Origin of the sequence: Parerythrobacter jejuensis (genome assembly GCF_039536765.1) — a bacterium.
Classification (GTDB): domain Bacteria; phylum Pseudomonadota; class Alphaproteobacteria; order Sphingomonadales; family Sphingomonadaceae; genus Parerythrobacter; species Parerythrobacter jejuensis.
The window spans coordinates 1755239-1811787 of record NZ_BAAAZF010000001.1; the positions used below are offsets into that span (position 1 = coordinate 1755239).

56 protein-coding genes and 2 tRNA genes (2 of these 58 running past the window's edge) are annotated in these 56549 nt (G+C 60.7%); 27 read left to right on the forward strand and 31 right to left on the reverse strand.

Translation table 11 applies throughout. The annotated features are described in order from the left end of the window. The 5 genes in view from ABD653_RS08685 to ABD653_RS08705 are tightly spaced (at most 49 nt apart) and all read right to left on the reverse strand, a layout consistent with a single transcriptional unit that may run on beyond the window. Window positions 1-1551, reverse strand: the 5' portion of a protein-coding gene (locus tag ABD653_RS08685; protein ID WP_160780305.1) for a ligase-associated DNA damage response DEXH box helicase. Its footprint begins 891 nt before the window's first position; the window shows 1551 of its 2442 coding nt (coding positions 1-1551); the start codon lies at window positions 1549-1551; its stop codon lies beyond the left edge, outside the window. 49 nt (window positions 1552-1600) lie between these two features. Then, window positions 1601-2419 carry a DUF2059 domain-containing protein gene (locus ABD653_RS08690; protein ID WP_160778319.1) on the reverse strand — a complete coding sequence of 273 codons (819 nt, stop codon included), beginning with the start codon at window positions 2417-2419 and terminating at the stop codon, window positions 1601-1603. Window positions 2420-2430: 11 nt separating this feature from the next. Beyond that, complete coding sequence (gene pgmG, locus ABD653_RS08695; RefSeq protein WP_160778320.1) at window positions 2431-3834, reverse strand: phosphoglucomutase/phosphomannomutase PgmG; 1404 nt, start codon at window positions 3832-3834, stop codon at window positions 2431-2433. 10 nt (window positions 3835-3844) lie between these two features. Then, window positions 3845-4141 (reverse strand): J domain-containing protein, encoded by a 297-nt coding sequence (locus ABD653_RS08700; protein WP_160778321.1) that lies wholly within the window; start codon window positions 4139-4141, stop codon window positions 3845-3847. A gap of 7 nt (window positions 4142-4148) precedes the next feature. Then, complete coding sequence (locus tag ABD653_RS08705) at window positions 4149-4961, reverse strand: division plane positioning ATPase MipZ (RefSeq protein ID WP_160778322.1); 813 nt, start codon at window positions 4959-4961, stop codon at window positions 4149-4151. An 85-nt stretch (window positions 4962-5046) separates the two neighbouring features. On the opposite strand from ABD653_RS08705, the gene panC reads away from it, so the two are divergent. Next, entirely contained in the window at window positions 5047-5910 is an 864-nt protein-coding gene (gene panC / locus ABD653_RS08710; protein ID WP_160778323.1) for a pantoate--beta-alanine ligase, read from the forward strand. Window positions 5911-5978: 68 nt separating this feature from the next. Further along, window positions 5979-6383 carry a PilZ domain-containing protein gene (locus ABD653_RS08715; RefSeq protein ID WP_160778324.1) on the forward strand — a complete coding sequence of 135 codons (405 nt, stop codon included), beginning with the start codon at window positions 5979-5981 and terminating at the stop codon, window positions 6381-6383. A 16-nt stretch (window positions 6384-6399) separates the two neighbouring features. Here the strand turns inward: ABD653_RS08715 and ABD653_RS08720 are convergent. Continuing rightward, window positions 6400-6473 (reverse strand) — tRNA-Gly (locus tag ABD653_RS08720). 157 nt (window positions 6474-6630) lie between these two features. On the opposite strand from ABD653_RS08720, the gene cysD reads away from it, so the two are divergent. Genes cysD through ABD653_RS08735 form a run of 3 tightly spaced genes read left to right on the forward strand, consistent with a single transcriptional unit; the run spans window position 6631 to window position 10228 of the window. Further along, window positions 6631-7545: a sulfate adenylyltransferase subunit CysD gene (gene cysD / locus ABD653_RS08725; protein ID WP_160778325.1), complete on the forward strand. Its 915-nt coding sequence runs from the start codon at window positions 6631-6633 to the stop codon at window positions 7543-7545. Then, the gene (cysN, locus tag ABD653_RS08730; protein WP_160778326.1) at window positions 7545-9491 is read left to right on the forward strand and encodes a sulfate adenylyltransferase subunit CysN; all 1947 of its coding nucleotides are present in this window, start codon (window positions 7545-7547) and stop codon (window positions 9489-9491) included. The genes cysD and cysN overlap by 1 nt, the downstream gene beginning before the upstream one ends. Continuing rightward, window positions 9488-10228, forward strand: a complete 741-nt coding sequence (locus tag ABD653_RS08735; RefSeq protein ID WP_160778327.1) for a 3'(2'),5'-bisphosphate nucleotidase CysQ — start codon at window positions 9488-9490, stop codon at window positions 10226-10228. The genes cysN and ABD653_RS08735 overlap by 4 nt, the downstream gene beginning before the upstream one ends. Here the strand turns inward: ABD653_RS08735 and ABD653_RS08740 are convergent. The 8 genes from ABD653_RS08740 to pepN form a co-directional block, all read right to left on the reverse strand. Next, window positions 10225-10839 (reverse strand): OmpA family protein, encoded by a 615-nt coding sequence (locus tag ABD653_RS08740; protein WP_160778328.1) that lies wholly within the window; start codon window positions 10837-10839, stop codon window positions 10225-10227. The two genes, ABD653_RS08735 and ABD653_RS08740, sit on opposite strands and share 4 nt — an antisense overlap. Before the next feature lie 20 nt (window positions 10840-10859). Next, window positions 10860-12713: a cation:proton antiporter gene (locus tag ABD653_RS08745; protein ID WP_160778329.1), complete on the reverse strand. Its 1854-nt coding sequence runs from the start codon at window positions 12711-12713 to the stop codon at window positions 10860-10862. A gap of 85 nt (window positions 12714-12798) precedes the next feature. Then, window positions 12799-13335, reverse strand: coding sequence for an adenine phosphoribosyltransferase (locus ABD653_RS08750; RefSeq protein ID WP_160778330.1), 537 nt, complete (start codon window positions 13333-13335; stop codon window positions 12799-12801). A gap of 79 nt (window positions 13336-13414) precedes the next feature. Then, the gene (locus ABD653_RS08755; protein WP_160778331.1) at window positions 13415-14266 is read right to left on the reverse strand and encodes a cytochrome c1; all 852 of its coding nucleotides are present in this window, start codon (window positions 14264-14266) and stop codon (window positions 13415-13417) included. 22 nt (window positions 14267-14288) lie between these two features. Next, a complete protein-coding gene (locus ABD653_RS08760; protein ID WP_160778332.1) occupies window positions 14289-15584 on the reverse strand; it encodes a cytochrome b in 1296 nt (431 codons plus the stop codon). A 20-nt stretch (window positions 15585-15604) separates the two neighbouring features. After that, the gene (gene petA, locus ABD653_RS08765) at window positions 15605-16180 is read right to left on the reverse strand and encodes a ubiquinol-cytochrome c reductase iron-sulfur subunit (RefSeq protein ID WP_160778333.1); all 576 of its coding nucleotides are present in this window, start codon (window positions 16178-16180) and stop codon (window positions 15605-15607) included. Between the two features lie 196 nt (window positions 16181-16376). Next, window positions 16377-17147, reverse strand: a complete 771-nt coding sequence (gene pgeF, locus ABD653_RS08770) for a peptidoglycan editing factor PgeF (RefSeq protein ID WP_160778334.1) — start codon at window positions 17145-17147, stop codon at window positions 16377-16379. Beyond that, window positions 17140-19788 (reverse strand): aminopeptidase N, encoded by a 2649-nt coding sequence (gene pepN / locus ABD653_RS08775; protein ID WP_160778335.1) that lies wholly within the window; start codon window positions 19786-19788, stop codon window positions 17140-17142. Before pepN ends, pgeF begins: the two co-directional genes overlap by 8 nt. Before the next feature lie 64 nt (window positions 19789-19852). Between pepN and ABD653_RS08780 the strand changes: the two genes are divergently transcribed. Next, entirely contained in the window at window positions 19853-20629 is a 777-nt protein-coding gene (locus tag ABD653_RS08780) for a Rossmann-fold NAD(P)-binding domain-containing protein (RefSeq protein WP_160778336.1), read from the forward strand. Here the strand turns inward: ABD653_RS08780 and ABD653_RS08785 are convergent. Both ABD653_RS08785 and ABD653_RS08790 read right to left on the reverse strand, forming a co-directional pair. After that, window positions 20626-21507 (reverse strand): EamA family transporter, encoded by an 882-nt coding sequence (locus tag ABD653_RS08785; protein WP_160780306.1) that lies wholly within the window; start codon window positions 21505-21507, stop codon window positions 20626-20628. The genes ABD653_RS08780 and ABD653_RS08785 overlap by 4 nt on opposite strands. A gap of 23 nt (window positions 21508-21530) precedes the next feature. After that, a complete protein-coding gene (locus tag ABD653_RS08790) occupies window positions 21531-22526 on the reverse strand; it encodes a threonine aldolase family protein (RefSeq protein ID WP_160780307.1) in 996 nt (331 codons plus the stop codon). Window positions 22527-22575: 49 nt separating this feature from the next. Here ABD653_RS08790 and ABD653_RS08795 point away from each other — a divergent pair, with 49 nt between their 5' ends. Both ABD653_RS08795 and ABD653_RS08800 read left to right on the forward strand, forming a co-directional pair. Then, window positions 22576-22902, forward strand: coding sequence for a GNAT family N-acetyltransferase (locus ABD653_RS08795; protein ID WP_160778337.1), 327 nt, complete (start codon window positions 22576-22578; stop codon window positions 22900-22902). An 89-nt stretch (window positions 22903-22991) separates the two neighbouring features. Beyond that, window positions 22992-23786: a hypothetical protein gene (locus tag ABD653_RS08800; protein WP_160778338.1), complete on the forward strand. Its 795-nt coding sequence runs from the start codon at window positions 22992-22994 to the stop codon at window positions 23784-23786. A 29-nt stretch (window positions 23787-23815) separates the two neighbouring features. Here ABD653_RS08800 and ABD653_RS08805 read toward each other — a convergent pair whose 3' ends face one another. From ABD653_RS08805 to ABD653_RS08815, 3 genes are all read right to left on the reverse strand, one after another. After that, a complete protein-coding gene (locus tag ABD653_RS08805) occupies window positions 23816-25408 on the reverse strand; it encodes a PH domain-containing protein (RefSeq protein WP_325065363.1) in 1593 nt (530 codons plus the stop codon). Then, the gene (locus tag ABD653_RS08810) at window positions 25405-25929 is read right to left on the reverse strand and encodes a PH domain-containing protein (RefSeq protein WP_160778339.1); all 525 of its coding nucleotides are present in this window, start codon (window positions 25927-25929) and stop codon (window positions 25405-25407) included. Before ABD653_RS08810 ends, ABD653_RS08805 begins: the two co-directional genes overlap by 4 nt. 64 nt (window positions 25930-25993) lie before the next feature. Further along, window positions 25994-26068 (reverse strand) — tRNA-Thr (locus ABD653_RS08815). Window positions 26069-26181: 113 nt separating this feature from the next. Here ABD653_RS08815 and ABD653_RS08820 point away from each other — a divergent pair. The 10 genes from ABD653_RS08820 (at window position 26182) to ABD653_RS08865 (ending at window position 35197) form a co-directional block, all read left to right on the forward strand. Further along, entirely contained in the window at window positions 26182-26340 is a 159-nt protein-coding gene (locus ABD653_RS08820) for a hypothetical protein (protein ID WP_199801077.1), read from the forward strand. 125 nt (window positions 26341-26465) lie between these two features. Continuing rightward, on the forward strand, window positions 26466-27152 hold the full coding sequence (gene gpmA / locus ABD653_RS08825) for a 2,3-diphosphoglycerate-dependent phosphoglycerate mutase (RefSeq protein WP_160778340.1): 687 nt from the start codon (window positions 26466-26468) through the stop codon (window positions 27150-27152). Window position 27153: 1 nt separating this feature from the next. Beyond that, window positions 27154-27630: a 5-(carboxyamino)imidazole ribonucleotide mutase gene (gene purE / locus ABD653_RS08830; RefSeq protein WP_234032125.1), complete on the forward strand. Its 477-nt coding sequence runs from the start codon at window positions 27154-27156 to the stop codon at window positions 27628-27630. A 2-nt stretch (window positions 27631-27632) separates the two neighbouring features. After that, complete coding sequence (locus ABD653_RS08835) at window positions 27633-28691, forward strand: 5-(carboxyamino)imidazole ribonucleotide synthase (protein ID WP_160778341.1); 1059 nt, start codon at window positions 27633-27635, stop codon at window positions 28689-28691. A gap of 25 nt (window positions 28692-28716) precedes the next feature. Then, the gene (locus ABD653_RS08840) at window positions 28717-29187 is read left to right on the forward strand and encodes a dihydrofolate reductase (RefSeq protein WP_160780310.1); all 471 of its coding nucleotides are present in this window, start codon (window positions 28717-28719) and stop codon (window positions 29185-29187) included. Then, the gene (locus ABD653_RS08845; protein WP_160778342.1) at window positions 29184-30395 is read left to right on the forward strand and encodes a dipeptidase; all 1212 of its coding nucleotides are present in this window, start codon (window positions 29184-29186) and stop codon (window positions 30393-30395) included. The genes ABD653_RS08840 and ABD653_RS08845 overlap by 4 nt, the downstream gene beginning before the upstream one ends. Then, complete coding sequence (locus tag ABD653_RS08850; RefSeq protein ID WP_160778343.1) at window positions 30395-31327, forward strand: bifunctional riboflavin kinase/FAD synthetase; 933 nt, start codon at window positions 30395-30397, stop codon at window positions 31325-31327. The genes ABD653_RS08845 and ABD653_RS08850 overlap by 1 nt, the downstream gene beginning before the upstream one ends. Continuing rightward, window positions 31327-34236 carry an isoleucine--tRNA ligase gene (ileS, locus tag ABD653_RS08855; RefSeq protein WP_160778344.1) on the forward strand — a complete coding sequence of 970 codons (2910 nt, stop codon included), beginning with the start codon at window positions 31327-31329 and terminating at the stop codon, window positions 34234-34236. The genes ABD653_RS08850 and ileS overlap by 1 nt, the downstream gene beginning before the upstream one ends. Further along, complete coding sequence (gene lspA, locus ABD653_RS08860; RefSeq protein ID WP_160778345.1) at window positions 34236-34778, forward strand: signal peptidase II; 543 nt, start codon at window positions 34236-34238, stop codon at window positions 34776-34778. The genes ileS and lspA overlap by 1 nt, the downstream gene beginning before the upstream one ends. 5 nt (window positions 34779-34783) lie before the next feature. Then, a complete protein-coding gene (locus ABD653_RS08865; protein WP_160778346.1) occupies window positions 34784-35197 on the forward strand; it encodes a DUF3035 domain-containing protein in 414 nt (137 codons plus the stop codon). 296 nt (window positions 35198-35493) lie between these two features. On the opposite strand, the gene ABD653_RS08870 is transcribed toward ABD653_RS08865, so the two are convergent. Beyond that, window positions 35494-36792 (reverse strand): hemolysin family protein, encoded by a 1299-nt coding sequence (locus ABD653_RS08870; protein ID WP_160780311.1) that lies wholly within the window; start codon window positions 36790-36792, stop codon window positions 35494-35496. Between the two features lie 170 nt (window positions 36793-36962). On the opposite strand from ABD653_RS08870, the gene ABD653_RS08875 reads away from it, so the two are divergent. Then, complete coding sequence (locus ABD653_RS08875; RefSeq protein ID WP_160778347.1) at window positions 36963-37652, forward strand: YiaD family glycine zipper/OmpA-like lipoprotein; 690 nt, start codon at window positions 36963-36965, stop codon at window positions 37650-37652. Between the two features lie 80 nt (window positions 37653-37732). Here the strand turns inward: ABD653_RS08875 and ABD653_RS08880 are convergent, their stop codons facing one another. Then, complete coding sequence (locus ABD653_RS08880) at window positions 37733-38524, reverse strand: 3'(2'),5'-bisphosphate nucleotidase CysQ (RefSeq protein WP_160780312.1); 792 nt, start codon at window positions 38522-38524, stop codon at window positions 37733-37735. Window positions 38525-38635: 111 nt separating this feature from the next. On the opposite strand from ABD653_RS08880, the gene sucC reads away from it, so the two are divergent. Then, on the forward strand, window positions 38636-39850 hold the full coding sequence (sucC, locus tag ABD653_RS08885) for an ADP-forming succinate--CoA ligase subunit beta (protein ID WP_160778348.1): 1215 nt from the start codon (window positions 38636-38638) through the stop codon (window positions 39848-39850). 39 nt (window positions 39851-39889) lie between these two features. Continuing rightward, entirely contained in the window at window positions 39890-40297 is a 408-nt protein-coding gene (locus ABD653_RS08890; RefSeq protein ID WP_234032244.1) for a GFA family protein, read from the forward strand. Here ABD653_RS08890 and ABD653_RS08895 read toward each other — a convergent pair. Further along, window positions 40294-40806, reverse strand: a complete 513-nt coding sequence (locus ABD653_RS08895) for a DUF6265 family protein (protein WP_160778350.1) — start codon at window positions 40804-40806, stop codon at window positions 40294-40296. The two genes, ABD653_RS08890 and ABD653_RS08895, sit on opposite strands and share 4 nt — an antisense overlap. A 185-nt stretch (window positions 40807-40991) precedes the next feature. Between ABD653_RS08895 and ABD653_RS08900 the strand changes: the two genes are divergently transcribed. Both ABD653_RS08900 and ABD653_RS08905 read left to right on the forward strand, forming a co-directional pair. Further along, entirely contained in the window at window positions 40992-41738 is a 747-nt protein-coding gene (locus ABD653_RS08900) for an electron transfer flavoprotein subunit beta/FixA family protein (protein WP_160778351.1), read from the forward strand. Then, on the forward strand, window positions 41738-42667 hold the full coding sequence (locus ABD653_RS08905) for an electron transfer flavoprotein subunit alpha/FixB family protein (protein ID WP_160778352.1): 930 nt from the start codon (window positions 41738-41740) through the stop codon (window positions 42665-42667). Before ABD653_RS08900 ends, ABD653_RS08905 begins: the two co-directional genes overlap by 1 nt. Before the next feature lie 234 nt (window positions 42668-42901). On the opposite strand, the gene ABD653_RS08910 is transcribed toward ABD653_RS08905, so the two are convergent. Next, window positions 42902-43822, reverse strand: coding sequence for a DUF6683 family protein (locus ABD653_RS08910; protein WP_344705326.1), 921 nt, complete (start codon window positions 43820-43822; stop codon window positions 42902-42904). Between the two features lie 178 nt (window positions 43823-44000). Between ABD653_RS08910 and ABD653_RS08915 the strand changes: the two genes are divergently transcribed. Continuing rightward, entirely contained in the window at window positions 44001-44939 is a 939-nt protein-coding gene (locus ABD653_RS08915; RefSeq protein WP_344705327.1) for an energy transducer TonB, read from the forward strand. Here ABD653_RS08915 and ABD653_RS08920 read toward each other — a convergent pair. From ABD653_RS08920 to ABD653_RS08945, 6 genes are all read right to left on the reverse strand, one after another. After that, window positions 44936-46144, reverse strand: a complete 1209-nt coding sequence (locus tag ABD653_RS08920; RefSeq protein ID WP_199801181.1) for a DUF445 domain-containing protein — start codon at window positions 46142-46144, stop codon at window positions 44936-44938. The two genes, ABD653_RS08915 and ABD653_RS08920, sit on opposite strands and share 4 nt — an antisense overlap. A 65-nt stretch (window positions 46145-46209) precedes the next feature. Continuing rightward, the gene (locus ABD653_RS08925; RefSeq protein ID WP_160778356.1) at window positions 46210-49689 is read right to left on the reverse strand and encodes an efflux RND transporter permease subunit; all 3480 of its coding nucleotides are present in this window, start codon (window positions 49687-49689) and stop codon (window positions 46210-46212) included. 5 nt (window positions 49690-49694) lie between these two features. After that, complete coding sequence (locus ABD653_RS08930; RefSeq protein ID WP_160778357.1) at window positions 49695-50909, reverse strand: efflux RND transporter periplasmic adaptor subunit; 1215 nt, start codon at window positions 50907-50909, stop codon at window positions 49695-49697. A gap of 253 nt (window positions 50910-51162) precedes the next feature. Continuing rightward, entirely contained in the window at window positions 51163-51429 is a 267-nt protein-coding gene (locus ABD653_RS08935) for a GlsB/YeaQ/YmgE family stress response membrane protein (RefSeq protein ID WP_160778358.1), read from the reverse strand. 124 nt (window positions 51430-51553) lie between these two features. Beyond that, the gene (sciP, locus tag ABD653_RS08940; protein WP_160778359.1) at window positions 51554-51853 is read right to left on the reverse strand and encodes a CtrA inhibitor SciP; all 300 of its coding nucleotides are present in this window, start codon (window positions 51851-51853) and stop codon (window positions 51554-51556) included. Then, the gene (locus ABD653_RS08945; RefSeq protein WP_199801305.1) at window positions 51850-52203 is read right to left on the reverse strand and encodes a hypothetical protein; all 354 of its coding nucleotides are present in this window, start codon (window positions 52201-52203) and stop codon (window positions 51850-51852) included. Before ABD653_RS08945 ends, sciP begins: the two co-directional genes overlap by 4 nt. Before the next feature lie 88 nt (window positions 52204-52291). On the opposite strand from ABD653_RS08945, the gene mnmA reads away from it, so the two are divergent. Further along, complete coding sequence (mnmA, locus tag ABD653_RS08950) at window positions 52292-53446, forward strand: tRNA 2-thiouridine(34) synthase MnmA (RefSeq protein ID WP_325065364.1); 1155 nt, start codon at window positions 52292-52294, stop codon at window positions 53444-53446. Window positions 53447-53454: 8 nt separating this feature from the next. After that, window positions 53455-54393, forward strand: coding sequence for a GDP-L-fucose synthase (fcl, locus tag ABD653_RS08955; protein ID WP_325065365.1), 939 nt, complete (start codon window positions 53455-53457; stop codon window positions 54391-54393). On the opposite strand, the gene ABD653_RS08960 is transcribed toward fcl, so the two are convergent. Next, window positions 54390-54752 (reverse strand): hypothetical protein, encoded by a 363-nt coding sequence (locus tag ABD653_RS08960; protein WP_160778362.1) that lies wholly within the window; start codon window positions 54750-54752, stop codon window positions 54390-54392. The two genes, fcl and ABD653_RS08960, sit on opposite strands and share 4 nt — an antisense overlap. 37 nt (window positions 54753-54789) lie before the next feature. Between ABD653_RS08960 and ABD653_RS08965 the strand changes: the two genes are divergently transcribed. Further along, window positions 54790-55917, forward strand: coding sequence for a serine hydrolase domain-containing protein (locus ABD653_RS08965; protein WP_160778363.1), 1128 nt, complete (start codon window positions 54790-54792; stop codon window positions 55915-55917). Here ABD653_RS08965 and ABD653_RS08970 read toward each other — a convergent pair. Continuing rightward, window positions 55902-56549, reverse strand: partial view of a PhzF family phenazine biosynthesis protein gene (locus tag ABD653_RS08970; protein ID WP_160778364.1) — the 3' portion only. It continues 156 nt past the right edge of the window; the window shows 648 of its 804 coding nt (coding positions 157-804); its start codon lies off the right edge, out of view — the gene reads right to left on this strand; the stop codon is at window positions 55902-55904. The two genes, ABD653_RS08965 and ABD653_RS08970, sit on opposite strands and share 16 nt — an antisense overlap.

The window sequence follows — 56549 nt, forward strand, 5'->3', positions numbered from 1 at the left end:
GAAAGTGTCACCCGCCGAAAGTGAAGCGGCAAAGCGCTCCTCCACGCGGCCCAACGAGCGGCCGTTGCGAAACCGCACTTCGAGCATCTCGCTATCGATGATGATGCCGGCATTGAGCCGGTGCTTGGCCGCCATTTCGGGATGGCTCAGCCGCCACACACCCTGTTTGTCGCGCACGATGCGCCGGAACTTGTCATAGGCCTTGAGAGCATAACCGCCTGTCGCAACATAGTTCAGGACCCGCTGCCACACCGTCTCGTCGACATAGGCATAGGCCAGCGACGAGCGGATTTCCGCCAACAGGATCGCTTCATCAAACGGCGCTGCGCAGGCACAAGCCATAATGTGCTGGGCCAACACGTCGAGCCCGCCGGGCCGGAATTCCTCCCCGTCGCGCTGGCCCGCATCAACGGCATCCTTGGCTGCCTGCGCCTCCAGAAATTCGAACCGGTTGCCCGGCACCAACAACGCACGACTGGGCTGATCCAGCCGATGGTTCGCGCGGCCCACGCGTTGCAACAGCCGGCTCGATCCCTTGGGCGCACCCATCTGCACCACGCAATCAATGTCGCCCCAATCTACCCCCAGATCGAGGCTGGCCGTAGCCACCAGAGCCCGCAGCTCGCCCCGCGCCATCGCTCCTTCGACCTTGCGCCTGGCTTCCTTGCTCAGGCTCCCGTGATGGATGCCGATCGGCAGAGTTTCCTCGTTCACGTCCCACAGCTGCTGGAAGATAAACTCAGCCAGGAAGCGCGTGTTAGTGAAGACGAGCGTCGTACGGTTCTTGCGGATAGTCTGGTAGAGTTGGCCAACCGCCCAAGTGCCGGCATGGCCACCCCATGGGACCCGCTCTTCCTCGGGTAGCAATATCTCCACCTGCGCCGGTGCACCCTCTTCCCCTTGGACAAGAGCGACTGTGTCGATCTCCCCCCATGGCGCCAGCCACTCGCGAAAGCCTTCGGGATTGGCGAGTGTGGCGGAAAGCGCAACGCGCTGCATTTGGGGTGCAAGGGCCTGCAGCCGTGCCAAGCTGAGCGCCAGCAAGTCGCCCCGCTTGCCAGTCGCAAAGGCGTGCACTTCATCGATAACGATCCGCTTGAGCGATCCGAACAGCTCGAAACTGTCGGGATAGCTCAGCAGGAGCGAGAGCGATTCCGGGGTCGTCAGCAAGACATGCGGCGGCTTCGTTCGCTGGCGCTTCTTGCGATCCGACGGCGTATCCCCGCTGCGGGTCTCGATCCGGAGGGGAAGCCCCATTTCCTCCACCGGAGTGACGAGGTTGCGCTGCACATCATGCGCCAACGCCTTGAGCGGCGAAACGTAAAGCGTGTGTAACCCGTCTTGCGCAGCTGCATCCGCCAAACGCGAAGGACAGAAATCCGCCAAGGTCGGCAGGAACCCGCCGAGCGTCTTGCCTGCGCCCGTATCGGCCACCAACAGCGCATGCTTTCCAGCATCCGCCGCGGCCAGCATTTCCGCCTGATGCCGCCTGACGCGCCAGTCGCGGCCGGAAAACCAGCGTTCGATTTCAGGAGGAATGTCAGCTTGCATCACCCGTCAAGCGATGCAGGCCGCAATCCGCTTGCGCAAGCCCGACCTGTCAGTACGCGTCTTCGGATGCCGTCTCTGCCGCCGGCTCGTTCGCAGCCAACTCGTCTTTCGACACGCCCAGTATCCGGGCCAGCCGGGTCTGCTCGTCCGCACTCAGTTGGGAATAGGTCCGCGCCGGGGGCAAATCAGCGACCGACTGGGTCATGCGCTCCATCATTTTGGGCATCATTTCCATCATCGATGGCATCAGCTCGTTCATGGCAGACATGACCTGCGGATCCATAAAGATCAGCATGGATTCTGCGGCATAGCGACTGCCCGACGGGGTACTGAAAAATGCGTTCATGTCGCCCAGCTCAGCGGGCGTAAAGCGCACGGCATAGGCACGGGTCAGGCCCGCACGATAGGATGGCTCGATCTCGTCCATCAATTCGGTCATCATGTTGAGCGTGGTGTCCATCATCCGCTTGTTACGCTCTTCAAAAGCCGGATCGAGGATCGCCATCGCTTCGCCAATGCTGCCTTCCGCAGCCGGATCGACCGCCGCAAGATTGCCGACCAGCTTGGCCAGTTCTGCAGCAGGCACCTGCAACATCGAGCCCATGATGCCATCCATCATCGGCTTCATGCTCTCATCCATCATCTTGGCATAGGTGCCCGTCGGAAAGATCCGGTCGACCACCAATTGCGCAGCAGGCAGGCGGCTTTCCTGCTCCGGCGTCAGAGGATCAGCCTCGCCGAACATCGACCCCATAAGATCAGCAACCCGGGCGTCTTCAACCTGGGCAGTTGTGCCTTCTTCCTGGGCAAAAGCCGGTGCCGCGACCAATCCGAGGGCCGCCGCGCTCGAAACGAGAAATCTGCGCATTGTCATCTCCATTAATGTCCCGCCTGTTCGCCGCGTTCGAGGCCTGAAAGCGCCAGCTGCTCGTCAATTTGCGCCATCAGGCGCGCTACAGCCGCTTCGCTATCTCCCTCAGCCCGCGCGACCAGCACGTCTTGTGTGTTCGAGGCCCGTAGCAACCACCAGCCATCATCGGTCGTCACTCGCACGCCGTCTGTATCATTGACCTGTCCATCACTGCTGCTGAGCCGCTGCTTAACCTCGTCAATCGCAGCGAACTTTCTCGCCTCATCAACCTGGAACCGCATTTCGGGCGTGTTGACCATGGCTGGCATTTCACCGCGCAATTGCGTTACCGATTTGCCCAGCCTGGCGCTCGCCGCCATCAACCGCACCCCGGCATAGAGCGCATCGTCGAAGCCGTAATAGGTGTCAGCGAAAAACACGTGGCCGCTCATCTCACCGGCCAGCGGGGAGCCTGTTTCCTTCATTTTGGACTTAATCAGGGAATGACCTGTCTTCCACATCAGCGGCTCTCCGCCATGCTTCGTAACATGATCGAACAAGGCAAGGCTGGCCTTCACATCGGCGATAATCGTAGCGCTAGGTAATCTTCCGAGGAGGTCCTCGGCATAAATCATCAGCAGCTGATCCCCCCATATGACTCGGCCTTCGCCGTCAATCGCACCGATCCGGTCGCCATCGCCGTCGAAAGCCACTCCGAAGTCGAGATTCTTCTCGGCGACGAGAGTCTTCAGGTCAGCCAGATTGGCTTCGACCGTTGGATCAGGATGGTGGTTTGGAAAATGCCCGTCGACTTCAGTAAACAGCAAATGATGCTCCCCCGGCAGACGCGCGACCAGCGCCTCCAGAGCGGGGCCAGCCGCTCCGTTGCCGGCGTCCCAGCCGATCCGCAGCCCGTCAAGCATACCGGCATCAATCCCGTCCAGGCCGGTCAGCAGGCGGTCGATATATTCGCCCATGATCGCCTTGTCGGTGACAGCGCCGGAACCATCCAGCCAGTCGCCAGCAGCGGCGACCCCGCCAAGATCCTGGATATCCGCGCCGAAAAAGGGTCGGCCCTGAAATACCATTTTGAAGCCGTTATAATTGGCGGGATTGTGGCTGCCAGTTATCTGAATGCCGCCATCCACCTGCTCGGCTGACGCTTCTGCATAATAGAGCATGGGGGTTGGCCCCATACCGATCCTGACCACATCACAGCCGCTTGCTGTCAGCCCTTCGACCAGGGCGTGTTCCAGCATGGGGGAGCTGACCCGGCCATCATAGGCCACAGCGACGGTCTTGCCGCCGGCCCGTGCCAGCATGGAGCCGAAGCTGCGCCCAATAGCGCGTGCATCGTCCGCTTCCAGCGTTTCGCCGATGATGCCGCGAATATCATATTCACGCAGGATCGTGGGATCAAAACTATGGCTCATCGTGGATGCCTCATTTGGGGGGTATTTCTTCTGGCAGTTCGTCCAGCAACAGGTCACGCGCTGCATTCGCTTCGTGAACCTGGTCGTTGGAGCCGCCACGGTCAGGATGGACCATGGCGACCAGCCGCTTATGCGCGCCAAGTATTTCAGATCTGTTGGCAGTACCAGTAATGCCCAGCAAGCGGCGGGCCCGGCCTACGGCCTGTTGGCGGACAGACGAACCGCGCAGGTAATCCCACGGCCAGCGTCCCAGCAGCAGGCGGCATCCAATCGCCACGATGGCAGCGAGAACGAGAAACCGCAGCATCCGTGCCTCAGGCCGGCTCAAGCGCCGGGGTGACATCACCCGGCATGGGCAGTTTGAGGCCCTGGACCAGCTGGCGAAGCTCCTGCCGTGCGACCAAGTGGCTCGTCCCCAGATCTCCCAGATGCCCCTTGTCGAGCAAAGTCAGGCCCGACGGAAACAGCTCGCGATAAATCACGCGTTCCGACAGGCCGGAGGTCACCCGGAAGCCAACGCGCTTGGAAAGCTCGGTCAATGCGCGCTCGATCCGCTGCATATTGCGGGCTTCGGTATAGCCGGTGCGGTTACGCACGACGACCCAGTCCATTTCGCGACGTTGCTCTTCGACAGTCGCCTTGCTGCGCTTGATCCGCGATTCCCAGATCAGCTCGGCATAGAAACTCAGCCTGCGAACCTTGAACGTTTCGGCATCGACTTGCCCGATCAGGTCAAAATCGACGAAACTGTCATTGAGCGGAGTCACCAGAGTGTCCGCCTCGGTCGCCGCATGACGGGCCAGGGGATCGTCGCGGCCGGGCGTGTCGAAAATCAGGAAGTCGGCCGTCTTGCCCAACTCGTTGGCCAGTGCCTCCAACCCGGCGACATCGCCTTCCCCATACACTTCGCACCGGGCCGCAGGCAGTTCGATCCCGCGCCGTTGCTGGGTTTCACTGCGGTTCTCGAAATAGCGATGCATGGTGCGCTGGCGATGGTCGAGATCGATCGCAGCGACCCGCGCACCCTTGTAAGCCAGCGCCACTGCGACATGGACAGCGGTTGTCGATTTGCCCGTTCCGCCCTTCTCGTTGGCGAAAACAATGCGGTGGGGGCGAGTCAGCGTCACAAACGGGGCCTTTGCAAGCAATTGAAGAGCGTGCGCGAAGCGGTCTAAGGCAGCGCGACAGAATCATATCGGAGGCCCTTCGCCCGTGCAAACCATCGACCGGCTGGACATGTTGAGAACCGCCATTGCCGACTTGCGCAAGGATGGTGCGCGGATCGCGCTGGTCCCGACCATGGGCGCGCTGCATGAAGGGCATCTGACCTTGATGCGCGAAGCCAGGCGGCAGGCCGATCATGTGGTCGCCTCCATCTTCGTAAACCCGACCCAATTCGGCCCGAACGAGGATCTGGAAGCTTATCCACGCCAACTGGCGCAGGACAGCGCCATGCTGGAAGCAGAAGGCGTCACCCTGCTTTGGGCTCCGCCCGTCAGCGAGGTCTATCCCAATGGTTTTGCCACCAATATCGCCGTCGAGGGCATTAGCGCCGAATTTTGCGGGGCGAACCGCCCGGGCCATTTCGATGGCGTCGCGACCGTCGTGTGCAAGCTGTTCCACCAGGTCCTGCCCGACATGGCTTTCTTCGGTGAAAAGGATTTCCAGCAGTTGGCCGTGATCCGCGCCATGGCACGCGATCTCGACCTGACCCGGCCGCATGTCGATGCCATTATCGGTGTTCCGACAGTGCGCGAGGGCGATGGTCTCGCGATGAGCAGCCGCAACCGCTACCTGACCCCGGAACAGCGCGCCGCGGCGGCCACGTTGCCGCGCGCCATGAAAGCCGCGATCGCTGCCATCGCCAATGGGGCAGATGCGCCGGCGACGCTCGCCTCACTCGAGGCTGCCTTGTTGCAAGCCGGTTTCGAAAGCGTGGATTATGCCGCTTTGGCCGACCCACGGTCGCTCGCCCGCATCGACAGCACAGGCGGGAAGCTTGCCCGGCTGCTGGTCGCTGCGCGGATCGGCGGAACGCGACTGATTGACAATATGGCCGTAGAGCCCGCCGGCTGACCAGGATAAGCACTATCCCCTAGGCTATTGCGAGCGCTTCCTTTGCCGGACTGATGCACTCTTGCTTCATGTCCGGCTTGCAGACATCTTCGATTACACCCTTGGCGCGCCGCGAACGCAGCCGCCTGAAGACACGCTTGCCCGCCCGGATTACCACTCTCACCCATAGCTGCACGGCCGTCCTCCTCGATATCTCGATCACCGGCGCGCGAATCGAATTGTCGCCATATGCATCCACACCGGTCGCATTCCAGATCGGCGAGACCGTCTTGCTGCAATGGGGCAATTTCGAAAAGCTGGGGCATCTGGTGTGGGAGGTTGGCACTGTCGCAGGCATGGTGTTCGAAGAACTCGTCACCCCGCGCGAAATCATCGCCACGCGTGATATGCAGGACGAGCTGGCCCGCAATGGCGGGCTGCAATCGGTCGAGCACGCCGTCGCGCGATCATGGTATGAAGGTCATGCCCGCTAGTTTTGCTGGAAACAGCTGGAGCGGGTAGCGGGAATCGAACCCGCATAACCAGCTTGGAAGGCTGGGGCTTTACCACTAAGCTATACCCGCACGTCCAGCGTGGCGGCTCCTTTCCAAGAATAGTGGCGCTGCGTCAATATTCCATTGCACCTTAGGCGAGATTGGATCGTTGCTGCACTGGCCTTTCCGGCTGCAAATCCATTCTATATTGGCCATCGGGCTCCGCCACCCTAGCTGGACCCCAATCATGGCGACACAACTGACCCATCTTCAGCGGCTCGAATCCGAAAGCATCCATATTCTGCGCGAAACCGTGGCGGAGGCTGAAAAGCCGGTGATGATGTATTCCGTGGGTAAGGACAGCGCAGTGATGCTGCATCTCGCGCGCAAGGCGTTCTATCCGGCACCCCCGCCCTTCCCGTTGCTCCATGTCGATACGACGTGGAAGTTTCGCGCCATGTACGATTTGCGCGAGCGCTCTGCACAAGAGGCCGGGATGGATCTGTTGGTGTGGCAAAACCCCGAAGCCAAGGAGCGCGGTATAAACCCCTTCGATCACGGCCCGCTCCACACCGATATGTGGAAGACGCAAGGGTTGAAGCAAGCGCTCGACCACTACGGGTTCGATGTCGCTTTCGGTGGTGCACGGCGCGACGAGGAGAAGAGCCGCGCGAAGGAGCGTATCTTTTCCTTCCGCACTACCAGCCACGGATGGGACCCGAAGCGGCAGCGGCCCGAATTGTGGAATCTCTACAACGCGCGCAAATCGAAAGGGGAGAGCATCCGCGTCTTCCCGCTCTCCAATTGGACCGAGCTAGATATCTGGCAGTACATCATGGCCGAGCAGATCGAGATCGTGCCGCTATATTTTGCCGCACCCCGCCCGACCTTCGAATGGGAAGGCGGCTTGTTCATGGCCGACGATATCGACCGGCTGGAACAGGTCATGGGACACAGGCCAGAGATTACCCAGCGGTCCGTACGCTTCCGCACCCTCGGCTGCTTCCCACTGACGGGCGCAGTGGAAAGCGAAGCCGCGACGCTGGCCGAGGTGGTGCAGGAAATGCTGCTGACCACCACCAGCGAACGGCAGGGCCGCGTAATTGATCAGGATGAGGGCGGCGCCGGGATGGAAAAGAAGAAGCAGGAGGGCTATTTCTGATGGCCGAATTGACTGCCAGCCCGACTGTGAAATCGAATGGCAATACGGCCTATCGCCCTGACGCGCTGATTGCCGAAGATATCGAAGGCTATCTGGCACAACACCAGGACAAGAGCCTCTTGCGGTTTATCACCTGCGGGAGTGTCGACGATGGCAAGTCTACCCTGATCGGTCGCCTGCTCTACGATTCCAAAATGATCTTCGAAGACCAGCTTGCTGCACTCGAAAGCGACAGCAAGAAGGTCGGCACTCAGGGGCAGGACCTAGACTTTGCCCTGCTGGTCGACGGGCTGGCCGCAGAACGCGAACAAGGCATCACGATCGATGTCGCCTACCGCTTTTTCGCAACCGAGAAGCGCAAATTCATCGTCGCAGATACGCCGGGGCACGAGCAATATACGCGCAACATGGTGACCGGTGCATCAACGGCCGATGCTGCGGTGATCCTTGTCGACGCGCGTAAGGGCGTCCTGGTGCAAACCCGCCGCCACAGCTTCATCGCCAAGCTGCTTGGCATCCGCAATATCGTGCTGGCCGTGAACAAGATGGATCTGGTCGATTTCGATCAGGCCGCCTTTGACGCGATTGTTGCAGACTACCGCACATTCGCGAGCGATATCGGGCTGGAGGATGTGACTGCGATCCCTATCTCGGGCTTCAAGGGCGACAATATCGCCGCCGCACCTTCTTCTGAAACGCCATGGTATTCCGGACCGAGCCTGATCGAACATCTGGAAAGCGTGCCGATTGCCAATCGCGAAGCGCAAAGCCGACCGTTCCGTATGCCTGTGCAATGGGTCAACCGGCCCAATCTGGATTTTCGCGGATTTGCCGGGCTGGTCAGCGATGGGAGAGTCAGGCCGGGCGATGCGGTTCGCGTGGTTCCCTCCGGCGCGACAAGCACCATCAAGAGCATCGAAACATTTGACGGCTCTCTAGACGAAGCCGTTGCAGGCCAGGCCGTGACCCTGACGCTGGCAGACGAGATCGATTGCAGCCGGGGCGATGTGATCGCGGCGGCAGAAGCACCGGTCGAAGCGGCCGACCAGTTTGAAGCATCGCTGGTATGGATGAGCGAAGACGCCCTGAAGCCCGGTCGCGGGTACTGGCTCAAGCTTGGCACCAGGACTGTGACTGCGACGATCCAGGAGCCGAAATACGAGATCAACGTCAACACGCTGGAGCATTTGGCGGCCAAAACGCTCGACCTGAATGCCATCGGTGTGGCCGAAGTCACCACTGACAGGCCCATCGCATTCGAATCCTATGCCGACAGCAAGACGCTGGGCGGATTCATCCTGATCGACAAGGAGACCAACGCCACGGTCGCGGCCGGGATGCTGAATTTCAGCCTGCGCCGCGCCCAGAATGTGCATTGGCAGGCGACCGACATTGCCCGCACCGACCATGCCAAGCTGAAGAACCAGCAGCCGCGCGTCCTGTGGTTCACCGGCCTGTCCGGTTCGGGCAAATCGACCATCGCCAACGAGGTCGAGAAGCGACTTGCACTGATGAACCGGCATACCTTCCTGCTCGATGGCGACAATGTACGGCACGGGCTGAACAAGGATCTGGGTTTTACCGAGGCCGACCGGATCGAGAATATCCGCCGGGTCGGGGAAGTCGCCAAATTGATGACCGATGCTGGGCTGATCGTTCTGACTGCCTTTATCAGCCCGTTCAGGGCCGAACGCCGGATGGTTCGTGACATGCTGCCCGACGGGGAATTCATCGAGATTTTCGTCGACACTCCGCTGGAAGTCGCCGAGGAACGCGATGTCAAAGGGCTTTACAAGAAGGCGCGCGAGGGGACATTGAAGAACTTTACCGGCATCGACAGCCCCTATGAGGAACCCGAAGCGCCCGAAATCACAGTCAATACGGTGGCCATGACGGCGGCCGAAGCTGCGGAATACATCCTCCAGCAAATCATGCCGCTCAAATGAGGGAAAGTGACGGCGAACTTGCCGCCCGACTGGCTGCAGAAGCAGGGGAAATCCTGCTCACGGTGCGCGCGGATGCAGGCCTTAGCGGCATGGCGTTGGGCAATTTGGGCGACAAGACCGCCAATGACTATTTGTGCGCAGCACTGGCCGAGCACCGGCCCGAGGACGGGCTGCTGTCAGAAGAGCGCAAGGATACAAGCGAGAGGCTTGCCATGTTGCGGGTCTGGATTGTCGATCCGGTCGACGGGACGCGCGAGTATGGCGAGGCCCGCGGCGACTGGGCGGTCCATGTCGGCTTGGCAATCGATGGTGTAGCTGCCGTTGGCGCAGTGGCCCTGCCCGGCCTCGATGGCGGCATCGTTCTGCGATCCGATGCTCCTGCGACAGTGCCGGCCATGGCGGATGTGCCCCGGATGGTGGTCAGTCGCACCCGCCCCGCTCCAGAGGCTGTGGCCGTTGCCCAGCAGATTGGCGCAGAGCTTCTGCCCATGGGTTCAGCCGGAGCCAAGGCGATGGCCGTGGTCCGTGGTGACGCCGAAATCTACCTGCATTCCGGCGGCCAGTATGAATGGGACAATTGTGCCCCCGTTGCCGTTGCCCAGGCGCATGGTCTCCACTGTTCGCGGATCGACGGATCGCCGATGCGCTATAACCAGGAGGATACCTATCTCCCCGATTTGCTGATTTGTCGCCCGGAGTGGACCGAGCGCGTGTTTGCCGCGCTTGCGCGCATTTAGCTCTCTGGCGTAGCCTCACCAACATCCTGATCATCCGCAGAGACTGCATCGGTCAGGCTCTTGGGTTCGGCTTCCACCATCATCCCCTCGGGCACAGCGATCCGGATTTCGACACGACGATTGGCGATACGGCCAGGCTCATTCGGCTCGCCATCGGGCAAGGCGTTCGGCGCAACCGGATTCTGCTCGCCAAAGGCGATGGTGGTGATGCGGTCTTCCGGGACATCCTGCCCAACCAGCCAAGCCTTTACCGCATCGGCCCGGCTTTGCGACATACGCTGATTGACGGCGTCGTCGCCGCCAGCATCGCTATGGCCCCCAATCGTAATCGCACCGCCTGCTTCGAACTGCCGACTGGCGAGCATGTCTTCCAGCAGGGCCACTGCGGTATCGTCCAGTTCGTCGCCGCTCTTGCCAAAACTGATGGTGAGCGCCAGCGGTTCGAGCGGCACCATGCGGGCTTCCTCGATATCCGGACGGATAATCGATACAGGCTCGGTCGTGCTCGGCGAAGCTTCGACGTCATCGACTACGGTGGGGTCGGCATCGGTCGTGTCGCCACACGCCAGAAGAGCGAGCGAGGAAAGGCCCAGAATAAGGACAGAGCGCATCGGTTTGTCTCCTTTGCGGTTCATGCCGGCTCGGGGGCCGTGCCCCTGTTGCCGGATTTGCGTTGTGCCAGCTCGTCAGCTGGCCGATCCTGCGGTGGCGAGAACGAAATGACGGTGTCGCCTGCGCGGGGCTCGGGCCGCGCCGCATGGGTGAAAAAGCGCATCGTACCGGTTTCACGCAGCAGCAATAGCATATGGGCGGACTCCGGCAGCTTGTCCTGTGCGTCCTCGAAATTGAACTGATCGGACAATTTGGTTTTGCGGAATACCCAACCTTGTTTCTGCCGCTCCTGCACATCTGCTACGCCGAAGCCCGATTCGAACAGCGAACGGCCCCGTAGGCTATCGGGCAAGGTGCGATGATCCTCATCGTCAGAATCGCCTAGCTGATAGACACTGTCGCGACCGATTTCGTAGGCAAACTCGTTGCAGACCAAGGCATTGTAAGCCTCATTCCCGGTCGCTGCGACCAGGACCTGGTACGGCGTCAGGTCGAGATTGTGCTCGGTCGCTTCGTTGAGGATTTCGCCGTGATAAAAGGGAAGTCCTTCCCGCCGCGCCGGGGCGAGGCTCTGCCAGCTTGGATCGACAATCATTACCGGCGTCTTCAGCGCCTGCATTTCTTTCGCCAGCGCGATCGTCCATGGAGTGCTTCCGACAATAAGCAGGCCGGGTTGATTGTTGCCTTTGATCTTGAGCCAGCGGGCAACTAGATCGACCGTAAAGCCGTGGGCCACGATAGTTGCGACAACGACGGCAAAGCTAAGGCCTATGAGCAGGTTTCCATCTGCATATCCAAGCTCGCTGAGCCGCAGGGCAAACAGGCCGGAGATTGCCACCAGAACAATCCCGCGCGGAGCGATCCAGGCCACGAACAGTCGCTCGTTCCAGGGCACTGAACTACCCAGGAGACTGATCAGGACGGTCGCCGGGCGAACTACAAACAACAGCACCAGCAGGAATGCGGCAAAGCGCCAGTTGAAATATTCGAGGTCGGACACCTGCAGGCTGGAGGCGAGAAGGATGAAAATCCCCGACACCAACAGAACTGCTATGTTCTCCTTGAACGGATGGATGCTGCGCAAGCTCGATACATTCATGTTGGCCAGCGCCACGCCCATGACGGTGACGGCCACCAAACCTGCCTCATGCTCGATCTTGTTGGACAGCACGAAGACACCGATCACGGTGACGAACAGGACGGGCACTTTGAGATATTCGGGTATGGCCCCGCGCGGAAACAGGAAGGCGATAAGCCACGCTGCCGCATAGCCGATCAGGCCAGCGATGATTGCAGCGATCAGGAGCGGCGGCACAACCTCGAAGATAGAAGCGCCTGGGCTCTCGGCAACTTTGCGGAAATACTCATAGGCAATCACAGCACATAGCGCGCCGGTCGGATCATTGACGATCGATTCCCATTTCAGGATCGATGCAGGTCGCGCTTGCACGTTTGACTGGCGTAGCAAGGGCAAGACCACTGTGGGCCCGGTCACCACCAGGATCCCGCCGAACAGGATTGCCACTGGCCACACTATCCCGGCGACATAGAAACCGGCAGCAGAGCCAAGCGCCCAGCCCACCAGTACCCCAATGGTCGCGAGCCGCCATACGGCGTCACCGGAATGGCGCAATTCGCGCAAATCGAGGCTGAGACCGCCTTCAAACAGGATCAGTGCAACACCGATGCCGATCATCGGCTCCAGCAGATCGCCAAAGGTCTCTTCAGGATTGAACAGGCCCAGCACCGGCCCGGCCAGAAAGCCGGCCAGGAGCATCAGCACAATGGCCGGCCAACCAGTCCGCCACGCAATCCATTGCGCCCCGATACCGAGTACGCCAACCGTTGCAATTACAAGTGCTTGGGATTCCATCTCTGCGCTATAGGCCCCTTCAGTCCCTTTGGACAATCAATGCATGGGGACGCATTTCTTTCCGGACTTGAAGCTTTGGCAGGGCTTAGTGACCGTCAAAAGCCATTAGCGCATCGACCGTGACGCCCGCACTGCGCAATTTCTCCGCCCCACCCAATTCAGGTAAATCAATCACGAACAGCGCCTGTTCGACGATCCCGCCCGCTTGTCGCAACAGATCGGCGGCGGCCAGCGCCGTGCCACCCGTGGCGATCAGATCATCGACCATCACGACCCGCTGGCCCGGCGCAATCGCAGCTGGATCGATTTCCAGCCGATCCGTCCCGTATTCGAGGTCGTAATCCACCCCGATGGTCTTGATCGGTAGCTTGCCCGGCTTGCGGATCGGTATGAAACCGATGCCCAGCTCCACCGCCACACCAGTGCCGAAGATGAAGCCGCGCGCTTCCATCCCTGCAATCACCTCGGCTCCGGCCAATTCGGCCGCCTTGGCGAGGTGTTTCATGGTTGCGGCAAGGCCAGCCCCGTGACCGAGAAGAGTCGTGATGTCACGGAACTGGATCCCCGGAGAAGGGAAATCCGGCACGGTGCGGATCAAGGCTTTGAGTTCATCGGTCGTCATGCATCCCCCAAAATGAAGCGCCCCTCGCATCGCATGGATGGAGGGGCGCGTTCAAATTCGTTGATTGTCAGAATCCGGCTTACTTGGCCTTCTTCGGCTTCACTGCAGACCAGATTTGTTGCTTGGCGAGATAAGCCAGGATCGTGGCGAAAAGCAGGAAGCCCAGCACCGGCCAACCGGTTTGCTTCCGCTTCACCAAGGTCGGTTCAGCGGTCCAGGTCAGGAATGCGGCGACATCCTGCGACATCTGGTCGACCGTAGCCTCGGTGCCATCATCATAAGTCACCTGACCAGCGGTCAGCTGCGGCGCCATCGCAATGTTGAGATTGGGGAAATACTCGTTGTAATACAATCCCGCAGGCGTCTCGAAATCCGGATGCGTTGTCGTAATCTCTTCCGGTGCAGGGCCATAGCCACGCAGCAGCGAATAGACGTAATCCGTGCCATCATTGCGTGCCTTGGTCATCAGCGAGAGGTCAGGCGGGATGGCATTGTTATTGGCCGCTGCCGCTGCAACATCGTTGGGATAGGGCGACGGGAAATAATCAACCGGCGTCCCCGCGCGCGAGGTTGCCTCACCGGTATCCGGGTCAATGCCGGGCACCTGCCAGCTGGCAGCCTCCGCCTTCACCTGTGCTTCGTTATAACCGAGCTGCGTAAGGTTGCGGAAAGCGACAAACTTCAGGCTGTGGCAAGCCGAGCAGACTTCCTTGTACACCTTGTAGCCACGCTGAAGCTGGGCCACGTCCCACTTGCCGAACGCGCCATCAAAGGACCAGCCGGTCGCCGGTGCATCGGGCTTCTTGTAGTAGGTGTATTCCGGGCCCTTGGTCACAGTTTCGGTCGCCGCATTATAGGCGCCGAAACCGAAGGAAACCATCACGACAAGCGCGAAGAGGAGGCCAGTGGCGATTGCAAAAAGGCGGATCATATTCTCGTCTTTCCTAAGCGCTTCAGGCCGAGGCCGCTGGGGTTGTGTCGCCAAGCTTGGCGCTATCATCCGATCCCAGCACTGCTTCGGTAATCGAATAGGGCAGCGGTTCCGGCTTCTCGATCGAAGAGACGACCGGGATAATCACCAGGAAGTGGATGAAGTAATAAGCCGTCGCAATCTGGCTCAGCATTACATAGGGCTCTTCAGCCGGTGCGCCGCCACAGATGAACAGCACGACCATGCACGGCACCAGGCCGAACCAGAAGAACTTGCGGAACATCGGGCGGTAATGGCCGCTCCGAACCGGCGAACGGTCAAGCCACGGCAGCAGGAACCACAACAGGATCGAGCTGAACATCGCCAACACGCCCCACAGCTTCGCCGACAGGACAAAGTCGAAAGTGAAGGCACGCAGGATCGCGTAGAACGGATAGAAATACCATTCGGGCACGATATGCGCAGGCGTCGCCAGCGGGTTCGCCTCGATATAGTTGTCAGCATGGCCGAGCAGGTTCGGGATGAAGAACACGAAGGCGCAATAGATGATCAGGAACACGCCCAAGCCAAAGCCGTCTTTCGCCGTGTAATACGGGTGGAACGGGATTGTGTCGCTTTCCTGCTTCACCTCGATACCGGTCGGATTCGAAGAGCCCGGAATGTGCAAGGCCCAGACGTGGAGGATAACCACGCCCAGTGTCACGAAGGGCAGCAGGAAGTGGAGCGAGAAGAAGCGGTTGAGCGCGGCATTGTCAGGCGCAAAACCGCCCACCAGCCATACCTGCAGCGGCTCACCGATCAGCGGGATCGCCCCGAACAGGCCGGTAATAACCTTGGCACCCCAGAAACTCATCTGCCCCCAAGGCAGGACATAACCCATGAACGCCGTCGCCATTACCAGCAGGAAGATGACCACGCCGAGCAGCCAGATCATCTCGCGCGGTGCCTTGTACGAGCTGTAATAGAAGCCGCGGAAGATATGGATGTAGAGCACGAGGAAGAAGAAGCTGGCCCCGTTGGCATGCGCATAACGCAGCATCCAGCCCCAGTTGACGTCGCGCATGATGTGCTCGGTCGAGCTGAAGGCAACCAGCGCGTTGGGCGCATAATGCATCGCCAGGATCACGCCGGTGACGATCTGCATGACAAGGCAGAAGCCTGCCAGGACACCGAAGTTCCAGAAATATGACAGGTTGCGCGGCACAGGATAGCCGGCACCCACAGCATTATAGACAAGGCGCGGCAGCGGCAGCTTCTCGTCGACCCACTTGGTGAAGTCGTTGGCGGGTGTGTATTCCTTGGCCCAGGGAAAGCTCATAATCTGGTCTCTCGTATTCCTTAGCCGACCACAACAGTGGTTTCGGAGGTGAATGTGTATTCCGGCACTTCGAGGTTGGTCGGTGCCGGACCTTTACGGATACGGCCTGCCGTATCGTAGTGCGAGCCGTGACAGGGGCAGAAATAGCCGCCATACTCGCCCTTGTTCTCGCCTTCGGCAGCGCCCAGAGGAACACAGCCGAGATGGGTGCAAACGCCCATCGTGATCAGGATGTCTTCATTGCCTTCCGAGGTCCGCTCGGCGAGCGTCTGGGGCTCGCGCAGGTCGGACAAGGGCACGGAATTGGCATCGGCAATCTCTGCAGCGGTCAGGCGCTTCACAAACAGCGGCTGCTTGCGGAAAATCGCCTTGATCGACTGTCCGGGCTCGATACCTGCAACGTCAACTTCGGTCGTCGATTCCGCCAACACATCCGCCGAAGGCGCCATCTGGCTGACCAGCGGATAGACGACCGCAAGGCCGCCTACGCCAGCCGCACTGACCGCAGCGATGTTGATGAAGTCGCGACGCCGTACGCCGTCTTCGGTATGTTCGGAAGCTGTGTCCGCGGTTGCGGTGCCCGAATTGTCAGCCATTGATCCTGCCTTGCCATGGGCCTTGCGGGACATCCGCCCGGCCTACTGAACAACTATCAGGTCGCAGCTGCGGTAGAGTTTCGAGAATGAGCCCCTGCCGCGCGGCCACAGATTGCAGCCCTACGCCTGTTTGGGCGCGCTCCTAGCCCGATTGGGCGGCAAAGCCAATGGCCTTTTGGGCATCTTATATGCAGTTTCACGCAACGATGGCGGGAAGCCCTATCAGCGAGGCCTGTCGACCATAGTTTGCCGCGCCCGAATGAGTGGCCCGGCGGAAGGAATAGAACCGGTCGGGCAAGGCGTAAGTATCCAGCTCCAAAGGGTCGATCCGGGCAATGCCAGCACTCTGCAATCGTGACGCTACGTAACCCTCGAGATCGAACTGCCAATGGCCTTGCCGACCGGCAATAAAATGTCGTTCGTCCTCGACTGAAAAATGGGTCCGGAAAGGGGCGTCCACTTCATAGTTGTCCTGCCCGATGCAAGGCCCGATCGCGGCGGCAATCCGTGATGCCTCTGCGCCGAGCTTTTCCATCATCTCGAGTGTCGATTCGATCACTCCGCCGTGAGCGCCGCGCCACCCGGCATGAGCCGCAGCGACAATCCCCGCTTGCGAATCTGCCAGCAGGACCGGAGCGCAATCTGCTGTAACAACGCCCAGCAGCAGGCCCGGCCGGTCGGTCACCACAGCATCTGCGCGGGGCCGATCCGCATCATCCCATACCTCACGCACCACCACCGCGTCGGGGGAATGGACCTGGTAGGGCATGGCGAGCTCCGCATCCGGCTGGATGGCGGCTATAGCGCTGCGGCGGTTTGCCGCCACACGAGCCGGATCATCCCCTGCGCCTTGCCCGAATTGCAGACCCGCAACGTCCCCCGTCGAAACGCCGCCCGCCCGGCCCAGAAAGCCATGGGGCACATCGGCGAGCAAGTGCGACCGGGTAATATCGAGCTGGTCAGCCAAGGCTGCGCGTTACCTGCTCGAAAGTGTCGCGAGACAGGTTTTCGGCAGCGGCAATCCGCTCCAGCTCCGCCCGCATCAACGCTGCCCGTCCCGGCTCAATCCGGCGCCAGCGCCCCAGCGGCGGGACAAACCGCGCAGCTGTTTGCGGATTGATCGGGTCCAGCGCCAGGATCAGGTCAGCCAGGATCCGGTACCCCTCCCCATCTGCCTGGTGGAACGCATGCGGGTTGCCGGCAAATCCCATATAGAGCGATCGGACCCGGTTGGGATTGCGCAATGTGAAATCGGGATGCTTCGCCAGCGCCTTCACATGCTCCATAGCGTTGGGATGCAGTGACAAAGCCTGGAGCACGAACCACTTGTCGATCACCAGCGCATTGTTTTGGTACCGGTTGTAAAAGTCGAGCAGCGCGTTGGTCCGCTCGACCCCGTCTAGGCCGGTCAGAACCATTAAGGCCCCTTGACGGTCAGTCATGTTCTGCGCGGCGTTGAATTGCGCAAAGGCCCGTTTGGCCGTGCCGTCAGGATCGGCGGCAGCGAGATAGACCAGAGCCTGCGTCTTGACCTTGCGGGCGCCGCGCGAAGCAGCATCGAAGGTCGCAGGGACGGCAGTGGCGCGGTCATGCAGCTCTTCAAACTGCTGCTGCAGGTGAGTGCCCACCCATGCCTTCAGCGCTTCCCGCTCGGCATGGATGCGCGACGGATCAGCCGCCAGCATCTGTTCCGCAAGATAGGTCTGGCTTGGCAGCATCATCAGTTCGCCACGCATGGAATCGTCGAGCGCGTTGTCCGTCAAGATCGCCCGCATCGCCTCGACAATCGAGGCCCGGCCCGCGTCGATCTCGCTGTCGGTAAGCGAATCGCCAAGAACGGCCACAAGATGGCTCACAACCAGCTCCTGCATCGCTTCATAGCGGGCGAAACTGTCATCATCCTGCGCCGCGAGGAAAACGAGCTCGTCGCGCGGTGTGGAGCGTTGGATGGCGACTGGCGCGGTATATCCGCGATTGATCGACAGGACCGGCTTGCGGCTGAACCCTTCGAAGCGCAGTTCTTTCTCGCTGCTGTCGAGCACCACCAGCTGCTCACCGCCGTGCTGACCGCTCTCGCGGTCAAACAGGGCAATCTTGAGCGGGATCGGCATTGGATGCTTGGCTGGCTGGCCGGGGGTCGCTGGCACAGTCTGTTTCAAGGAAAGCGTAGCTGTCGAGCCGTCATGTTCCAGCGCAACATCGACTTTCGGAGTGCCTGCCTGTGAATACCAGAGTCGGAATTGCTGCAGATCAATCCCGGCCCCGTCTTCCATGGCTCGGACAAAGTCTTCGCAGGTCGCGGCTTCGCCATCGTGCCGGTCAAAATAGAGGTCGCATCCGGCGCGGAAGGCCTGTGGGCCAACCATCGAGCGGATCATGCGGATCACCTCTGCGCCCTTGTTGTAGACGGTCGCAGTGTAGAAATTGCTGATCTCGCGATAGGAATCAGGCCGGATCGGATGCGCCAATGGCCCGGAATCCTCTGGGAATTGGGCCGAGCGCAATATCCGCACATCCTCGATACGCTTGACCGCCTCGCCCTGCATATCCTGGCTGAAGAGCTGGTCGCGCAGCACGGTGAACCCCTCTTTGAGGCTCAGCTGGAACCAGTCACGGCAGGTAATCCGGTTTCCCGACCAATTGTGGAAATACTCATGCGCGATCACGCCTTCGACGGCGTCGAAATCGGCATCGGTCGCGGTGTCCGAGTCTGCCAGTATGTACTTGGTGTTGAAGACGTTGAGACCCTTGTTCTCCATTGCCCCCATATTGAAGTCGCTGACAGCCACGATGTTGTAGAGATCGAGATCATATTCGCGACCGAACGTCTCTTCGTCCCACTGCATTGATTTCTTGAGCGACTCCATCGCATGCTCGGTCCGGGCCAGATCGCTCCCGCCTTCTTTCTGCGCGCGAACCCAGACATTGAGCTCTACCTCGCGGCCCGACATGGTGGTGAAAGCAGAACTGTTGGCTGCAAGGTCACCTGCGACCAGCGCAAAGAGGTAACTCGGCTTGGGCCAGGGATCGTGCCACTCGGCAAAATGGCGGCCATCCTCTAGATCGCCCTCTTCCACCTTGTTGCCATTGCAAAGCAGGATCGGGAACTGCGCCTTCACTGCTTCCATCCGGACCGAATATGTCGAAAGCACATCCGGCCGGTCAGGGAAGAAGGTGATACGGCGGAACCCCTCTGCCTCGCACTGGGTGCACAGCATTCCGTTCGATCCATACAGGCCCATCAACTGGCTGTTCGCGGAAGGATCGATCTGGGTCGCAATTTCCACCTGGTGGACATCGCCAGACAGCGAGAGGACCAGATCGTCTCCGTCCATCGACCAGCTGTCGGTCGGTTCGCCATCAACGCAGACTGAAACCAGCTCCAGCGCGTCACCGTTGAGCCGGATAGTGGGGGACCGGTCTGCTTTGGAATTGCGGGCGATGGTCAGGGTGGAAACGACCCGTGTCGCTTCCAGGCCTAGATCGAAATGCAGCCGGGTTTCGGGCACCATCCAGGCGAACGGGGTGTAATCCTCACGCCGGATCACCGGCGGTTCGTGCGGGGTCGGGGCGGCATCGGCCATGTCGGGGTTACGTGCAATATCCATGGAGCGGGAACCTACTCTGTTTCGAGGGGCTTTCGAAGGGGAACTTAGAGGTTAGAATGCAGCAATGAAGCAAGTGTTCATTTTCGGCCTTGGCTATTCGGCCAAACGGATTGCCGCCGCGCTGGAAAGGCAAGGCTGGAGCGTTGCATCGACCGGCAGCGACGGGACCGTGGCTTTCGAGGATGGCGATGCAGTACGAGCCGCATTGCAGCAATCGACCCATGTTCTCAGTTCCGTACCGCCCGATCGCGATACCGGCGCGGATGCCGTGCTCGAGACCTATGGCGCGCTGCTGGACCACAGCTGGCTTGGCTATCTTTCCTCGACCGGCGTTTACGGCGATGCTGGCGGTGCGTGGGTCGATGAAACCACGCCGACCGGTGGCGGCAGGCGGTCAGCCAGAACGCAATGCGATGCGCAATGGCAGGAGCGGGAGGCCCGCATCTTTCGCCTTCCGGGAATCTACGGCCCGGGCCGCAGCGCGCTGGACCGGGTGCGAAACGGCGCAGCCAAGCGGATCGACATACCCGGTCAGATCTTCAGCCGAATCCATGTCGACGACATCGCGAGCGGCGTGTTGGCAGGCATCGAAGGTCCGCCGGGGGCCTATAATCTCGGTGATGACATGCCATGCAGCCAGAACGCCGTGATCGAGGAGGCGTGTAGCTTGCTCGGCATCGATCCTCCGCCGCTGCAATCGATCGAGGAAGCGGATCTTTCACCCATGGCCCGCGGATTCTATGCCGAAAACCGCAGGGTTGCGAACGGGAAGGCCAAGCGCGTCTTGGGTTGGGAGCCAGCCTATCCAGATTATCGTGCGGGGCTGCGCAGCTTGCTCTAGGCTTCGCGCGCCCTCAATGCGAGGATCATGCCAAGGCTCGCCAGCGCAGCGCCACCGATGGAGAGCGGTGACCATTGGTACCCCTCCACCAAGGTCGAAATTAGCATTGCGACCACAATGACAAGAATCGCATTATACGCCGCACGGCCCGGGCCGATCTTGCGCACGATGGTGTAATAGAGGGGGAATGTGACGACGGACCCGGCAATGCCGAGCCAGGCAGCCCCGGCCCAGAACATCGGATCGGAGGGAAATACCGGCGGCCCTGCCGTGACCCACGCCAGCGCAATGTCGAAGCCAGTTCCATACAGCATCGACCATGCCAGCAGGCTCGGCATGGCCAGCGCCCGGCCGACATCATTGGCCTGCACCACATTGGCGATCGAGGCGGCAAGAATACCGCCAATCGCGAACAGAATGCCCAGCGGGACGCTACCCCCCAAAGGCGAAAGACGTGCCTCGTACACCAACAGCAGGGCTATGCCCGCAATCGCAATCGCGCTGCCCGCGACGAAGCCCAGAGTAATCCTTTGCCCCAGCACCCAGCGCCCGAACAGCGCATTGGGCAGCATCAGCATCCCGAACATGACGGCAACGATGCCCGAGGTCAGATGCAATTCGGCGCGATAGACGAAATTGAAATTGGCGCAGAACTGGCTGAGACCAATGAAAATCGCAAGCATATGGCCTGCCCGCCCGATTGCGAGCGACCGCTTCATCAGGACCGCAACCAGGAACATGGCCGGGGTGGCCAGGGCAAAGCGATAGGCTATCGACCAGCTGGGCGGAACCTCGGAGATCTGGCCGGTGATGACATACCAGGTCGAGCCCCAGATCAACGCTGTGATCAGGAACGGGATCAGGATCTGCGGTCGCATCAATGCGTGGGGATTGGCCGCGCTCACAAGTTGGCTATCGCCTGGCCCAGCGCCTGGGCGGCCGACTGGTCACTGTCCCACGCGGCCACAAAGCGCGCGGCATCTTCGCCCCAGTCATAAAAGTCAAAGCCTTGCTTGCGCAGTGCCTCACGCTCGGGCCCTGTTAGCCGCATGAAGACTTCATTGGCTTCGACCGGATGCATCAACCGCTCGCTTGCCTCGGCGACGATCGCTTGCGCCGCTGCATTCGCGGCCCGGGCATTGGCCAGCCACAGATCCTGATCGAGCATCGCCAGCAATTGCGCGGCAAGAAAGCGGCCCTTGCTTTGCAAATGGCCCGAACGCTTGCGACGATAGCGCACCAGGTCAGCCAATTCGGGCTCGAAGAAAACGATGGCTTCGGCGTTCATGGCCCCATTCTTGACGCAACCGAAGCTGAGCGCCTGGGCGGGGCCCACCGCCTCGGCCGGTGAGCATTCCAGAAATGCAGCCGCATTGGCAAAACGGGCACCGTCGACATGCAGGCCAAGCCCGCGTTCCTTGGCCAGTGCGCCGATCGCGGCCAGTTCTTGCGGGCGATAGGCACGGCCATATTCGCTCGCCTGCGTGATCGAGATAGCGTGCGGCTGGACCTGGTGGACATCATCGCGGATCGGATCGATCACCGTGCTGATTTCCTCGGGCGAAACCTTTGCGCCCTCGCCCTCTGCCAACATCAGTTTGGCGCCATGCAGATAGAAACCGGGCGCCCCGCCTTCGTCCATTTCGATATGGGCTTCGCGATGGCACACAACCCCGCCATGCGGGGGCACCATGGCCGACAATGCCAGGCAATTGGCGGCAGTGCCGGTAGCAACCCAAACTACAGTAACTTCGCGACCGAATACGGCGCCAAACGCATCGTCGAGTCGCGACGAGACAGCATCGCCGTCATACGGCGTATCCACCACATCGGCATCGCGCATGGCCTGCCATACTTGCGGGTGGACGGTGGCTGCATTGTCGGACAAAAAGCGCATATACAGGCCCCTAGCGAGACCAGCGCCAAGCGCAAGAAGGAGCATGCTCATGGCTGAAGACCACGCGAAGGTTACCATTACGCATCACGTGCAAGGGCAAGGCGGCAAATATGTCGCCCATGTCGATGGCAGCGAGCACACCGGCTATCTCGAGTGGGAGCCGCGCGATAGCGCCGGCAAGACCAAGGAGGATGTGCATGTCGCCACCCACACCGTGGTGCCGCAAGCTATTGGAGGGCGCGGGATCGCCGGACAATTGGTCGAACGCCTGGTCGCCGATTCCCGGAAATACGGCTTCAAGATCGTCCCGCGATGCTCATACGTGGCCAAGAAATTCGAGGATAATCCGGAGTGGGAGTCACTCAGGGCCAAGTAGATCTCAAATACCCTTAATCGAATATTGAGCATGCTTTGCTGAATTTGGTATGTTAGTCTTGCCCCGGTTCAACCTGGGGGAGAGAAAAGATGCGTGCCCGTTCAAAATTTTGCACTCTGGTTTTTGCAACGTCGGTAGCCTATTCAGGGCCAGCTCTTGCAAATGATGCAAGCTCCCTCGGTGATCTTGTCGGCGCGCGTGCCGGCCAGGCCGAACGCAGCGTAGAGGCACGTGGCTTTACTTACATCACAGGCAATGCCGGGCGTCACAGCACGCGCCACTCCTATTGGTGGAATAGCGCCTCGAAGAACTGCGTGCATATCGTTACGCAAGACGGCCGCTACAGTCGGATTACCGACGCGTCGAGGCGCGATTGCAACCAGAAGTCAGGCGGTGGAGATGTCGCCGCAGCCGTCGGGGTAGTAGCGGGAGCCGCCATTCTGGGTGCGTTGCTTGGCGGGCACAAGAAGCATCACCATGACGATGACAGGCATTATGACGACCGGGACAACGAGCGCCAGTATCAACGTGGTTACAACGACGGCCTGCACAGCCTCGCCTATCACAACTACGATCGGTCCGATGCCTATTCCAGCGGGTACAGCGCCGGTGTGGACCAGCGCAGATACAATTCGGATTACCATCATGGAAACGGTGGCTATGGGAAAAAGGCCCGTTTCCGCGATTTGATCGGCGGGAACGGCCGCAGCGCGCGAGGAGAACTGGGCAGGCGCGGATTCACCCGAGTCGATCGGTTCGGAGATGACAATACCCGGTATTCCATCATGTGGCGGGCCCAGAGCATGCAGTGCCTGCAGGTGACCATCGCTAACGATAGAGTCTATGACATACGCGACATCGGCCGCCATCCTAAGTGTCGATAGGCCGGGCAAGCCCGACATAGCAGCAGTGTCTATCGGTTGAGCGCCGAGAAGTCTGTACGCGCGATGCTTTCCAGAACCTCGCGTCGCAGGCTGCGGGCACGATCAACCGGGATTCCCTCGATGGCAAACGTCCCGCCAGCGAGGCCCAGGCGCAAGGTGGCGTAGCCGCACCAGCGCGCAATCGGGCCCTGCGAAATCTCGGCCGATTGCAATTTGACCCGGTTGGCAATCGCCAGCGAGGGTGCGAGCCAGCCGACGCGACGGTAGAGTTGATCCGCGTCGATCGCGTTGCGCGCATGTCGCCACAGGTAGTATTGGCGCGCGCAGAAGAAGGCTCCCAGAGCGAGCGGAATCATTGCGAACCCTTCGCGCCCCGCCATCACGTCGAACGGGTCCAGCACTGCCAGGGCAAAGACCACCAACGCCACGAACGCCAGCACTCCCCCGTCAATCAGCATGCTGACATTACGGTCGGCAGTGCTTGACCGGTGCCAGTCCAGATCGCCTGGAGGAGATTCAAACCCGGCCGCCGCGATGATCGGATCAAGCTCCTGCTGCTGCGCGAACGGCGCGACAACATGGCTCGATGATCCCGAATCCTGCGCCAGGCTGACAAAGCTCAACCCGTTCCAGCCGAAACGGCGCCGGACCAGCCCGGTCCCCACCTTGATCGCCTGGACGCGGTGAACGGGCATGACAACATCGGTCCGCGTCAACAGGCCCCGGCGGCGGCGGAAGCCTTTGGACGTCCTCTCGAGGCGAAAGCCCCAATCGCGCAAGACGGTGCGGGTTACGCCTGTCACCACACCCAGTGCCAGCAAACTAAGGATCGCAAGACCGGCACCAAAAACCTGCGCCATGATGCCAAGCGCGGCGACCTGTTCGGTCGGTCCGGAAAAAATGCCCACCCACATCTGCCAATCCCAGATATCAAAGGGCAGCAGGAAGTCGAATTGCTGCGCAAGCCCCCCGATCACGGCTATTACCGCGAGCGAGAATTCGAACATGCCGAAGGTGACAAGGCGCTTGGGTGGCATTGCGAACAGCGTCTCGGCCTGCTCGGCAGGTACAGATTCGCTGGCCTCGCTGTCGCCAAATACGCTTGCCGTTTTCTCTCCGTCGCGCCGTTCGCGCACAAGCTCGCGTAAGGCTTCGCCCTGCTCTTCTGAAAGATAGGCCAGCTTCAACTCGTCCTTGCCGCCGGCTCCGGTTTCGAATTTCACTTCGACCAGTCCGAGCAGGCGCGGCACAAATTTCTGCTCCAGGCTAACATCCTGGATCCGCTCGAACGGGACAGATCGCGCGGCCCGCGACAGCAGCCCGCTCTCCACTTTGATATCAGTCGTACCGACCCGATAGGTAAACCGGCGCCATTGCAGGAATGACACCGCAATTACCGATGCAAGAAAGATCACCACGATCAATGGCAGCAGGGCAAGCTTCCAGCTGATCCCGTCATCAGCCATGCCGTAGCTGACAAACAGCATGGGTACGATCAGCTGCGGGATCATGATCACCGCCTTGACCACGAAGCTTAGCGCATCGGTGCGCTTCTCCTCGCCCGCCTCGGCGGAATCCTGCACTTGACCGGCGACAGGGCTTGTCTCGACGACCTCGCTCACAGGGCCTCCCGCTTGATATGGGCACGGATTTCCTCGCGCATCGCCAGTGCAGTATCGTGTTGCAGGCCGGGCAAATTTACCGATGCATTGTGCGAGCCTGCGGTATGAAGCGTCAGCGTGGCGAGATCGAAATATCGCTCCAACGGCCCGCGATCGACGTCGATATGTTGGACTCGACCGAACGGTACGACGGTGTCGGAGCGGAACAGGATGCCGCGCACCACCCGCAACCGGTCGTCGCTCATAGCATAGCCACGCGCGAAGAACCGGCGGTGGGGCATGCGCCACACCAGAAGGATGGCAATCAGCAAGATAGGCCCGAATATGACGCCCGGCCACAGCGGCGAAAGCGCATCGAGCACCAGCGCCCCGGCCAGCACGCCGGCTGCCAGGATCAGCGCCTCGACCCGCATCGCCTTTTCGTGATTGGGGTGAAGACGGGTCAGTATCCCGTCAGCATCTTCGAAAGTGTCTGCAACCGCTGTGGCTTCGGGCACAACGGCCTCTTCCTGTTCATCCATGGTGTATGGATGGAGTAAGACAGTCTGGAAAACAAGATGGTCCAGAACCTGGAAGAGGGGAAAATGGTGCCACGAGAGAGAATTGAACTCTCGGCCTCACCCTTACCAAGGGTGCGCTCTACCACTGAGCTACCGCGGCCCCGAAAACCTGCTCGAATACCCGAAAGCAGGTCGGCGCGCCCTATTGTCGCGCAAGCCTGCAATGTCAAGCAAGGGTTGAAGCTCTCCGCCCATAACGGCAAGGCGTTTCGCATGGGTGAAGATCAGAGCAAGGAAATGTCGCGGGAAGAGCGTCTGGCAGCCAAATTGCGCGAGAACCTGCGCAAGCGCAAGGCGCAGGCCCGGGAAATGGGCGCGGATAGCAGCGAATCAGGCGAAAGCGGGCTTTCCAAGGGCGGTGAGGGAAGCTAACAGCACGTGCTCTTGTTTGGGAAGCCATCCGACCCGCTCCCTTCACCCTTCCACCCGGAGCCTACCGGGACCCTATCCGGGCGGAAGGGTGGAGGGAGCCGGTGGCCCCGGCCAGTGGAGCAAATATGCCAACCTTAATTCTCGTCCGCCACGGCCAGAGCCAGTGGAATCTCGAAAACCGTTTCACCGGCTGGTGGGATGTCGACCTGACCGAGAAAGGCGTCGAAGAAGCCAAAGCGGCTGGCGTTTTGCTCAAAGAGAAAGGCGTGCTGCCCACAGTCGCCTTCACCAGTTTCCAGACCCGCGCCATCAAGACCCTGAATTTGGCCCTCGAAGAGGCGGGCCGCCTGTGGCTTCCGGTGACTAAGGACTGGCGGCTCAACGAACGCCACTATGGCGGGCTGACCGGCCTCAACAAGCAGGAAACCCGCGATAAGCATGGCGACGAGCAGGTTCATATCTGGCGCCGCAGCTTCGACACGCCCCCGCCGCCGATGGAGCCGGGCAGTGAGTATGATCCTGGCGCCGACCCGCGCTATGCCGGGATCGATGTGCCCTATACCGAAAGCCTGAAGCTGACCATTGAACGTGTTCTTCCCTATTGGGAAAGCGATATCTTCCCGGTGTTGGCGAGCGGCGAGACTGTAATCATTTCCGCCCACGGCAATTCGCTGCGCGCACTGGTGAAGCATCTCTCGGGTATCTCGGACGAGGATATTACCGGACTTGAGATACCGACCGGTCAGCCGATCATCTATGAATTCGACGACGCCATGCAGCCGGGCGAACGCTATTACCTGAAGGATAGCTGAGATGGGCAAAGTCGCCATTATCATGGGCAGCCAGAGCGACTGGCCAACCATGCAATGCGCCGCCAAGGTGCTGGAAGAGCTGGAAGTACCGCACGAAGCGCGCATCGTCTCTGCCCATCGCACGCCTGACAGGATGAGCGAATTTGCCAAGAGCGCCGAGGCGGAGGGGTTCAAAGTCATCATCGCAGGCGCAGGCGGAGCGGCCCATCTACCCGGTATGGTTGCCGCCATGACCCATTTGCCGGTCTTGGGAGTTCCGGTTCAGAGCAAGGCTCTGAGCGGGATGGATAGCCTGCTGTCGATCGTGCAGATGCCGGCTGGTGTGCCGACCGGAACGCTCGCCATCGGGGAAGCCGGTGCGACAAATGCCGGTTTGCTAGCGGCCAGCATCCTGGGCACCAGTGACACCGCCATTGCGGATCGCCTGAAAGCATGGCGCGCGGCGCGCAGCGAAGCGGTGGCGGAGACGCCGAGCTGAGCATGATCAAGCCGGGGGGGACAATCGGGATTCTGGGCGGCGGCCAGCTGGGCCGGATGCTCGCCATGGCAGCAGCGCAAATGGGCTATCGCTGCATTGCCTATTCGCCGGAGAAGGAATCCGTCGCCCGCGATGTGTGCGTCGATATGTTCACCAACAAATGGGACGACGCGCAAGCCATGGCGGCCTTCGCCCAGCAATGCGATGTGGTGACCTGGGAGTTCGAGAATGTCCCGGTTGGGCCGCTTTCCGCCATTGTAGATTGCCTGGCGCCGCATCCGCGCGCGCTGGAAACGGCGCAGGACCGGCTCAATGAAAAACGCTTTGCCGAAGGGCTGGGCGGCAAGCCTGCGCCCTATGCCACAATCGATTCCCGTGAGGATCTGATTGCCGCGATCGACCGGATCGGCACGCCCGGCATCCTCAAGACTCGGCGCGAAGGGTATGACGGCAAGGGCCAATGGCGGATCATGAGCAGCCGCGACGCCGAGGGTGTCGCGCTCCCTGATGCCCCGTGCATCTACGAAGGCTTTGTCGAGTTCGATGACGAATTCTCCGTCATCCTTGCGCGGACCGCCACCGGCGAGACCCGGTTCTGGGATAGCCCCGTGAATGTGCACGAGGCCGGGATGCTCCACACATCTACGCTTCCCTCTGGCCCACTGATCGAAGGCCAGGTCGAAGAAGCGCGCGCGCTCGCGACCCAGGTCGCAGATGCGCTGAACTATGTCGGCGTGCTTACGCTGGAATTCTTCGCCACGGCGCATGGACCCGTATTCAACGAAATGGCGCCGCGGGTGCACAATTCGGGACACTGGACGGTGGAAGGGGCCGTCACCAGCCAGTTCGAAAACCACATCCGGGCGATTTGCGGATTGCCGCTGGGCGACACCCGCTCGGTCTCGCCCGGAATGGTTATGACCAATATCGTCGGCAAGGATGCCCTGCAGGCCGAGCAATGGCTCGCTGATCCATCGACCCACCTGCATCTCTACAGCAAGGCCAAGGCACGCGACGGGCGCAAGATGGGCCACGCCACGCAGTTGATCTGGGATACGTAAGGTGGCGGAGCGTCCTTCGCCCTTCATGATCTATGCCCGGGCGGCCAATGGAGTGATTGGCAAGGACGGCACCATGCCCTGGCACCTCCCGGCCGATCTCAAACGCTTCAAGGCGCTGACGATGGGCCACGCCATGATCATGGGCCGCAAGACGTTCGACAGCTTCCCTTCGCCCCTTCCTGGCCGTCGCCATATCGTACTCACACGCGACACACACTGGCACTCAAAAGGCGCAGAGGTGGTCCATTCGCGGGAGGAAGCACTCCAAACGGCTGGCACTGACCCCATCGCCATCATCGGCGGGGCCGAGATCTATCGCCTGTTCGCCAAGGATGCCGAGCGGATCGAGTTGACCCAGATCCAAGCCGAATTCGACGGCGATACCTTCATGGACGCTCCCGGAGCAGGCTGGAACGAAGCGGCAAGAGAAGACCATCCAGCCGGCGGCGACAGGCCGGCCTATTCCTTCCTCACTTTCCTGCGAGCCGAATCATGAAGAAACGCATCTGGATCCCGCTTGTGATAGCCTTCATCGCGGCGGCTGCATTCTTCACTTTCGCACCCGGCATCGCAGAGCGGGATATGAACCGTATCGATGGCAAGCCGCTGGGCGAGGTCAGCGACGGGGCAAAGGCGCTGCATGCCACGCTCGATATCGTCGATCTGCATGCCGATACGCTGCTATGGAGGCGTTCCATGGTGCACGGCCCCGTGCTGGGCGGGCCACGCGGCCATGTCGATCTGGACCGGCTGGAACAAGGCAATGTCGCGATCCAGGTGTTCTCCAGCGTGACGAAGACCCCGACCGGCCAGAATTACGACAGCAACAGCGCCGATGGCGACAATATCACCGGGCTGGTGATCGGCCAGCTGCAACCGGTGCGCACCTGGAGCTCGTTGCTCGAACGCTCCAAATATCACTGGGCCAAGCTGGTCCAGGCCGAGACAGATTCCGCCGGTCGCCTGACCATCCTCGAAGACAATTTCGATCTGGATGCCCATCTGCGTCAACGCGATGCGCGGGGGGCGGAGCTAATCGGCGCGGTGCTCAGTATCGAGGGCCTGCATAATCTCGAAGGCAAGATCGAGAACCTCGATGTCTTGTACGAGCATGATTTCCGCATGGCGGGGCTGACCCATTTCTTCGACAACAAGCTGGCCGGATCGATGCACGGAATCGAAAAAGGCGGGCTAACCCCGTTTGGCCGTTCCGTCGTGCAACGGATGGAAGAGCTCGGCATGATCGTGGACATTGCGCATCTGTCGAAAGCGGGCGTCGCTGACGTGCTGGCGATGGCGCGGCGTCCGGTTGTCTCGAGCCATGGCGGCGTGCAGGCGACGTGCGAGGTCAACCGCAACCTGGATGACGACGAAATCAGGGGCCTTGCCGCGACCGGAGGAATCATTGGTGTCGGCTATTGGGAAGGTGCCATATGCGACACATCGCCCGCCGCAGTCGTTGCCGCAATGAAACATATCCGCGACCTGGTCGGGATCGAGCATGTCGCACTGGGCAGCGATTATGACGGCGCGGTCACTGTTCGGTTCGACACGGCAGGCCTGGTCCACATTACGCAGGCGCTGCTGGATGCCGGTTTCACTACCGGGGAAATCCGCGCGGTCATGGGTGGCAACGCCATCCGCGTGCTGCGCGAAGGCATGAAGCCGCTTGCCGAATTGCCTGAGCCAGCTACGGAACTCTGATGCGCTGGCTGGATCACCGCGAACCTGTTCCCGAACCCTTGCGCGGTGCGATCATCGCGCTGGGCAATTTCGATGGCTTCCACCGTGGCCACCAGGCTGTGGCGGGCGAAGCAATCCGCTGGGCACATGCCGAGGGCCGGCCTTCGATCATCGCGACCTTTGATCCGCATCCGGTCCGTTTCTTCCGGCCCGATACGCCGCCCTTCCGCCTGACCACGCTGGAGCAGCGGCAGGAGCTCTATATCGACGCCGGTGCCACCGCGATGCTGGTGTTCCATTTCGATGGCGAGCTGTCGGGCACCAGCGCCGAAGACTTCATCACCAAAATCCTGATCGAGCGGTTCGGCGCGCACGGCGTGGCGACGGGCGGCGACTTTACCTTCGGCAAGGGCGCGAAGGGCAATGTCGGTCTGCTCGGCACATTGGGCAGCGAACATGGCCTGCATCACCGCACGGTCGAGGCCGTCGAAGAAGGCGGCATCATTTCCTCCAGCCGCATCCGCGAGGCCCTGCGCGAAGGGGATCCTGCCACCGCAGCAAAACTGCTGACCCGCCCCTTCGCCATTCGCGGCGTGGTGGAACATGGCGACAAGCGGGGCCGCGAAATCGGCTATCCCACCGCCAATATCGTGATCGAGAACTATCTGCGCCCGCGCTACGGTATCTACGCCGTCACAGGCCGTATTCTGGCCACTGGCGAGGTGCTGGAAGGCGCGGCCAATATCGGCATCCGCCCGCAATTCGAACCGCCCAAGGAACTGCTCGAACCCTATTTCTTCGACTTTGCAGGTGACCTTTACGGTCAGGAGATCGAAGTCGCCTTCCACCACTTCCTGCGTCCGGAGGCGAAGTTCGATAGCCTCGATGATCTGATCGCGCAGATGGAGAAGGATTGTGCCGAGGCGAAAAGGCTCTTATCGGCCCGCTCATAATGAGTGAAAAGCCCGACTATAAAGACACCGTCTTCCTGCCGAAGACCGACTTCCCCATGAAAGCGGGCCTGCCCGCGAAGGAGCCGGGCATTCTGGCGCAGTGGCAGGACGAGGATCTTTATGGCCAGCTGCGCGAAGCGCGTGCCGGGCGCGAAAAATTCATTTTTCATGATGGCCCGCCTTACGCCAATGGCGAGATCCATATCGGACATGCGCTCAACAAAGTGCTGAAAGATATGGTTGTGCGCAGCCAGAGCCTGCTCGGCAAGGATGCGCCCTATGTGCCCGGCTGGGATTGCCACGGCCTTCCGATCGAATGGAAGGTGGAAGAGAAGTACCGCAAGAAGAAGCTGAACAAGGACGAAGTTCCGGCCAAGGAATTCCGCGCCGAATGCCGTGCCTATGCGCAACAATGGGTCGATGTGCAGCGCGAACAGTTCAAACGGCTCGGCATCCAGGGCGATTGGGACAATCCCTATCTGACGATGGATTTCGACGCCGAAGCGACCATCGTTTCGGAACTGATGAAATTCGCCGAAGCGGGCAACCTTTATCGCGGGTCGAAACCGGTGATGTGGAGCCCGGTCGAAAAGACCGCGCTGGCCGAGGCCGAGGTTGAGTACGAGGACATTACCTCGACCCAGATCGATGTGGCGTTCGAGATCACCGAAAGCCCGATCCCGGAATTGGTCGGCGCGCATGCGGTGATCTGGACAACGACGCCGTGGACTATCCCGGTGAACCAGGCTTTGGCTTATGGGCCGGATGTTAAGTACCGCCTTGTTTCTTCAAACGGAAAGCGGTGCCTTGTCGCTGAAGACCTTTATCAATCCTTCTTGGTTCGCACTGGAGCAAGCCCAAGTCTGTCAGAAGCTCTTGGGGAAGAGCCCGAGAAGGACCGAAAACATCACTTCGCCGGTCGAGTAGATGGCGAGCCACCACTCATCAAAGGCTCCGACCTTGCCGGAACCGTCGCCCGCCACCCGATGCACCATCTCGGCGGGTTCTACGCCGCGCCGCGCCCCTTCCTGCCCGGCGAGTTCGTTACCACCGAAAGCGGCACGGGCCTCGTCCATATGGCGCCCGATCATGGCGAGGATGATTTCGATCTGTGCAAGGCGAACGGCATCAACCCCGTTTTCGCGGTTATGGATGATGGCCGCTACCGCGATGATTGGGGTTGGCTAGGCGGTAATGATGATCGTCGCCGGGCCGTCATCAACAAGCCATTCAATGCAGCCGAGGGCCCGATCTGCTCCGACTTGCGCGAAGCAGGTGCGCTGCTGAGCGCGAGCGACGATTACGAGCACAGCTACCCGCATTCCTGGCGCTCCAAGGCCAAGGTCATCTATCGCTGCACACCGCAATGGTTCGTGCCGATGGATACAGACCTGCCGTGGCTCGAGCCCAAGTCGAAAGAAGACAAGGCGTGGGAAGGCGAAGGCGGCGCCATCGATCCTAGTGAGGAAACGATCTGCGCTGCGCCAACACTGCGCGAGCGGGCGATGGAAGAAATCGAGCGGGTTGAATTTTTCCCCGAAAAGGGCCGCAACCGCATCCGCTCCATGGTCGAAGGCCGCCCCGACTGGGTGCTGAGCCGCCAGCGCGCCTGGGGCGTGCCGATCACGCTGTTCGTGAAGCCCGACGGGACATATCTGCAAGATCCCGCAGTCAATGCCCGCGTGGTCAATGCCGTGCGCGAAGAAGGCGTCGATGCGTGGGACGAGGGCCGCAAGGCCGAGTTCCTCGGCAATGATCACAGTCCCGACGATTTCGAGATGGTGACTGACATTCTGGATGTGTGGTTCGATTCGGGCTGCACCCATGTCTTCACGCTGGAATCAGGGCGCTGGCCCGATCAGCGTTGGCCCGCCGACCTCTATCTGGAGGGCAGTGACCAGCATCGCGGCTGGTTCCAGTCTTCACTGCTGGAAAGCTGCGCCACGCGGGGTCGCGCGCCTTACGACCAGGTCCTGACCCACGGCTTCACCATGGATGCCAAGGGCAAGAAAATGTCCAAGTCGCTCGGCAACACGGTCGATCCATTGAAGGTGATGGAGCAATATGGCGCGGATATCATCCGGCTATGGGCGCTCAGTGTCGATTTCACCGAAGATCACCGTATCGGCGATGAAATCCTCAAAGGCGTGGCCGACCAGTATCGCCGCCTGCGCAACACATTCCGCTATCTGCTGGGCGCGCTGGACGGGTTCGTTGGCGATATGGGCGATGCCTCCGAAGTGCCCGAGCTGGAAATCTATGTGCTGGCGCTGCTGGCCGATCTGGATGGCAAGCTGAAGGCGGCGCTGGAAAGCTACGATTTCAACACCTACACCCGCCTGCTGGTCGATTTCTGCAATGAAGATCTGAGCGCGTTCTTCTTCGATATCCGCAAGGACAGCCTCTATTGCGATGGGCCGGACGATCCCAAGCGCAACGCCTATCGCACCGTGCTCGACCTGCTGTTCCACGCACTGGTCCGCTACGCCGCGCCGGTGCTGGTCTACACGTCGGAAGAAGTGTGGAGCACGCGCTATCCCGATGGCGGCAGCGTTCACCTGCTCGAATGGCCCGCAGTGCCCGGCATATCTGCCGATGGCGAGCGCTGGACCCGGTTGCGGGCCTTGCGTGAAAAGGTGACCGAAGCGATCGAACCGCTGCGGCGCGAAAAAACCATCCGTTCGAGCAATGAAGCCGATGTCGTCGTTCCGGCGGCAGATGTGCCCGAAGGCTTTAGCGATGAAGATCTGGCCGAGCTGTTCATCACCGCGTCAGTCACCCGCAGCGATAGCGACACGGTGACTGTCACCCGTTCGAGCGAATCCAAATGCGGCCGTTGTTGGCGCTTGCTGCCCTCCGTCAGCGAGGATGGCGGGCTCTGCGATCGCTGCGAAAAGGTGGTCGGCTAATGGATAATATCTGGAAACGCCGCTGGATCGGCCTGGGCTTTGCCATCCTGATCTGCGCGATCGACCAATATCTCAAATGGGTCGTGCGGGTACAGTTGGACCTGCGTAACCAGCCCGGCGGTCTGTATGAATTGCTGCCCTTCTTCGACCTGCGCTGGACCCAGAATTTCGGCATTTCGCTCGGCATGTTTGAAGCGACCAGCGTGGAAATGCGCTGGGCGTTGGTGCTGGTTACGGCCTTGATCGCATTGGTCGTGTTCATCTGGATGCTGCGCGAGAAAGCCAAGGGTGACATTCTGGGCCTGTCGATGATCCTCGGCGGTGCGCTCGGCAATATCTATGACCGTTATACGTGGGGCTATGTGATCGATTATGCCGACCTGCATTTCGGCACCTTCCGCCCCTTCCTGATCTTCAACGTGGCCGATGCCGCGATTACCATCGGCGTGTTGATTATTCTTGCCCGATCCTTCCTCGTGCCCGACAAGACGGCTACGAAGAGCGACGAAAGTGAACCGGCCAACACGCCGGCAGAGAGTTGAACGTGATGAATAAGACTTCCAGCCTGATCCTCCTCGCCTCGATGGGCTCCATGCTGGCCGCGTGTGGTAGCGGCGGCGGCATTCTGGGCCGCGAGCGTCCGGACGAATTTGCTGTCCAGCGCCAGGCCCCGCTGGTGGTCCCGCCTGATTTCAACCTCGTTCCGCCTGCCCCGGGTGCCCCGCGCCCGGCAGAAGGCACTGCAGCAGAGCAGGCCCTCGAAGCCTTGTTCGGCGGCCCTGCCGCACGAAGCGCTGTCGAGTCCGCCGCGCTCAGCCGGGCTGGCAATGCCGATCCCGGCATCCGCTCCTCCGTCGGCGATGCCCAGACCAACACGGTCGCCAAAGGCAGTGTGACCCGCGACATCATCGCCGCGCCCGAGGGCGACGGGCAAGCCGCACAGGCTGTGATTCCCGGGTAATTTGGGATTGCTTTTTTTAGTCCTGCGGGCGGCTGGCGTCCGCCAGCCTTGCTGCCTCGCATAAGCTCGGGCGGCCGGTCGGCCTTGCGGTTTGCGAGTCGCAAACCGAAATAGCGCTTCTTTCGTAGCCTTGGTGGCGGAGCACGGCGCGTAGCGCCGCAAGGGCGACTGCCCGCCCGCAGCACCGAAAGTGCGAGGATATCGCGCGCCGGAGGGCGTGCGGAAAACAAAAACTCCACGCGAGCAAGGTCCAGGCTTTCAAGTTTTGGGCTCAAGCCAGACCCTCAGCCCCTGCGCTACTCTGCTTTGCTGACCATCAATTTGTCGATCTTGCGACCGTCCATGTCGAGCACTTCGAAATGCCAGCCTTGATCGGTGAAACTTTCACCCTCGACCGGCAGTTTCTTGATCACCGCGAGAACATAGCCAGCCACGGTCGCGAATTCGCGTGATTCGCCGTAATCGAGGCCCAGCCGGTCAGCCAGCGCATCGGCGGGGAGCGCGCCCGAGACCAGCAGAGAGCCATCGGCGCGTTCGATCACCTCGGGCACATCGCCCTGATCCTGGTCGCTGACAAATTGGCCAACAATAGCTGTGAGCAAGTCGACCGGCGTCACGATCCCGTCGAGATGGCCGTATTCGTCATGCACCATGGCCAGTGCGATTTCGGCCTGTTGCAGCACGCGCAACGCGTCCATCGCATCGAGCTGGTCGGGCACCACCTCGGCCTTCTTCATTAGCGCGGCCAGATCGACCGGCTTGCCCTGCACCTGCGCCGCCAAGACTTCGCGGACCTTGACGACGCCCAGCACCTTGTCGGGCGAGCCATCGGCTACCGGCAACAGCGAATGCGGGCTTTCGGCAATGGTGCGCGAAATCTCGCTCTCATCGGCATTGGCATCGATCCAGTCGATGTCGGTTCGCGGAGTCATCACTTCGCGGACGGTGCGCTCTGCCAACCGGACCACGCCGGTCAGGATCGCGCTTTGCTCTTCCTCCAGCACACCTGTATGGGTCGCCTCGGTGAAGAGCATGTGCAGTTCCTCTGCCGTCACGCTCGATTGGCCTCCCGGTCGTACACCGAACAGGCGCACAATCGCCCCGGAAGACGTATCAAGCACCCAGACAATCGGCGCCGCGATCCGTGCCAGCAGGCGCATCGGCTTGGCCATCAGCAAGGCAATCGGAACCGCTGCGCGCAAGGCCAGCTGCTTGGGCACAAGCTCGCCGATGACGAGGCTGAAATAGGTGGTCAGCACGATCACCAGGACAAAACCGGCCTGCGCCGCTGTCGCTTGATCCAGGCCGAACATCGCCTGCAACCGCTCTCCCACAGGCCCGCCAAGGCTGGCGCCGGAATAGGCACCGGCAATAATGCCAACCAAGGTTATGCCGATCTGGACCGTAGAGAGGAATTTGCCGGGATGTGCCGCAAGATCGAGTGCCGTCTGGGCCGCGCTGCTGCCCTTGTCCGCTTTCGCGCGCAAGCGTGCAGGTTTCGCCGACACAATTGCCAGCTCCGACATCGCGAAGACGCCGTTGATGAGTATTAATCCTGCAATGATGAGCAGGTCAGGCCAAGGAAAGGGTGTCACAGCCATGGTCCGCTAGCACAATTCGACGGCCATGCCAGCCATTCGCGCTCCAAGGTCACAGTTTCGGAACGGATACCCCAGGTCATGAATTGATGCTAATGAAGAGGCTGGTGGGAAGCTTCGATAACCCGGGGCGCGGGGGTTACCGTGCCATAGAAGAGGGACTTCCAATGAAAAGATCACGCATATTCGTATCATCGCTCGCGGCAGTTTCGATGCTGGGCCTGTCAGCCTGTGTCACAGACCCCAACACTGGGGAGCGCAAAGTCTCGCGCACTGGCATTGGCGCCGCGGTCGGCGGCACACTGGGCTATCTGCTCGGCGGCGTCATCGGTGGCGACACGGCGCGCATCATCGGTGCCGGCGTTGGCGGAACGGCAGGAGCCGTAATTGGCGATCAGTTTGATGACCAGATCCGCGAGCTCGATGAGCAAACCGCCGGCTCCGGCGTTGATGTCGAGGAAATCGGCAACCAGGACGCGATCCTCGTACGCCTGCCCGACGGCGTCACATTTGCGACGGGATCATCTTCGATCAGTCCGGCATTCCAGAACACTCTGGATACAATCGCAGACAGCCTTGTCCGCTATCCCAACAGTCTGATCGATGTGTACGGATTTACCGACACCACCGGCTCCAACGCGCTCAACCAGACCTTGTCTGAAGAACGCGCGGCAGCCGTTGCCAACTACCTGGTGTCGCGCGGCGTATCGCGCGGGCGCATTGCAACACGCGGTTATGGCGAAACCAATCTGCGGGTTCAGACCGGAGACAATGTGGCCGAGCCGCTCAACCGTCGGGTGGAAATCAAGATCACACCGATCAGCCAGGAAGATGTCGCCGCTGCACGCGCGCAGTAAGACCGGATATTCACCTGCCCTGGGGCAGAAACGAAGGGTCGGCAGCGATGCCGGCCCTTTTCGTTTGGGCGGCGCTGGAGTTAGTCTGGCTTTGTGATCGAGAAATCACGCGCCCGTTTCTCGAGATGCGCGACGGCATCGGCATGGATAGCCGGAGCCGTCACCAAAAGGCCGAAACTGCGCGGATCGCGCTTGTTGTAATCGAGCGGCTGGCCAAAGGCATCGCTGATCGCCGCCCCCGCTTCGCGCGCAATCAAGGTCGCCGCCCCGATATCCCATTCATAGCCCCAGCGCAGGGTGGCGACGATATCGGCCTCGTCTGCACCAACCATCGCAACCCGCAGGGCTATGCCGTTCGGCTTGTCGACCGGCGACAGGATCTGGTCTTCCTTCATCAGCGAATCGGCGGGCACGCGGGCACCACTGAATTCGGTCCGCCGGGATGCTTTCAGGATCGTGCCATTGCGTTCGGCACCCTGCCCGGCAATGGCGAGCCATTCTTCGCCGCGCGCAGGGGCACTGAGCATTCCGATCAGCGGCCGCCCTTCGCTGATCAACGCGACGGAGACAGCCCATCCGCTCCGACCGCGCACGAAATCGCGCGTCCCGTCGACCGGATCAACAAGCCAGATCAGCCGATTGCCCAGCCGGGCCGGGGCATCGACCGTTTCCTCCGAAAGCCACCCGGCCGAGGGCAGCAATGCCTGCAATTCGCGCTTGAGAAACTTGTCGACCGCAATATCTGCCTCGCACACCGGATCGCCGGGATTTTTCTCCCAGCTTTCCAATGCATGGCCCGCGCCGGGCCAGAAGGAATGGGCGATCGCACCGGCTTCGCGGACGATCGCCTGGAGGCGTTGATGGTCGATCATGATGTGCTGATCGGCCATGCTCGTAGAATGGCTACTTTTCAAGCGCGCCGATCCATGCTTAGGCGCGCCGAGAAATTCTTCCGGACTCATGACCGACAGGACACCGACCCCATGAACATCCACGAATACCAGGCCAAGGAACTGCTCGCGAAATACGGCATTGGAATTCCCGCCGGCCACGCCGCACTCACCGTTGAAGAAGCGGTCGAAGGTGCGAAGAAGCTGCCCGGGCCCCTCTATGTGGTGAAGGCGCAGATTCACGCCGGTGGCCGCGGCAAGGGCAAGTTCAAGGAACTGGGCCCGGATGCATCGGGCGGTGTGCGCCTTTCGAAGAGCATCGAGGATGTCGAAGCCAATGCCCGCGAAATGCTCGGCAACACGCTGGTGACGATCCAGACCGGTGACGAAGGCAAGCAGGTCAATCGCCTCTACGTCACCGATGGTGTCGACATCGCTAAAGAATACTACCTGTCCATGGTGGTCGACCGTGCCAGCGGGCAGGTCGCCATGATCGTCTCCACCGAAGGCGGCATGGATATCGAAGATGTGGCGCACAACACGCCCGAGAAGATCACCAATATCACCATCGATCCGGCGCAGGGCTTCATGCCACATCATGGTCGCGCCGTGGCCTTCGCGCTGAAGTTGTCGGGTGATTTGAACAAGCAATGCCAGAAACTGGCCAAGCAGCTCTACACCGCCTTCATGGATCTCGACATGGAAATGCTCGAGATCAATCCGCTGGTCGAAACCAAAGCCGATGGCGACGGCAATGCCCAGCTGCTGGTACTCGACACCAAAATGAGCTTCGATGGCAACGCGCTTTACCGTCACAAAGATGTGGAAGCGATGCGTGACGAGACCGAGGAAGATCCGGCCGAAGTCGAAGCAAGCGAATACGATCTCGCTTACATCAAGCTCGACGGCAATATCGGCTGCATGGTCAATGGTGCTGGCCTCGCCATGGCGACGATGGATATCATCAAACTCAACGGCGCGTTCCCGGCCAACTTCCTCGACGTTGGCGGCGGCGCGACCAAGGAAAAGGTCACTGCAGCGTTCAAGATCATCCTGAAGGACCCGGCTGTCGAAGGCATCCTGGTCAACATCTTCGGCGGCATCATGAAATGCGACATTATCGCAGACGGTATTGTTGCAGCGGCGAAGGAAGTGAACCTTTCGGTGCCGCTGGTGGTCCGTCTCGAGGGCACCAATGTGCAGCAGGGCAAGGATATTCTTGCCAATTCGGGCCTGCCGATTGTGGCTGCCGATGATCTGGGCGACGCCGCCAAGAAGATCGTGGCTGAGGTGAAGCAGGCGGCCTAGAAGGCACCCGGGCCGTACGCGTTGGCTTTTGCACCGGCTTTGCCCCTGACTGGCGAATGCCTCTGCGGGCGCGTGAGCTATGTTTGCAGCAAGCCGCCAGTGTGGTCATGCAGTTGCCATTGCAAGGCCTGCCAAAAGCTGAGCGGAGCGCCGTTTGTATCCGCTTTTTCAGTGCCGTCAGCTTCGGTCGAGATTTCTGGCGAGACCATTTCTTTCACGCGGGAGTCTGATGCCGGAAACCGGGTCAGGACCTCCAGCTGTGCCCATTGCGGCACCCGGGTTTTTGCCCAATCGGACGGCGCCAAGCATCTGATCAATATTTTCGCAGGAACGTTGTCAGATCCGTCCGGCTTCAGACCGGTTTCGAATGTCTATCTGAGCGAAGCGGCGAGCTGGATCGATCCTCCCGAGGCAGACTTCAATTTCCCGGGGATGCCCGCTGCCTAATCTAACGTAGTGAAACGGAAAACGAGCTCTTGCGGTTCTGGCTTGCTACTCCTCATCCTGACCGCGGCCAGCAGGCCGTTCTCGCCATCACAGCGTAAGGTCAGGGCGTTGAAATAGGCCGCGCATTCTTCAATCGCGACGAGGCGGAAGGTGAGCATATCGTCCTTCTCCTCCCATCCGGTCAGGTCGGCATTGAAGTGTTTTAGCCGCAGCACCAGCGTGCCCTCTTCTTCGGTCAGATAGAGGATCTCGGTGAACTGGATCACACCTTCGCTGGTCTCCTGGACAAAGGTGCCCACCATTGTTCCGCCGGTTGGCGGCAACCAGCTTTCCATCGCGGGCGCACCGCCGATCCCTTTGCCAACCCACTGGCCCTGCAACCAATCCATCTGCCCGATTGTTGCAGGAGGCGATTCGAAACCCTCTGCACCGATGCGTGTTTCCTGGGCCGACAGGGGCGAGCACATCAGTGCAATCGCGCCCAGAACCCAACAAATTCCGGCTTTCATGCCAATTCTCCCTCTCCTGTAGGCCCATAGCACACCCTAGCCAAAAGGCAGGCTTGACCTGACTGCCACGGGACGCGAGGGGTTGCACGCGAAGTGGACCGAAATTCAGGCCCTGCTGCTGCTTGACGTTTACGTAAACGCGAGTTAGGCGGGCGCCGAGATTCTTACGAGAGGAAGGTAGTTCCATGAAAATCCTCGTGCCCGTCAAACGGGTGATCGATTACAACGTAAAGCCGCGCGTCAAGGCGGATGGTTCGGGCGTCGACCTGGCCAACGTCAAGATGAGCATGAACCCGTTCGATGAAATCGCTGTCGAAGAAGCGATCCGAATCAAGGAAGCGGGTAAGGCCGAAGAGATCATCGCTGTCTCCATCGGCCCGGCCAAGGCGCAGGAAACCCTGCGCACGGCCCTCGCCATGGGTGCAGATCGCGCGATCCTGGTCGAAACCGATGAAGACGTCGAACCGCTGGCGGTGGCCAAGATCCTCAAAGCAATCGCTGCCGAGGAAGGTCCGGGCATCATCATGCTCGGCAAGCAGTCGATTTCCGACGACTCGAACCAGACCGGCCAGATGCTGGCGGCCCTGATGGAGCGCCCGCAAGGGACCTTCGCCAACACGGTCGAAGTGGACGGTGATAGCGTGGTCGTGAAGCGCGAAGTCGATGGCGGTCTCGAAACCGTCAAGCTTTCGCTGCCTGCCATTATCACCACCGACCTGCGCCTGAACGAGCCGCGCTACGCTTCGCTGCCGAACATCATGAAGGCCAAGAAGAAACCGCTCGATACCAAATCGCCGGCCGATTTCGGTGTCGATATTGCACCGCGCCTGACCACCACCAATGTCAGCGAGCCTCCGGTTCGCCAGGCCGGTGAGAAGGTCGAAGATGTAGATGCGCTGGTCGCCAAGCTCAAAGCTCTGGGAGTCGCCTGATGAAAACCCTCGTATTGGTCGAACATGACAACGCGTCGGTAAAGGACGCAACGCTGGCCGTCGTTACGGCTGCTGCAAAGCTCGGTGAAGTCCACCTTCTGGTTGCCGGCTCGGGCTGCGCCGCCGTGGCGGACGAAGCTGCCAAGATCGCAGGCGTGGGCAAGGTCCACCTCGCGGATGACGCGGCTTATGCCAACCAGCTGGCCGAAAATGTCGCCCCGCTGGTCGCCGGCCTGATGGCCGAACACGACGCATTCCTGGCCCCTGCCACGACCACCGGCAAGAACATCGCCCCGCGCGTTGCCGCTTTGCTGGACGTGATGCAGATTTCGGACATTCTTTCGGTTGAAGGCGAGAAAACTTTCACCCGTCCGATCTATGCCGGTAACGCCATCGCCACCGTCGAAAGCTCGGATGCGAAGCTCGTGATCACCGTCCGTGGTACCGCCTTCGACAAGGCTGCCCCGGAAGGCGGATCGGGCACGGTCGAAGCGGTCTCCGGCCCGGGTGATGCTGGAACGTCCAGCTTCGTCAGCGCGGAAATCGCCGAGAGCGAGCGCCCCGAACTGACCAGCGCCAAGATCATCGTTTCCGGTGGTCGCGCGCTCAAGGACGGCGAAACCTTCGAAGCTACGATTACGCCGCTGGCAGACAAGCTGGGTGCCGGCATCGGTGCCTCGCGCGCTGCGGTCGATGCAGGCTATGTGCCCAACGACTATCAGGTCGGCCAGACCGGCAAGATCGTTGCGCCCGAAGTCTATATCGCGATCGGTATATCGGGCGCCATCCAGCACCTTGCCGGCATGAAGGATTCCAAGACCATCATCGCCATCAACAAGGACGAAGACGCCCCGATCTTCCAGGTTGCAGACATTGGACTGGTCGCTGACCTGTTCAAGGCCGTGCCGGAGCTGACGGAAAAGCTCTAGCGCCCTAGCCGCGAACAAGTCTTCGGATCTGCCGAAGCCTGCTTAGAACCCCTGCCTGGCCAATCTACTGGCCAGGCAGGGGTTTTTGCTATGAGGAATGTGATGTTGTCTGAGGAAGCAGCGAAAGCGTGCTGCCTATGGCGCGCCTGTTTCGTCGTTAAATCTTCGCAACTGACGGCTTTCCACCGTTTGAACCAATGTCGATCCGAGATTTGCAGACGTGCTCAAGACAACTCACTCCGGTTCGTCGTATTGCTCTGTCATTATCGCCACAATTGCCGGATCGGGATCACGACCCAACCGCTTCATATTGGCCAGGTATTGCTCCAGCACTTTGTTTCTCCGCGCACCATAGCTGCTGGCCACCTCATCAAAGGACGTAGCAGCCGCTGCTGCCGTGCCGTCCTGTGCCGATGTTGCAGTTACACGGAACCCCTCCGATCCCGTCAAAACCACACGGGAAAAATCGATGCCAAGCTGCTCGGCATGCTTGATCGCCGCCTCCCGTGCAGCCCGATACCCCTGTGGTTGGGTCTCACGCGCTAGTACGCCTTGCGCATAGCCATAGGAATAGACCCACAATTGGTCTGCCATTCTTTGCTTGTCAGCATCGCTTGTCGACGCGAGCTTGCCCGATTGTGTCAGGCCAAATGCAAATTGCGCCTTTACCGGTTTGACACTCTGAGGGTCGGGCGGTGAGAAATCACCGCTGATGATGCCATGCGCATTGAGGGCCCAGACCGTCATCGCGTCGGCCAGATTATTCGTCTTCAGTCCATAGGGTCGCAGTTGCGCTTCCCATTGTTGGATGATGGACTGACCGTTGTTTTCCCGTTTGATCTGCGCCTGCAATTGCGCATTCAAAATGCGATCATAAACGCTCTGACGGATTGCGTTGGACGTCTCGAAACCAAAGATGGCGGGCGGTATTGCGACCGTTGCCGCCGGGGGCGACCAGACTGGCACGTCACGGGTTTCGTCTTCATCCTCGCCATAGCAGGCATCGCGTTCTGCTTGAGAGCCACTGGAGAGTGAGCAGCTTTGCGGTTCCCACAAACCATAGGTGTCCATCCCGCCGCCATAGAATTGGGCTTGAGCGGGTAGTGCCGCCGCTCCCACGACCAACAGCCACAAGGTTTTGAGCGCTTTCATCATTCTCTCCCTTCCGGTTGGGACGAGACTATTCATCTCACTCGGAAATTGCCAATTGGCAGAAATGGTTGCGAATGCGACAGGAGCGTACCCGGTCGAGCCAATCGGGCTTGACCCCGCGAATAATAGATAAGGACGCGGTCGTGCTTGCCCTTTGATATTGCTTGGCTATTCTTGCCCCATGACAAACAGGGTTCGCAAACTTACGGCGCTGGCCACTGCCGCGCTTATGATTCCTCAACCAGCGGTAGGGCAGGCCCGGATGCCGGCGCCCAAAGTGGTGCTGGAACCGACCGGGGCATGGAATCTCAACTATGCCGATGACAGCTGCCGCCTCGCGCGGTTCTTTGGCGAGGGAGAGCAGCGCACGGTCCTCTATCTCGAGAGATACGGGCCCGGCGATAGCTTCCTGATGGTGGTGGCTGGCCAGCCGATGCGCGGTAGCGGGCGCAACGAGGTCACCTTCCAGTTTGGCCCTGAAGGTGGCGGGGAACCGCGGCGACGCACAGTCGATGTCGGCGATCTGGGCGAATACAAGCCCGCGCTCGTTTTCACTTCCACCACATTGGCCCCGGTGGAGGGGATTCGTGAGAATGGCGATGCGCGCCGAGATTTCGACCAGGAAGAGGCGTCCGCGCCCCCGCGTGGTCCCACAATCCAACCCGCAATCGAAGCGGGGTTATCCTACCTCGATATTCGGCGGAGTGGTGGCAAGCCGATACGTTTCCAGCTTGGCCCGATGGGCGATCCGATGCAGGCAATGCGTAATTGCACCGACGAACTGCTGATGCATTGGGGCATTGATGTGGCGGCGCATAGCAAGCTGACACGGGCGGCCGCCCCCGCAAGCAATCCGGGCAGGTGGCTGACATCGCGCGATTATCCGGGCAATCTGTTGGCGAAAGGCGAGCAGGGTATCGTGAAGTTCCGCCTGTCCGTCGATGCCGAGGGCAAGCCGTCGCAATGCCATATCCAGCAATCGACCCGCCCGGACGGCTTTGATCGCGCGGTTTGCGACAAGCTGATGCAGAGAGCCCGGTTCAAGCCGGCATTGGGGGAAGACGGAGAGCCGCTTGCCTCCTATTGGCGTTCGACTGTGCGGTTCCGGATCCCGGGCTAGAAGATTTCGATCAGACCGTGAATTGTCAGGCCGACGAGGCCACCGACCAGGGTCCCATTGATCCGGATGAATTGCAGGTCACGCCCGACGGCACCTTCGATCCGGTTGGTTACCGTTGTTGCATCCCAGCGCTTCACCGTCTCCGACACCAGCTGCACGATCTGGTCGCCATAACGGGTTGCGACCCCCACTGCGGTGCGGCGGGCAAACAGGTTGATCTGCGATTGTAGCCGCGGGTCATCCTGCAAGGCCTTGCCCAGCTCGGCCAGGCCTTTGCGCATTTCGCCGCCAAGGGCGCTTTCAGGATCACGGGCACGGCGGATCAGCGACTGGCGAATACGCTCCCAAACCCCCATCCACCATTCGGCAACGGCGGGGTTTTCCAGCAGGTCGCGCTTGAGCTCTTCGACCCGTTCACGCGTGGCCGGATCGGTTTGCAGATCGCTGGCCAGCTTGTCCAAGCCCTCTTCGATCTTGCCCCGCAAAGGATGATCGGGATCAACCAAGACCTCGGCCAGCAGCCGGTAAAGCCCGTCCAGTACCGAACCTGAAATGCGTTCATCCAAGCCGGTCCAACGCAGCACCGCATTGGCGCGTTGGCGAATGATATCGCGCACCGTCTCTTCATTATCTTCCAGCGTCAGCCCGGCCCAGCGGATAAGCCCGTCCATCAGCGGCAAGTGGCGCTTGTCGGCAATCGCGCCTTCCAGCATCCGGCCTACGAGCGGCGCCACGTCGATCTTGGCAACCTGGCCCGCCAGGCCCGAACGCACCTGATTGCCCAACCGGTCCGGATCGAGCGATTCGAGAATTTCGGCCATCAGCTCGGCAGCGCCACCGGTAATGCGCGAGCGTGTTTCCGTGCCTGGCGCGACCAGAAAATCCCCGGCTGCCTGTGCGACATTCATCCCCTGCATCCGCCGCGCGACAACCGCCGGCGTCAGGAAATTGCTGCGCAGAAACTGCGCCATGGTGTCGGCAATGCGATCCTTGTTCTCCGGGATGATCGCGGTGTGCGGGATCGGAATGCCGAGCGGGTGGCGAAACAGAGCGGTGACGGCAAACCAGTCGGCCAGTCCGCCAACCATCGCGGCCTCCGCAAAAGCGTTGGCATAGCCCCAGGCGGGATGCAGATCGAGAAGGCGATGGGTAGCGATGAAGATCGCCGCCATCAGGACCAGCATCAACGTGGCCGTAATGCGCATCGTGCGCGCACGATCGGCCAGCAGATCGCCGCCCGCTAGTGCATCTGACTGGTCACTCGACGGCTTCACTCGGCCGGGGTCGCCTCCGGCCCCGCATCGTCCGGCGCCTTGTCGCCATCGGCATCACCGGGACGATAGGTAAGGAATTTCTGCCGCATCCACGGGCCCATCCGCCGCTCCAATCCGTCCGCAAGGCTGAAGCCTGGCGGAACGATCAGCAAGGTCAGCAGGGTCGAGAGGATCAGGCCCCCGATCACCACCGTGCCCATCGGCGCACGCCATGCACCATCGCCAGAGATCGAGAGGGCAGTCGGCACCATACCCGCTGTCATGGCGACCGTGGTCATCACGATCGGCTGCGCACGCTTGTGGCCCGCATCGACAATGGCTTCCAGCTTGCGACGGCCGGTTTCCATTTCCTCGATCGCGAAATCGATCAGCAGAATCGAGTTCTTGGACACGATCCCAAGCAACAACAGGATGCCGATCAATACCGGCATGGAAAGCGGCTGGCCGACGATCCACACCAGGAAAATGCCACCAAGGGGTGCAAGAGCCAGAGAGGCCATGTTGACCAGAGGGCTCATCAGCCGCTTGTACAGCAGCACAAGCGTCGCAAACACCAGCAGGATGCCGGCAATCAAGGCAGTCTGGAAATTGGTCAGCAGCTCTACCTGAAGTTCGTCCTCTCCCACTGCATCGCGGATCACGCCCGCAGGCAAGTCCGCGAGCGTCGGCAGGGCATTGATCTGCTCCATCGCGTCACCACGCAGGACTCCCGTAGCAAGGTCGGCCCCGATAAACACACGGCGGTTCTGGTTGTAACGCTGAATGCTGGTCGGTCCGGAACCGAAGCTGATTTCGGCCACGCGCTCCAGCGGCACCGAGCCACCATTGGCAGTCTGGACTGGCAGTTGGGCAATCGTTTCCAGATCGCGCCGCGATTCCAGCGGCAGCTTGACGCGGATCGGAATTTGGCGGTCGGAAAGCGAGAATTTCGCAGCATTTTGCTCGATCTCGCCCAGAGTTGCGATCCGGATCGTCTGACTCAACGCAATCGTCGTAACGCCCAGCTCGGCTGCAATATCGGCCCGTGGACGGATAACGATTTCGGGCCGCGGAATGTCGGCGTTGATGCGCGGAGCTGTGACCATGTCCAGCCCCTTCATTTCCTCGACCAGGTTGGCTGCGGTGCTCTTCAGCAAGATCGGATCAGACCCGGCCAGCATAATGGTAAGGTCACGGCCGCTGCCGGGGCCACCCGGGCCGCCCTGTGACTGGAACCGTACACGGGCATCGGCAAACTTAGACAATTCCGGCGCAAGGCTGCGCTCGAACTCGAACGATTTCTGCTGCCGGTCTTCTGCCAGCGTGATGTAGATCGTGGCCTGACCTTCGCGCACGCGCACCAGCGCACGATCAACTTCCTGCTGTTGATAGAGCAATGCGGCGACGTCATCAGCCACACGTTCGGTCGTTTGCAGCGTGGTTCCGGGGACCATTTCGATTTCGATACGGCTGTTATCGTCATCGGTTTCCGGCTGGAACTGGAACGGTGTGCTCATGAACAGCAGGATCGTGACCAAGAACGAGAAGAACCCGATCGTCAGCATCCATACGCGGTGATCATAGAAGCGCGCTTCGAGATAGCGCCAGCGATCAGAGATTTTTTGCCCGAACAGGCGACTGAGCAAGCCAAGGCCCAACAGGGTCAGGACAGCGGCAACAAAGCCAAGACCGATGACAAGGGCAAGCTGCAACAAGGCGACCACGCGCGAAAGCAGGAAGCCGATGCCGGCCAGCGGATCAGCACCGACAGCCAGCGCCGCATTGTCCGGAAGGTTCATCTCCGAAACCATGCCCCACAGCGTCAAAACAACGGCACCAGGTACCAGCATCATCACCAACAGCAGCAGGATGGCGGCCAGCGCATAGAGGAAGCGGTTGCGTGGCGGATGTTCAATCCCCTCGCGGCGGGCATACATTTTCCCGCGATCGAGCGACCAGCGCAGGACGCTCATATAGCGGTCCATCCACTTGCCTTCGCCATGGGCGGCCTCGCCCTTCGACTGCAGGAAATAGGCCGCCATCATCGGCGTAATCATTCGCGCAACTGCGAGGCTCATCAGAACTGCAGCCACAATCGTGAGTCCGAAATTCTGGAAGAATTGACCGGTAACACCGGGCATCAAACCAACCGGCAGGAAGACGGCAACGATACACATGGACGTGGCCACAACAGCAAGACCGATTTCGTCGGCGGCGTCGATAGAGGCCTGATAGGCGGATTTACCCATCCGCATATGCCGCACGATATTCTCGATCTCAACGATCGCATCATCGACCAGCACCCCGGCGACCAGCCCGAGCGCCAGCAAGGACATCTGGTTGAGGTTAAAGCCGAGCAAATCCATGAACCAGAATGTCGGGATCGCCGAGAGCGGGATCGCGACCGCTGAAATGACCGTTGCGCGCCAGTCGCGCAGGAAGAAGAACACCACGACCACCGCCAGGATCGCGCCCTCGATCATGGCCGCAATTGAACTTTCATACTGGTCTTCGGTATATTTGACCGTGTTGAACAACGGGATGAAACGCACCCCGGGGTTCTCGGCTTCGATCTTCGCGATGTCTTCCAGCGCCTTGTCGAACACCGTGACGTCGGATGCGCCCTTGGCGCGCGACATGGCGAAGTTCACGACTTCCTTGTCACGCACCTTGCTGATCGAGGTCCGTTCGCTGAAGCCGTCACGCACAGTCGCGACATCGGCCAGCTTGATAGTGCGACCTCCCCCAAGGCGGATCTGGCGCTGGGATAGCTCGTAAGCACTGTCATTATTGCCCAGCACTCGGACCGATTGGCGGGTCCCGCCCACTTCGGCCACACCGCCGCCGGCATCGATATTGTCGAGCCGCAATACGTTATTGATCTGGCTGGCCGTGACGCCCAGCGCCTGCATTTTTGATGGATCGAGAATCACCTCGATCTCGCGGTCGACCCCGGCGAACCGGTTGACCTCGGCCATGCCTTCGATCGACAGCAATCGCTTGGCCACCGCATCATCGATGAACCAGCTCAGCTGTTCGATGGTCATATCGTCAGCTTCCACGGCGTAGATCGCCAGGAAACCGCCAGCGATTTCGACCTTGTTGATCCGCGGTTCGAGAATCCCGTCGGGTAAATTGCCACGGGTCGAGTCGACCGCATTCTTTACTTCGGCGACCGCATCATTGACGTCGGTGCCGATTTCGAATTCTACGAATGTATTCGAAGAGCCTTCGCGCGCGGTCGAAGAAATATTGCGAACGCCATTTAGCGACCGGACAGCCGATTCGACCCGCTGGGTGATCTGGTTTTCGATCTCCGTCGGCGCGGCACCCGGCTGGGCGATGGTGATATTTACGCCCGGAAATTCGATATCCGGGTTGTTCACCACATCCATACGGGCAAAGCTGAGCATCCCTGCGAAAAGCAGCGCGGTGAAAAACACCAGCGGGATCACGGGGTTCCGGATCGACCAGGCAGAGATATTGCGGAAGTTCATGGCGCTTAGCCCCCGGTGCTCGTTTCGGCCTCAGCCATTTGTGGCGAAACCGATTCACCTTCGGTCAGGAAGCCGCCTGCACGCAATACGACCTTTTCGCTACCGTCGAGGCCGCTGTTGATCGCAATGCCGGAATTCGTGACGATGCCGGTCGTTACACTGCGGCGCTGGGCCTTGTTGTCGGCGTCGATAATGTAAACAAAACTGCCTTCGTCATCGGCCAGAATGGCTGATTCGGGCAGCATCGGCGCAACGATAGTGCCACTCTGGATGGTGGCCGTGGCAAAACCGCCCGGGCGCAGTTCAGGGGCATACGGCAAGGAAATGCGCGCGGTCCCCTGGCGGGTCTGGGCATTGATTGTCGGCTCCAGCTGCCAGATCTGACCGGCAAAGCTCTTGTCCGTGCCGGCCGGAATAACCGTTGCCTGCACACCTGTGGAAAGCTGGGCGAGATCGGTTTCACCGACTTGCGCCATCAACTCCAGCTCGCCGCCACGGGCAATGGTAAAAAGAGGGCCTGAGCCAGCGCTGACCGTCTGGCCCGGCTCCACATTCCGTTCCAGTAGAAGGCCGGATGCGGGCGCGACAATATTCAGCCGGGCGTTACGGGCCCGCAATTCTGCCAATTGGGCCTGCGCCACACTTACCCGTGCGCGTGCAGAATCGCGTGTGGCAGTAAGGCGATCGATATCTGCTTTGGAAATAAACCCGCGCTCGACCAGCTGCAGGGCGCGATCCAAATTGCTTTGCGCCAGGCTTGCATCGGCTCTCGCCACTTCGATTTGTGCTGCCTGCGCGCGGGCTTGCTGGCTTTGGACCGAGCGATCGATCGAAGCCAGGACCTGCCCGGCATTGACCCACTGACCTTGCTCTACCGGCACGGCGACCACCCGGCCGCCCTCGCCCACTACGCCAACCGGCATCGCGCGTCGCGCTGCCAGCGTACCTGTGGCGCTGATAGTGCCCTGAATGGTTCCGGCACCGGGAGCGACCACGGTAATCCGGGGTGCTTGCTCATCACGATCCGCCACGGGTGTCGCCGTGCCAGATCCGCTACCCATGAAGTACCACGCAGCCACCAATGCCCCGACAATCAGGATGCCGAGGATGATCCAAGGAAGCTTCGATTTGCGCTCCTCGCCATATTCAACGGTCGACAGAGATTCCCCGTGCACCTGGGCCGGCGTATCGCTGCGAATTTCATTCGGCTGGTAGTTCATGCTGTTCCCATCACCGGCACAAGGCTTCAAAGGCCGCTGTATTATCTAACTAAGTCACCCCGCGCAAGAGCGCTTGCCCCTGCATTATCAGCCCTAGGACGGAGCCTCGACCGGCGCAATCGCGCGCTCTACCAACCGACAAGGCGGCAGGACGAAGGAATTGGGCGGTGACCTGCACTCTTGTAACGCCCGAAAACGCAAAACGGGGCCGCTTCGCAGCGACCCCGTTGCAGATATTCGATTTGTCAGGCGTTTAGCGCACGCGCCCACGCTGGACGAGATTGACGATGCCGAGCAATACGACGGCGCCAACAACGGCGATGATCAGACCGGTAATCGAGAATTCCTGGACGCTGCCGCCAATACCGAGCAGCGGGCCCGCAATCGCGTTACCCACGACCGAACCCACGCAACCGACGACGATGTTCCAGAAAATGCCCATCGAGGCATCACGGTTCATCACCAGGCTGGCGAGCCAGCCCGCAATGCCACCGACGACCAATGCAATAATCCAACCCATGTTTTCCTCCTAAAATACAATGCTCTATACCCTCCACCTACGCGACGGAGACGGCATTGTTCCCTCAAAGCCGAAGCTTATCGAAGAGGGGACTAGGAAATTTCGGGCGGTTTGGCCAGCGGCCTCAATATTTGAGCTGACGCTCGTAGAGGTCGCGATAGTGCTGGATCCGGGTGACCCGCAGGCCCTGCATACCCGAGCGATCGACCGCGCGCTGCCAGGAAGCAAACTCTTCCAGGGTCAGGCCATAACGTTCGAGAACATCGTCGATGCTCAGCAAGCCACCATTGACGGCTGCAACCACTTCGGCCTTGCGGCGCACGACCCAGCGTTTCGTCTTGGGCGACGGCAAGTCATCAATGGTCAGCGGTTCGCCTAGCGGACCAATGACCTGGGCCGGACGGATTTTCTGGTTCTCGATCATCGTGTCTCTCGGTCGCCTTGCGCCGCTCCATCAGCGGCACCAGCGGGTTTGGCCCATGGATATTTTCCATCGGCTAAAGCATCTGGGTTAATTTCCCGTTTGTCATAATCAGGTTGCGCCAGCCGGGATGCGGCATCGGCATTGAAACTAGCGGCCGTTTCGCGGGCGCGGGGCTGCAATACGGCGCGAATGTCGCGTTGCGCGGTCAGGCGTGCGGCCAGCTCGGCCCACGCCAGCGGACGCAATCCGCCCTCTTCTGAACCGGTTTCGCGACCCGGAAAGCTGTGGTTGTTCTCGTACATGACGACCCCTTTAGACTCGCGACGGTCAAGATCGGGTAAAGCCGGCATTTACTGCGCCTTAGGATTCCGCAACGCTCGCGGGGCATCGCAGGAACCCTTTATTCGCAGCCGAAGGGCGTGTAGGGGCGCGCGCATTGTGAATGCCTTTGCCCCCCTGACCCGCGCCGACGAAGCAGCGGACCTGTTCGACCTGCCGCGCGCCGCCTCAGAGTGCCGTATTGTTGTGGCGATGTCGGGCGGGGTCGATTCCTCTGTAGTCGCCGCGCTTGCCGCTGCGACCGGGGCCGAAGTGATCGGCATCACGCTACAGCTATACGACTACGGAGCCGCAACCGGGCGCAAGGGCGCTTGCTGTGCCGGCGACGATATTCGCGATGCGCGCGCCGTGGCCGACAATCTGGGCATCGCGCATTATGTCTTCGACCATGAAAGTGCCTTCCGTGAGGAAGTGGTCGAGCAGTTTGCGGATGATTACCTTGCCGGGAGAACCCCGGTGCCGTGCATCCGCTGCAATATGGGCCCGAAATTCACCGACTTGCTGCGCATGGCGAAAGAACTTGATGCCGATTGCCTCGCGACCGGGCATTATGTGCGCCGGGTCGCCGGGCCAGCCGGGCCTGAATTGCACCGCGCACTCGATCCGGCCCGCGACCAGTCTTATTTTCTCTACGCGACGACCGACGCCCAGCTGGATTATATCCGCTATCCGCTGGGCGGGTTGCCCAAGAGCCAGGTCCGCGAGCTTGCCGAAGCCGCTGGCCTGCGCAACGCGGCGAAGCCTGACAGTCAGGACATCTGTTTCGTGCCCGACGGCGACTATGCCAAGATCGTCAAGAAAATGCGTCCCGAAGGCGGCACTCCCGGCGCAATCGTCCATGCCCGCAGCGGCGAGGTGTTGGGCGAGCACAAGGGCATCGTGCATTATACTGTCGGCCAGCGGCGCGGCCTCGACATCGGAGGCCAGCCCGAACCGCTGTATGTCGTCGGGCTCGACGCGGCGTCAGGCGAAGTCAAAGTGGGCCCCAAACAGATGTTGGCCGTGACGGCAGCACAGATCATCGAAACCAACCGGATTGGCCCGCTGCCCGAAGTACCATTGACGGCCAAGGTTCGCTCTCTCGCCAAGCCGGTGCCGGTGACCGTAGAAGGCACGCTGGGCAATGGTGGCGAAGTCACCTTGCAGTTCGCAACTCCGGAATATGGCGTAGCGCCCGGACAAGCGGCAGTCATCTATGCCGGCGAGCGCGTGGTGGGCGGCGGCTGGATAGCCTCCACTACCAAGGCAGTCTGAGCGCGTCCATGTATGATCTGGCAGGCAAGCGGATCTATGTTGCGGGGCACCGCGGCATGGTCGGCTCGGCCATCGTCCGGCAGCTCGAGCAGCACGATTGCGAAGTTCTGGCAGCGCCGCGATCCCTTGACCTGCGCCAACAGCAACAGGTGCGTGACTGGTTTGCAGCGAACACGCCCGATACGGTCGTTATGGCCGCAGCCAAGGTCGGCGGAATTCTGGCCAACGACACCTACCCGGCCGACTTCCTGTACGACAATTTGATGATCGAAACGAATGTGATCGAAGCCGCCCATCGCCATGCCGTCGGCAAGCTGCTCTTCCTCGGTTCGTCCTGCATCTACCCCAAAATGGCTCCGCAACCGATCCGGGAGGACGCGCTGCTGTCCGGTCCGCTGGAACCGACCAATGAATGGTATGCGATTGCCAAGATCGCCGGGATCAAGCTGTGCCAGGCCTATCGCAGGCAACATGGGTGCGATTTCATCAGCGCGATGCCGACCAATCTCTATGGTCCCGGGGACAATTTCGACCTGCAATCGAGCCATGTGCTGCCCGCGCTGATCCGCAAGGCACATGAGGCAAAGCTAGCGGGCGCCAGCAGCATTGAGATCTGGGGAACGGGCACGCCACGTCGGGAATTCCTGCATGTCGACGATCTGGCCGAGGCCTGCCTGTTCCTGCTGCGCAACTATTCCGGCGAGGAACATGTGAATATCGGGTCGGGCAGCGATCTGACGATTGCCGATCTGGCCAGAACCGTTTGCGATGTGGTCGGCTTCACCGGCTCTATTACCTATGACACGTCAAAGCCTGATGGCACACCGCGCAAGCTGATGGACGGATCGAAGATTGCCGCCTTGGGATGGCGTCCGCGCACAGAACTGCAAGCGGGCATCAGTACTGCGTATCAGTGGTTTCTCACTCAAAGCGTGGCGAGCCGCTAGCTGTCCCAGCTGTCGAGCACGCAGCCGTAGCCATCGCGCAAGCGGGCGGTGTCACTGGCGATAAGCGGGAAGGTGGCCGTAACGCTTTGCGCGTCTTCGTCTTCGCTCAACGAGACGAGCTCCATTCCGGCGAGTTTGTCCTTGGCGCAATCCTCCAGCGTCCGGCCCGCGACAAACCGGCAAGAGCACGCCACGCGCGCTGCATAGGCCGAGCTGACATTGGCATATCCTGTGATCGGCGTGCGATACCATGCGAACAGCGCCGCAGCGATTACCAGCAACGCCAGCACAAGCCACGGCCAGCGACGTGATTTGCGTGTCGACCTTGCAGAAGAACGCGCTGCACCTGTTTTTGCCATTGCCAAGCTGAAATCCCTTATGCGACAGGATTGCCCCATGCACCGTCGCCAAGCCACCCTTATCGCCAGCGTCACCCTTCTCACAAGCCTTGTTGCTTGTGGCGATGTCCCTCCGGTGGAGCGCGAACTGACACAGGAAGCAATCGCCGCCGTGGCGCAGGAGCCCGGCGCGCCAACGCGCCAGCTGGCCCGGCAAATTGACGATCTGTTTGTGGACGAGACAGTGGGCGAAACCCGTGCCGCGCTGGTCATGCACAATGGCGCAATCGCAGCCGAACGCTATGCCCCCGGTTATGATGCCGACACCCGGTTTGTCAGCTGGTCGATGGCCAAGACTATTACGGCAGTGATGATCGGGATGCTGGTCGCCGATGGCCAGCTCCGCCTTGATGACAGCCCGCCGATCCCTGAATGGCAGCGCCCGGGCGATCCGCGCGGAGAGATTACCGTCCGGCAATTGCTACAGATGCGGTCAGGCCTGCGCCACACCGAAGCGGGCGATCCACCCTATGATTCGTCAGAGGTCCGCATGCTGTTCCTCGACGGGCGCGACAACATGGCGCAATGGGCCAAGGAACAACCGCTGGAGGATGAACCCGGCGCGAAATTCGAATATTCCAGTAATACGACCGTCATCCTGGCCGACATTGCCGCGCGCGTCATCGCCAAAGACAGCGCCGATCCCGACACCCGGCGGCGCGCCGTTGCCGACTTTCTCGACGCCAGGCTGTTCGGTCCACTTGGAATGGAATCGGTGGTGGCCGAATATGATGCCAGCGGAACGCTGATCGGTGGCAGCCTGATCCACGCCAATGCCCGCGACTGGGCCAAATTCGGCGAATTCCTGCGCAATCGCGGCTCGGTCGACGGGGCCCAGCTCGTGCCCAGCAAATGGGTGGACTTCATGACCACATCCAGCCCGCGCGCAGAATTCTATGGCGCGCAGACCTGGCTCAATTTCGGCGCCGAAGCAGAAGACAATCCGCTCCACCCCATCGCTCAACCCGAGGGGGTTTTCGCAGCCATCGGCCATATGGGCCAGTATGTGCTGGTCTCTCCCGGCCAACGCCTGACGATCGTGCGCCTGGGCCATTCGGACACTCCGCAGCGCAAAGAGCTGCTGGCCCAATTGCGCGACGTCGTGGAGCTTTACCCGGTCAGGTAGAAGCTTCCTTCAACCACCGTGACGCATGGCCCGGCCAACCATGCGCGATCCCCGTCCAACCGGCAGGCCACATGTCCACCCCGTTGCGAAGCCTGGAATGCAGTGAAGGTCCCACGCCCGAGTTTTGCAGCCCAGAACGGAGTCAGGGCAGCGTGTGCCGAACCGGTGAAACTGTCTTCATCCACGCCGCCGCCAGGTACAAACACGCGGCTGACCACGTCAGTATCTGTGCCTGGAGCCGTACAGATGAACTGGTCATCTCCGAGCGCGCCAAGCGCTCTGACATCCGGATCGAGTGCACGGACTTGCTCCTCGTTTTCGAACAGATAGATGCCGTAGCGATCCGGGCTTAGCCAGACCTCGACCGGCGTCGCACCCAGCAAGGCAATGGCTTCCGGCCACTCGCCGAGCTGTGTGGCAATCGCAGGCAAAGCCAGTTCGTAGCCACTTTCGGCCCGCTTCACCTCGAGAATGCCGGCCTTGCGCGTGCGGAATGTCACCCTGTCCCCGCCATCGCGTTCCAGCACCACATGCCCGCTCGCTAGCGTGGCATGACCGCACAAGCGGATCTCACAGGTCGGCGTGAACCAACGCAGCTCATAATCCGCTGCACCGGTTGCATCCGGAACGAT

Bases quoted from the DNA above. Each gene is read 5' to 3' on its own strand.
- ABD653_RS08690 (WP_160778319.1), bottom strand. From the start codon at position 2,419: ATGCGCAGATTTCTCGTTTCGAGCGCGGCGGCCCTCGGATTGGTCGCG.
- pgmG (WP_160778320.1), bottom strand. From the start codon at position 3,834: ATGAGCCATAGTTTTGATCCCACGATCCTGCGTGAATATGATATTCGC.
- ABD653_RS08700 (WP_160778321.1), bottom strand. From the start codon at position 4,141: ATGCTGCGGTTTCTCGTTCTCGCTGCCATCGTGGCGATTGGATGCCGC.
- ABD653_RS08715 (WP_160778324.1), top strand. From the start codon at position 5,979: ATGTCCGGCTTGCAGACATCTTCGATTACACCCTTGGCGCGCCGCGAA.
- cysD (WP_160778325.1), top strand. From the start codon at position 6,631: ATGGCGACACAACTGACCCATCTTCAGCGGCTCGAATCCGAAAGCATC.
- cysN (WP_160778326.1), top strand. From the start codon at position 7,545: ATGGCCGAATTGACTGCCAGCCCGACTGTGAAATCGAATGGCAATACG.
- ABD653_RS08735 (WP_160778327.1), top strand. From the start codon at position 9,488: ATGAGGGAAAGTGACGGCGAACTTGCCGCCCGACTGGCTGCAGAAGCA.
- ABD653_RS08740 (WP_160778328.1), bottom strand. From the start codon at position 10,839: ATGCGCTCTGTCCTTATTCTGGGCCTTTCCTCGCTCGCTCTTCTGGCG.
- ABD653_RS08745 (WP_160778329.1), bottom strand. From the start codon at position 12,713: ATGGAATCCCAAGCACTTGTAATTGCAACGGTTGGCGTACTCGGTATC.
- ABD653_RS08750 (WP_160778330.1), bottom strand. From the start codon at position 13,335: ATGACGACCGATGAACTCAAAGCCTTGATCCGCACCGTGCCGGATTTC.
- ABD653_RS08755 (WP_160778331.1), bottom strand. From the start codon at position 14,266: ATGATCCGCCTTTTTGCAATCGCCACTGGCCTCCTCTTCGCGCTTGTC.
- ABD653_RS08760 (WP_160778332.1), bottom strand. From the start codon at position 15,584: ATGAGCTTTCCCTGGGCCAAGGAATACACACCCGCCAACGACTTCACC.
- petA (WP_160778333.1), bottom strand. From the start codon at position 16,180: ATGGCTGACAATTCGGGCACCGCAACCGCGGACACAGCTTCCGAACAT.
- pepN (WP_160778335.1), bottom strand. From the start codon at position 19,788: ATGGATATTGCACGTAACCCCGACATGGCCGATGCCGCCCCGACCCCG.
- ABD653_RS08780 (WP_160778336.1), top strand. From the start codon at position 19,853: ATGAAGCAAGTGTTCATTTTCGGCCTTGGCTATTCGGCCAAACGGATT.
- ABD653_RS08785 (WP_160780306.1), bottom strand. From the start codon at position 21,507: ATGCGACCGCAGATCCTGATCCCGTTCCTGATCACAGCGTTGATCTGG.
- ABD653_RS08790 (WP_160780307.1), bottom strand. From the start codon at position 22,526: ATGCGCTTTTTGTCCGACAATGCAGCCACCGTCCACCCGCAAGTATGG.
- ABD653_RS08795 (WP_160778337.1), top strand. From the start codon at position 22,576: ATGGCTGAAGACCACGCGAAGGTTACCATTACGCATCACGTGCAAGGG.
- ABD653_RS08800 (WP_160778338.1), top strand. From the start codon at position 22,992: ATGCGTGCCCGTTCAAAATTTTGCACTCTGGTTTTTGCAACGTCGGTA.
- ABD653_RS08810 (WP_160778339.1), bottom strand. From the start codon at position 25,929: ATGGATGAACAGGAAGAGGCCGTTGTGCCCGAAGCCACAGCGGTTGCA.
- ABD653_RS08820 (WP_199801077.1), top strand. From the start codon at position 26,182: ATGGGTGAAGATCAGAGCAAGGAAATGTCGCGGGAAGAGCGTCTGGCA.
- gpmA (WP_160778340.1), top strand. From the start codon at position 26,466: ATGCCAACCTTAATTCTCGTCCGCCACGGCCAGAGCCAGTGGAATCTC.
- purE (WP_234032125.1), top strand. From the start codon at position 27,154: ATGGGCAAAGTCGCCATTATCATGGGCAGCCAGAGCGACTGGCCAACC.
- ABD653_RS08835 (WP_160778341.1), top strand. From the start codon at position 27,633: ATGATCAAGCCGGGGGGGACAATCGGGATTCTGGGCGGCGGCCAGCTG.
- ABD653_RS08840 (WP_160780310.1), top strand. From the start codon at position 28,717: ATGATCTATGCCCGGGCGGCCAATGGAGTGATTGGCAAGGACGGCACC.
- ABD653_RS08845 (WP_160778342.1), top strand. From the start codon at position 29,184: ATGAAGAAACGCATCTGGATCCCGCTTGTGATAGCCTTCATCGCGGCG.
- ABD653_RS08850 (WP_160778343.1), top strand. From the start codon at position 30,395: ATGCGCTGGCTGGATCACCGCGAACCTGTTCCCGAACCCTTGCGCGGT.
- ileS (WP_160778344.1), top strand. From the start codon at position 31,327: ATGAGTGAAAAGCCCGACTATAAAGACACCGTCTTCCTGCCGAAGACC.
- lspA (WP_160778345.1), top strand. From the start codon at position 34,236: ATGGATAATATCTGGAAACGCCGCTGGATCGGCCTGGGCTTTGCCATC.
- ABD653_RS08865 (WP_160778346.1), top strand. From the start codon at position 34,784: ATGAATAAGACTTCCAGCCTGATCCTCCTCGCCTCGATGGGCTCCATG.
- ABD653_RS08875 (WP_160778347.1), top strand. From the start codon at position 36,963: ATGAAAAGATCACGCATATTCGTATCATCGCTCGCGGCAGTTTCGATG.
- ABD653_RS08880 (WP_160780312.1), bottom strand. From the start codon at position 38,524: ATGATCGACCATCAACGCCTCCAGGCGATCGTCCGCGAAGCCGGTGCG.
- sucC (WP_160778348.1), top strand. From the start codon at position 38,636: ATGAACATCCACGAATACCAGGCCAAGGAACTGCTCGCGAAATACGGC.
- ABD653_RS08895 (WP_160778350.1), bottom strand. From the start codon at position 40,806: ATGAAAGCCGGAATTTGTTGGGTTCTGGGCGCGATTGCACTGATGTGC.
- ABD653_RS08900 (WP_160778351.1), top strand. From the start codon at position 40,992: ATGAAAATCCTCGTGCCCGTCAAACGGGTGATCGATTACAACGTAAAG.
- ABD653_RS08905 (WP_160778352.1), top strand. From the start codon at position 41,738: ATGAAAACCCTCGTATTGGTCGAACATGACAACGCGTCGGTAAAGGAC.
- ABD653_RS08910 (WP_344705326.1), bottom strand. From the start codon at position 43,822: ATGATGAAAGCGCTCAAAACCTTGTGGCTGTTGGTCGTGGGAGCGGCG.
- ABD653_RS08915 (WP_344705327.1), top strand. From the start codon at position 44,001: ATGACAAACAGGGTTCGCAAACTTACGGCGCTGGCCACTGCCGCGCTT.
- ABD653_RS08920 (WP_199801181.1), bottom strand. From the start codon at position 46,144: ATGCGCATTACGGCCACGTTGATGCTGGTCCTGATGGCGGCGATCTTC.
- ABD653_RS08925 (WP_160778356.1), bottom strand. From the start codon at position 49,689: ATGAACTTCCGCAATATCTCTGCCTGGTCGATCCGGAACCCCGTGATC.
- ABD653_RS08930 (WP_160778357.1), bottom strand. From the start codon at position 50,909: ATGAACTACCAGCCGAATGAAATTCGCAGCGATACGCCGGCCCAGGTG.
- ABD653_RS08935 (WP_160778358.1), bottom strand. From the start codon at position 51,429: ATGGGTTGGATTATTGCATTGGTCGTCGGTGGCATTGCGGGCTGGCTC.
- sciP (WP_160778359.1), bottom strand. From the start codon at position 51,853: ATGATCGAGAACCAGAAAATCCGTCCGGCCCAGGTCATTGGTCCGCTA.
- ABD653_RS08945 (WP_199801305.1), bottom strand. From the start codon at position 52,203: ATGCCGGCTTTACCCGATCTTGACCGTCGCGAGTCTAAAGGGGTCGTC.
- fcl (WP_325065365.1), top strand. From the start codon at position 53,455: ATGTATGATCTGGCAGGCAAGCGGATCTATGTTGCGGGGCACCGCGGC.
- ABD653_RS08960 (WP_160778362.1), bottom strand. From the start codon at position 54,752: ATGGCAAAAACAGGTGCAGCGCGTTCTTCTGCAAGGTCGACACGCAAA.
- ABD653_RS08965 (WP_160778363.1), top strand. From the start codon at position 54,790: ATGCACCGTCGCCAAGCCACCCTTATCGCCAGCGTCACCCTTCTCACA.